The organism is Paenibacillus sp. P5_B5, assembly GCF_056400365.1.
The window spans coordinates 1-57,167 of sequence record NZ_JBFULK010000001.1 but is presented as its reverse complement, the minus strand read 5'-3'; the positions used below and the strand labels follow the sequence as shown (position 1 = coordinate 57,167).

Annotated in this window: 62 protein-coding genes, 1 rRNA gene and 1 pseudogene (1 of these 64 running past the window's edge); 19 read left to right on the top strand and 45 right to left on the bottom strand. The window is 40.9% G+C overall.

Annotated elements, in window-relative coordinates:
• From AC1DOK_RS00320 to AC1DOK_RS00300, 5 genes are all read right to left on the bottom strand, one after another.
• On the bottom strand, positions 1 to 853 hold the 5' portion of the coding sequence (locus AC1DOK_RS00320) for an ABC transporter substrate-binding protein (protein WP_477552226.1). 221 nt of this gene lie to the left of the window's left edge; the window shows 853 of its 1,074 coding nt (coding positions 1-853); it begins with the start codon at positions 851 to 853; its stop codon lies off the left edge, out of view.
• Positions 850 to 1,653 carry an ABC transporter permease gene (locus tag AC1DOK_RS00315; RefSeq protein WP_477552225.1) on the bottom strand — a complete coding sequence of 268 codons (804 nt, stop codon included), beginning with the start codon at positions 1,651 to 1,653 and terminating at the stop codon, positions 850 to 852. Before AC1DOK_RS00315 ends, AC1DOK_RS00320 begins: the two co-directional genes overlap by 4 nt.
• Position 1,654: 1 nt before the next feature.
• Complete coding sequence (locus tag AC1DOK_RS00310; RefSeq protein ID WP_477552224.1) at positions 1,655 to 2,455, bottom strand: ABC transporter permease; 801 nt, start codon at positions 2,453 to 2,455, stop codon at positions 1,655 to 1,657.
• Entirely contained in the window at positions 2,445 to 3,554 is a 1,110-nt protein-coding gene (locus AC1DOK_RS00305; RefSeq protein WP_477552223.1) for an ABC transporter ATP-binding protein, read from the bottom strand. The genes AC1DOK_RS00310 and AC1DOK_RS00305 overlap by 11 nt, the downstream gene beginning before the upstream one ends.
• Before the next feature lie 287 nt (positions 3,555 to 3,841).
• Positions 3,842 to 4,468, bottom strand: coding sequence for an FMN-dependent NADH-azoreductase (locus AC1DOK_RS00300; protein ID WP_477552222.1), 627 nt, complete (start codon positions 4,466 to 4,468; stop codon positions 3,842 to 3,844).
• A 358-nt stretch (positions 4,469 to 4,826) separates the two neighbouring features.
• Here AC1DOK_RS00300 and AC1DOK_RS00295 point away from each other — a divergent pair, with 358 nt between their 5' ends.
• The 4 genes from AC1DOK_RS00295 to AC1DOK_RS00280 all read left to right on the top strand — a co-directional run bounded on the left by AC1DOK_RS00295 (position 4,827) and on the right by AC1DOK_RS00280 (position 8,072).
• Complete coding sequence (locus tag AC1DOK_RS00295; protein ID WP_477552221.1) at positions 4,827 to 5,306, top strand: MarR family winged helix-turn-helix transcriptional regulator; 480 nt, start codon at positions 4,827 to 4,829, stop codon at positions 5,304 to 5,306.
• A gap of 267 nt (positions 5,307 to 5,573) precedes the next feature.
• The gene (locus tag AC1DOK_RS00290) at positions 5,574 to 6,587 is read left to right on the top strand and encodes a S66 family peptidase (protein ID WP_477552220.1); all 1,014 of its coding nucleotides are present in this window, start codon (positions 5,574 to 5,576) and stop codon (positions 6,585 to 6,587) included.
• 293 nt (positions 6,588 to 6,880) lie between these two features.
• Positions 6,881 to 7,372, top strand: coding sequence for an RNA polymerase sigma factor (locus AC1DOK_RS00285; protein ID WP_477552219.1), 492 nt, complete (start codon positions 6,881 to 6,883; stop codon positions 7,370 to 7,372).
• Complete coding sequence (locus AC1DOK_RS00280) at positions 7,365 to 8,072, top strand: zf-HC2 domain-containing protein (RefSeq protein WP_477552218.1); 708 nt, start codon at positions 7,365 to 7,367, stop codon at positions 8,070 to 8,072. The genes AC1DOK_RS00285 and AC1DOK_RS00280 overlap by 8 nt, the downstream gene beginning before the upstream one ends.
• Positions 8,073 to 8,243: 171 nt before the next feature.
• Here AC1DOK_RS00280 and AC1DOK_RS00275 read toward each other — a convergent pair whose 3' ends face one another.
• Positions 8,244 to 10,859, bottom strand: coding sequence for an adenosylcobalamin-dependent ribonucleoside-diphosphate reductase (locus AC1DOK_RS00275; protein ID WP_477552217.1), 2,616 nt, complete (start codon positions 10,857 to 10,859; stop codon positions 8,244 to 8,246).
• Positions 10,860 to 11,454: 595 nt separating this feature from the next.
• On the opposite strand from AC1DOK_RS00275, the gene AC1DOK_RS00270 reads away from it, so the two are divergent.
• A complete protein-coding gene (locus AC1DOK_RS00270) occupies positions 11,455 to 11,679 on the top strand; it encodes an aminotransferase class IV (RefSeq protein ID WP_477552216.1) in 225 nt (74 codons plus the stop codon).
• A 383-nt stretch (positions 11,680 to 12,062) separates the two neighbouring features.
• Here the strand turns inward: AC1DOK_RS00270 and AC1DOK_RS00265 are convergent, their stop codons facing one another.
• Together AC1DOK_RS00265 and AC1DOK_RS00260 are read right to left on the bottom strand one after the other, a co-directional pair.
• Positions 12,063 to 12,890, bottom strand: coding sequence for an AAC(3) family N-acetyltransferase (locus AC1DOK_RS00265; RefSeq protein WP_477552215.1), 828 nt, complete (start codon positions 12,888 to 12,890; stop codon positions 12,063 to 12,065).
• Between the two features lie 84 nt (positions 12,891 to 12,974).
• Positions 12,975 to 13,817, bottom strand: a complete 843-nt coding sequence (locus AC1DOK_RS00260; protein WP_477552214.1) for a lipoate--protein ligase family protein — start codon at positions 13,815 to 13,817, stop codon at positions 12,975 to 12,977.
• Between the two features lie 298 nt (positions 13,818 to 14,115).
• On the opposite strand from AC1DOK_RS00260, the gene AC1DOK_RS00255 reads away from it, so the two are divergent.
• From AC1DOK_RS00255 to AC1DOK_RS00245, 3 genes are all read left to right on the top strand, one after another.
• Entirely contained in the window at positions 14,116 to 15,900 is a 1,785-nt protein-coding gene (locus AC1DOK_RS00255; RefSeq protein ID WP_477552213.1) for a DEAD/DEAH box helicase, read from the top strand.
• Between the two features lie 8 nt (positions 15,901 to 15,908).
• Positions 15,909 to 16,895, top strand: coding sequence for a YqhG family protein (locus AC1DOK_RS00250; RefSeq protein ID WP_477552212.1), 987 nt, complete (start codon positions 15,909 to 15,911; stop codon positions 16,893 to 16,895).
• Between the two features lie 125 nt (positions 16,896 to 17,020).
• Positions 17,021 to 18,049 carry a hypothetical protein gene (locus AC1DOK_RS00245; protein ID WP_477552211.1) on the top strand — a complete coding sequence of 343 codons (1,029 nt, stop codon included), beginning with the start codon at positions 17,021 to 17,023 and terminating at the stop codon, positions 18,047 to 18,049.
• A gap of 2 nt (positions 18,050 to 18,051) precedes the next feature.
• On the opposite strand, the gene AC1DOK_RS00240 is transcribed toward AC1DOK_RS00245, so the two are convergent.
• Entirely contained in the window at positions 18,052 to 18,243 is a 192-nt protein-coding gene (locus AC1DOK_RS00240; RefSeq protein WP_477552210.1) for a YqzE family protein, read from the bottom strand.
• A gap of 258 nt (positions 18,244 to 18,501) precedes the next feature.
• Here AC1DOK_RS00240 and AC1DOK_RS00235 point away from each other — a divergent pair, with 258 nt between their 5' ends.
• Entirely contained in the window at positions 18,502 to 19,824 is a 1,323-nt protein-coding gene (locus AC1DOK_RS00235) for an IS4 family transposase (protein WP_477552209.1), read from the top strand.
• Positions 19,825 to 20,341: 517 nt separating this feature from the next.
• On the opposite strand, the gene AC1DOK_RS00230 is transcribed toward AC1DOK_RS00235, so the two are convergent.
• From AC1DOK_RS00230 to AC1DOK_RS00220, 3 genes and pseudogenes are all read right to left on the bottom strand, one after another.
• Positions 20,342 to 20,950 carry a dihydrofolate reductase family protein gene (locus AC1DOK_RS00230; protein WP_477552208.1) on the bottom strand — a complete coding sequence of 203 codons (609 nt, stop codon included), beginning with the start codon at positions 20,948 to 20,950 and terminating at the stop codon, positions 20,342 to 20,344.
• 75 nt (positions 20,951 to 21,025) lie between these two features.
• Positions 21,026 to 21,985: pseudogene (locus tag AC1DOK_RS00225) on the bottom strand (sigma-70 family RNA polymerase sigma factor); the annotation flags it as partial.
• A 335-nt stretch (positions 21,986 to 22,320) separates the two neighbouring features.
• Positions 22,321 to 22,983, bottom strand: a complete 663-nt coding sequence (locus AC1DOK_RS00220) for a Bax inhibitor-1/YccA family protein (protein WP_477552207.1) — start codon at positions 22,981 to 22,983, stop codon at positions 22,321 to 22,323.
• A 270-nt stretch (positions 22,984 to 23,253) separates the two neighbouring features.
• On the opposite strand from AC1DOK_RS00220, the gene AC1DOK_RS00215 reads away from it, so the two are divergent.
• Positions 23,254 to 23,430 (top strand): hypothetical protein, encoded by a 177-nt coding sequence (locus AC1DOK_RS00215; protein WP_477552206.1) that lies wholly within the window; start codon positions 23,254 to 23,256, stop codon positions 23,428 to 23,430.
• 8 nt (positions 23,431 to 23,438) lie between these two features.
• On the opposite strand, the gene AC1DOK_RS00210 is transcribed toward AC1DOK_RS00215, so the two are convergent.
• Both AC1DOK_RS00210 and AC1DOK_RS00205 read right to left on the bottom strand, forming a co-directional pair.
• Entirely contained in the window at positions 23,439 to 23,768 is a 330-nt protein-coding gene (locus tag AC1DOK_RS00210) for a YolD-like family protein (RefSeq protein WP_477552205.1), read from the bottom strand.
• Between the two features lie 2 nt (positions 23,769 to 23,770).
• A complete protein-coding gene (locus AC1DOK_RS00205) occupies positions 23,771 to 23,989 on the bottom strand; it encodes a hypothetical protein (RefSeq protein ID WP_477552204.1) in 219 nt (72 codons plus the stop codon).
• 166 nt (positions 23,990 to 24,155) lie between these two features.
• Between AC1DOK_RS00205 and AC1DOK_RS00200 the strand changes: the two genes are divergently transcribed.
• Positions 24,156 to 24,686: a GNAT family N-acetyltransferase gene (locus AC1DOK_RS00200; protein WP_477552203.1), complete on the top strand. Its 531-nt coding sequence runs from the start codon at positions 24,156 to 24,158 to the stop codon at positions 24,684 to 24,686.
• 48 nt (positions 24,687 to 24,734) lie between these two features.
• On the opposite strand, the gene AC1DOK_RS00195 is transcribed toward AC1DOK_RS00200, so the two are convergent.
• Positions 24,735 to 25,118 (bottom strand): PH domain-containing protein, encoded by a 384-nt coding sequence (locus AC1DOK_RS00195; protein ID WP_477552202.1) that lies wholly within the window; start codon positions 25,116 to 25,118, stop codon positions 24,735 to 24,737.
• Positions 25,119 to 25,327: 209 nt separating this feature from the next.
• On the opposite strand from AC1DOK_RS00195, the gene AC1DOK_RS00190 reads away from it, so the two are divergent.
• Positions 25,328 to 26,401 (top strand): type I restriction endonuclease, encoded by a 1,074-nt coding sequence (locus AC1DOK_RS00190; RefSeq protein ID WP_477552201.1) that lies wholly within the window; start codon positions 25,328 to 25,330, stop codon positions 26,399 to 26,401.
• A gap of 93 nt (positions 26,402 to 26,494) precedes the next feature.
• Here AC1DOK_RS00190 and AC1DOK_RS00185 read toward each other — a convergent pair whose 3' ends face one another.
• Positions 26,495 to 26,875, bottom strand: a complete 381-nt coding sequence (locus AC1DOK_RS00185; protein WP_477552200.1) for a PH domain-containing protein — start codon at positions 26,873 to 26,875, stop codon at positions 26,495 to 26,497.
• Between the two features lie 139 nt (positions 26,876 to 27,014).
• Here AC1DOK_RS00185 and trhO point away from each other — a divergent pair, with 139 nt between their 5' ends.
• Complete coding sequence (trhO, locus tag AC1DOK_RS00180) at positions 27,015 to 27,923, top strand: oxygen-dependent tRNA uridine(34) hydroxylase TrhO (protein ID WP_477552199.1); 909 nt, start codon at positions 27,015 to 27,017, stop codon at positions 27,921 to 27,923.
• Between the two features lie 169 nt (positions 27,924 to 28,092).
• Here the strand turns inward: trhO and cysK are convergent, their stop codons facing one another.
• The 24 genes from cysK to AC1DOK_RS00060 all read right to left on the bottom strand — a co-directional run bounded on the left by cysK (position 28,093) and on the right by AC1DOK_RS00060 (position 46,195).
• Entirely contained in the window at positions 28,093 to 29,007 is a 915-nt protein-coding gene (gene cysK, locus AC1DOK_RS00175) for a cysteine synthase A (protein ID WP_477552198.1), read from the bottom strand.
• Entirely contained in the window at positions 28,982 to 29,752 is a 771-nt protein-coding gene (locus AC1DOK_RS00170; protein ID WP_477552197.1) for an ABC transporter ATP-binding protein, read from the bottom strand. The genes cysK and AC1DOK_RS00170 overlap by 26 nt, the downstream gene beginning before the upstream one ends.
• Before the next feature lies 1 nt (position 29,753).
• Positions 29,754 to 30,551, bottom strand: coding sequence for an ABC transporter permease (locus tag AC1DOK_RS00165; protein WP_477552196.1), 798 nt, complete (start codon positions 30,549 to 30,551; stop codon positions 29,754 to 29,756).
• 82 nt (positions 30,552 to 30,633) lie between these two features.
• Positions 30,634 to 31,689, bottom strand: coding sequence for an ABC transporter substrate-binding protein (locus tag AC1DOK_RS00160; RefSeq protein WP_477552195.1), 1,056 nt, complete (start codon positions 31,687 to 31,689; stop codon positions 30,634 to 30,636).
• Between the two features lie 253 nt (positions 31,690 to 31,942).
• Positions 31,943 to 32,590: a M23 family metallopeptidase gene (locus tag AC1DOK_RS00155; protein ID WP_477552194.1), complete on the bottom strand. Its 648-nt coding sequence runs from the start codon at positions 32,588 to 32,590 to the stop codon at positions 31,943 to 31,945.
• On the bottom strand, positions 32,590 to 32,985 hold the full coding sequence (locus AC1DOK_RS00150) for a phage holin family protein (RefSeq protein WP_477552193.1): 396 nt from the start codon (positions 32,983 to 32,985) through the stop codon (positions 32,590 to 32,592). The genes AC1DOK_RS00155 and AC1DOK_RS00150 overlap by 1 nt, the downstream gene beginning before the upstream one ends.
• 227 nt (positions 32,986 to 33,212) lie before the next feature.
• Positions 33,213 to 33,512, bottom strand: a complete 300-nt coding sequence (locus AC1DOK_RS00145; RefSeq protein ID WP_477552192.1) for a tyrosine-type recombinase/integrase — start codon at positions 33,510 to 33,512, stop codon at positions 33,213 to 33,215.
• 75 nt (positions 33,513 to 33,587) lie between these two features.
• Entirely contained in the window at positions 33,588 to 33,755 is a 168-nt protein-coding gene (locus tag AC1DOK_RS00140) for a hypothetical protein (RefSeq protein ID WP_477552191.1), read from the bottom strand.
• Positions 33,756 to 34,685: 930 nt separating this feature from the next.
• A complete protein-coding gene (locus tag AC1DOK_RS00135) occupies positions 34,686 to 36,314 on the bottom strand; it encodes a lactonase family protein (RefSeq protein WP_477552190.1) in 1,629 nt (542 codons plus the stop codon).
• Complete coding sequence (locus AC1DOK_RS00130; protein ID WP_477552189.1) at positions 36,314 to 36,883, bottom strand: YmfQ family protein; 570 nt, start codon at positions 36,881 to 36,883, stop codon at positions 36,314 to 36,316. The genes AC1DOK_RS00135 and AC1DOK_RS00130 overlap by 1 nt, the downstream gene beginning before the upstream one ends.
• On the bottom strand, positions 36,876 to 37,997 hold the full coding sequence (locus tag AC1DOK_RS00125) for a baseplate J/gp47 family protein (RefSeq protein WP_477552188.1): 1,122 nt from the start codon (positions 37,995 to 37,997) through the stop codon (positions 36,876 to 36,878). The genes AC1DOK_RS00130 and AC1DOK_RS00125 overlap by 8 nt, the downstream gene beginning before the upstream one ends.
• Positions 37,997 to 38,446, bottom strand: a complete 450-nt coding sequence (locus tag AC1DOK_RS00120) for a DUF2634 domain-containing protein (protein WP_477552187.1) — start codon at positions 38,444 to 38,446, stop codon at positions 37,997 to 37,999. Before AC1DOK_RS00120 ends, AC1DOK_RS00125 begins: the two co-directional genes overlap by 1 nt.
• Before the next feature lie 2 nt (positions 38,447 to 38,448).
• Entirely contained in the window at positions 38,449 to 38,844 is a 396-nt protein-coding gene (locus AC1DOK_RS00115; RefSeq protein ID WP_477552186.1) for a hypothetical protein, read from the bottom strand.
• Complete coding sequence (locus AC1DOK_RS00110; protein WP_477552185.1) at positions 38,831 to 39,853, bottom strand: XkdQ/YqbQ family protein; 1,023 nt, start codon at positions 39,851 to 39,853, stop codon at positions 38,831 to 38,833. The genes AC1DOK_RS00115 and AC1DOK_RS00110 overlap by 14 nt, the downstream gene beginning before the upstream one ends.
• On the bottom strand, positions 39,850 to 40,503 hold the full coding sequence (locus AC1DOK_RS00105; RefSeq protein ID WP_477552184.1) for a LysM peptidoglycan-binding domain-containing protein: 654 nt from the start codon (positions 40,501 to 40,503) through the stop codon (positions 39,850 to 39,852). The genes AC1DOK_RS00110 and AC1DOK_RS00105 overlap by 4 nt, the downstream gene beginning before the upstream one ends.
• An 11-nt stretch (positions 40,504 to 40,514) precedes the next feature.
• A complete protein-coding gene (locus AC1DOK_RS00100) occupies positions 40,515 to 41,948 on the bottom strand; it encodes a hypothetical protein (RefSeq protein ID WP_477552183.1) in 1,434 nt (477 codons plus the stop codon).
• Positions 41,949 to 41,950: 2 nt separating this feature from the next.
• Positions 41,951 to 42,073: a hypothetical protein gene (locus AC1DOK_RS00095; protein ID WP_477552182.1), complete on the bottom strand. Its 123-nt coding sequence runs from the start codon at positions 42,071 to 42,073 to the stop codon at positions 41,951 to 41,953.
• 35 nt (positions 42,074 to 42,108) lie between these two features.
• Entirely contained in the window at positions 42,109 to 42,513 is a 405-nt protein-coding gene (locus AC1DOK_RS00090) for a phage tail assembly chaperone (protein ID WP_477552181.1), read from the bottom strand.
• A gap of 21 nt (positions 42,514 to 42,534) precedes the next feature.
• On the bottom strand, positions 42,535 to 42,942 hold the full coding sequence (locus AC1DOK_RS00085) for a phage tail tube protein (protein ID WP_477552180.1): 408 nt from the start codon (positions 42,940 to 42,942) through the stop codon (positions 42,535 to 42,537).
• Between the two features lie 13 nt (positions 42,943 to 42,955).
• Positions 42,956 to 44,428, bottom strand: a complete 1,473-nt coding sequence (locus tag AC1DOK_RS00080) for a phage tail sheath family protein (RefSeq protein WP_477552179.1) — start codon at positions 44,426 to 44,428, stop codon at positions 42,956 to 42,958.
• 1 nt (position 44,429) lies between these two features.
• Complete coding sequence (locus tag AC1DOK_RS00075; protein WP_477552178.1) at positions 44,430 to 44,624, bottom strand: YqzN/YkzM domain-containing protein; 195 nt, start codon at positions 44,622 to 44,624, stop codon at positions 44,430 to 44,432.
• A 10-nt stretch (positions 44,625 to 44,634) separates the two neighbouring features.
• Positions 44,635 to 45,483: a hypothetical protein gene (locus AC1DOK_RS00070; RefSeq protein WP_477552177.1), complete on the bottom strand. Its 849-nt coding sequence runs from the start codon at positions 45,481 to 45,483 to the stop codon at positions 44,635 to 44,637.
• 52 nt (positions 45,484 to 45,535) lie between these two features.
• Positions 45,536 to 46,021 (bottom strand): sigma factor-like helix-turn-helix DNA-binding protein, encoded by a 486-nt coding sequence (locus AC1DOK_RS00065; RefSeq protein WP_477552176.1) that lies wholly within the window; start codon positions 46,019 to 46,021, stop codon positions 45,536 to 45,538.
• Between the two features lie 3 nt (positions 46,022 to 46,024).
• On the bottom strand, positions 46,025 to 46,195 hold the full coding sequence (locus AC1DOK_RS00060; RefSeq protein WP_477552175.1) for a hypothetical protein: 171 nt from the start codon (positions 46,193 to 46,195) through the stop codon (positions 46,025 to 46,027).
• 246 nt (positions 46,196 to 46,441) lie between these two features.
• Between AC1DOK_RS00060 and AC1DOK_RS00055 the strand changes: the two genes are divergently transcribed.
• From AC1DOK_RS00055 to AC1DOK_RS00040, 4 genes are all read left to right on the top strand, one after another.
• Positions 46,442 to 46,813, top strand: coding sequence for a helix-turn-helix domain-containing protein (locus AC1DOK_RS00055; RefSeq protein ID WP_477552174.1), 372 nt, complete (start codon positions 46,442 to 46,444; stop codon positions 46,811 to 46,813).
• 91 nt (positions 46,814 to 46,904) lie between these two features.
• On the top strand, positions 46,905 to 47,519 hold the full coding sequence (locus AC1DOK_RS00050) for an ImmA/IrrE family metallo-endopeptidase (protein WP_477552173.1): 615 nt from the start codon (positions 46,905 to 46,907) through the stop codon (positions 47,517 to 47,519).
• Positions 47,512 to 47,874: a hypothetical protein gene (locus tag AC1DOK_RS00045; protein WP_477552172.1), complete on the top strand. Its 363-nt coding sequence runs from the start codon at positions 47,512 to 47,514 to the stop codon at positions 47,872 to 47,874. The genes AC1DOK_RS00050 and AC1DOK_RS00045 overlap by 8 nt, the downstream gene beginning before the upstream one ends.
• Before the next feature lie 272 nt (positions 47,875 to 48,146).
• Positions 48,147 to 50,828, top strand: a complete 2,682-nt coding sequence (locus AC1DOK_RS00040; RefSeq protein WP_477552171.1) for a calcium-translocating P-type ATPase, PMCA-type — start codon at positions 48,147 to 48,149, stop codon at positions 50,826 to 50,828.
• A gap of 42 nt (positions 50,829 to 50,870) precedes the next feature.
• Here the strand turns inward: AC1DOK_RS00040 and AC1DOK_RS00035 are convergent, their stop codons facing one another.
• Entirely contained in the window at positions 50,871 to 51,590 is a 720-nt protein-coding gene (locus tag AC1DOK_RS00035; RefSeq protein ID WP_477552170.1) for an SGNH/GDSL hydrolase family protein, read from the bottom strand.
• 210 nt (positions 51,591 to 51,800) lie between these two features.
• Between AC1DOK_RS00035 and AC1DOK_RS00030 the strand changes: the two genes are divergently transcribed.
• Positions 51,801 to 52,340, top strand: coding sequence for a DUF1836 domain-containing protein (locus AC1DOK_RS00030; protein WP_477552169.1), 540 nt, complete (start codon positions 51,801 to 51,803; stop codon positions 52,338 to 52,340).
• A gap of 65 nt (positions 52,341 to 52,405) precedes the next feature.
• On the opposite strand, the gene AC1DOK_RS00025 is transcribed toward AC1DOK_RS00030, so the two are convergent.
• Entirely contained in the window at positions 52,406 to 53,584 is a 1,179-nt protein-coding gene (locus AC1DOK_RS00025; protein ID WP_477552168.1) for an anti-sigma-I factor RsgI family protein, read from the bottom strand.
• Positions 53,550 to 54,125, bottom strand: a complete 576-nt coding sequence (locus AC1DOK_RS00020) for an RNA polymerase sigma factor (protein ID WP_477552167.1) — start codon at positions 54,123 to 54,125, stop codon at positions 53,550 to 53,552. Before AC1DOK_RS00020 ends, AC1DOK_RS00025 begins: the two co-directional genes overlap by 35 nt.
• Positions 54,126 to 54,279: 154 nt before the next feature.
• On the opposite strand from AC1DOK_RS00020, the gene AC1DOK_RS00015 reads away from it, so the two are divergent.
• Positions 54,280 to 55,365 carry a hypothetical protein gene (locus AC1DOK_RS00015; protein ID WP_477552166.1) on the top strand — a complete coding sequence of 362 codons (1,086 nt, stop codon included), beginning with the start codon at positions 54,280 to 54,282 and terminating at the stop codon, positions 55,363 to 55,365.
• 85 nt (positions 55,366 to 55,450) lie between these two features.
• On the opposite strand, the gene AC1DOK_RS00010 is transcribed toward AC1DOK_RS00015, so the two are convergent.
• The gene (locus AC1DOK_RS00010) at positions 55,451 to 56,395 is read right to left on the bottom strand and encodes a hypothetical protein (protein ID WP_477552165.1); all 945 of its coding nucleotides are present in this window, start codon (positions 56,393 to 56,395) and stop codon (positions 55,451 to 55,453) included.
• Positions 56,396 to 57,013: 618 nt separating this feature from the next.
• Positions 57,014 to 57,130, bottom strand: a 5S ribosomal RNA gene (rrf, locus tag AC1DOK_RS00005).
• Between the last annotated feature and the right edge of the window lie 37 nt (positions 57,131 to 57,167).

Sequence of the window (57,167 nt, the reverse complement as noted above, 5' to 3'; positions counted from 1 at the left end):
TAAAGTTAATAAACTGATGTGCACCCTCTACATTCGCAGCTGTAGTTGGGATCACCATATTGTCAAACCAGACGTTAGAGCCTTCCTTTGGAATCACATAATCTAACTTATCGTTCTCATCCATTATTTCGGACGCATCACCTGACCATACGACACCCACAGCAGCTTCCTCACCCGCCAAGAGCATCTTGATCTCATCACCGACTATTGCCTTAACATTCGGCGTTAGGAGTTGTAATTTGTTCTTAGCTTCCTGTAAATGCTCTTCATTCGTATCATTAAGTGAATAGCCGAGACTATTAAGAGACATCCCTAGAACCTCGCGAGCCCCATCCACTAACATAATTTTATTTTTTAGATCCTCATCCCAAAGATCATTCCAGCTAGTAAATGTCTTCCCATTTACTAAATCCGGATTAAAGATAATACCTACTGTTCCCCAAAAGTAAGGAATGGAGTATTTATTACCTGGGTCAAAAGATAAGTCAAGAAATCTGGAAGGGATATTTACAAGATTCGGGAGCTTAGTATGATCAATTGGAATCAGAAGTCCTTCATCTTTCATTTTACTAAGAGCATATTCGGAAGGGATCACCAAATCATAAGTAGTTCCCCCTTGCTCAATTTTGGTCATCATGGCTTCATTAGAGTCAAAGGTTTGATAGATGATCTTCATACCCGTTTCATCCTCAAATTTCTTGATTAATTCAGGATCGATATAATCTCCCCAATTGTAAATAACTAGGTTATTACCACCTGTATAGCCCTCACTTTTATTCAGATAAGAGGTTAAATACATCAAACTGAAGGCAACAACCAATACGACAATCAAAGCACGTGTCAGCTGTTTCATTCTTTAACCCCCATTCCGTTCATCTTAACTCTACGCTGGTTAATGAAGTAATAACCGATGACGAGCGCTAACGTAAACAAGAAGATAATCGATGACAACGCATTGATTGATAGAGAAATCCCTTGCCGCGCCCGCGAATAGATTTCAACTGATAAGGTTGAATAACCATTACCTGTTACGAAAAAGGTTACAGCAAAATCATCTAGTGAGTAAGTTAGTGCCATAAAGAAACCAGCAAAAATACCTGGCCTTATGAACGGCAATATAACCTTCGTCAGAACATCTCTCCGGCTTGCACCAAGATCACGTGCTGCGTCAATCAGTGTCGGACTCATATCCTGTAGCTTCGGCAAAATCATAATAACCGCAATCGGAATGCTGAATGCGATATGAGATAGTAAAACTGATATAAACCCAAGCTTAATACCAATAATCGTGAACATAATAAGGAACGAAGCTCCAATAATGACATCCGGGCTAACGATTAATACGTTATTAAACGCCAGAAGTAAATTCTTGTTCCGTCTTCTGCGAACATTCATAATCGCTAATGCGCCAAATACGGCTATTATCGTTGAAATCGCGGCAGACAATAAAGCAATAATCAGCGTATTAATAACAATAATGATTAACCGGGTATCTTGAAAAACTTCTTTATACCACTGGAGTGTGAAACCTTCGAAGCCATGCATCTTTCCTCCACTGTTAAAGGAATAGACGAGCAAGTACAAGATAGGTGCATAAAGAATCGCAAATATGAATACCAAGTAAACCTTACCTACAAGTCTTTTTCGTTTCATATTACTTCACCTTCTCTCTACCGCCAGTAACGACCATGATGATCACCATTGCGATAATCAGGAACACGGCAATCGTAGAACCCATTCCCCAGTCCTGAGTGACAAGGAAATGTTGCTCTATAGCAGTACCTAAAGTAATAACTCGATTTCCGGCCACAAGCCGTGTAATCATGAAGAGTGAGAGAGCAGGTATGAATACTGCCTGACAACCTGTCTTTACCCCATCTAAAGTTAACGGAAAAATAACCCGTCTAAATGTCGTCCATGCGGACGCCCCAAGGTCACGCGAAGCATCCACCAATCTTGGATTAAGCTCTTCAAGTGCATTGAAGATCGGCAATACCATGAAAGGGATGAAAATATAAACAGCCACAAATAAAAAGCTGAAATCGGTAAACAAAATTTGTTTTGTTCCAATTCCTACAAACTCCAAGAAAGAGTTAGCTACGCCATATGTACCGAAGATCCCAAGAAAAGCATATGCTTTTAGGAGTAAATTGATCCATGTCGGCAAAATAATGAGTAGCAGCCACAACTGTTTATGCTTTGTTTTAGTCAGCAAATATGCAGTCGGATAGGCAATCAACAAGGAGAAAATAGTAATCAAAAAAGCATACCAGAACGAATTGAATGTCATCTTCATGTAAACAGGAGTAAAGAACTTTGCATAATTACTAAGCGTAAAGCTACCTTCTACATCAAAAAAAGAATAATACAAGATCATTAACATCGGAGCAACTACAAAAAGCAAGATCCAGAACGTATACGGAATCAGATACAGATTACGTGATTTATTCTGCATGGCTGCTGACCTCTTCATACGCTTCCAATCTCTTGTCAAACTCCTCTTCTGTTTCCCCGAAACGCATTACGTGGATAGCTTCAGGCTCAAAATATAACCCAATTTCGCTTCCAACCTCTGCCTTTTTGGTCGAGTGAACTAGCCATTCATTGCCTATTGCATCGTAGCAGCTAATTTCATAATGCACACCACGGAATAATTGTGTATCAACCCGAACCTGAATTTTACCTTCACCAGCCGGGCTGATCTCCAGATCCTCTGGACGAATCACAACCTCAACAGGTTCATTCTTACCTAAACCGCCATCGACACACTGATATTGTTTGCCAGCGAATTCGACTAGATAATCCTCAATCATAAGTCCAGGAACAATATTAGATTCTCCAATGAAATCGGCTACGAAACGGTTAATCGGCTCATCATATATATCTATTGGAGTTCCACTTTGCTGAATCTTGCCTTTGTTTAAGACAAAAATCTCATCTGACAAGGCTAGTGCTTCCTCCTGATCATGTGTGACAAAAATAAACGTAATTCCAAGGCGCCGCTGCAATTCACGTAGTTCATATTGCATTTCTGTCCGCAGCTTCAAATCGAGGGCTGATAACGGTTCATCGAGTAGAAGAATCTCAGGCTCATTGACAATCGCTCTGGCAATCGCAACCCTTTGCCTTTGACCACCTGACATTTCCCTAACTTCTCTCGTCTCGTATCCTACCAGGTTGACGAAACGAAGTGCTTCTTTGACTTTCTCTTCGATTATAGAATTTTTGAGCTTCTTGATCCGTAGACCAAAGGCAACATTCTCAAAAACATTCAAATGCGGGAATAAAGCATAATCCTGAAAAACTGTATTCACCTGCCGCTCATTAGCGGGTACATGATTAATTTTTTGACCTTTAAAATAAATGTTTCCTTCTGATGGTTCAATAAACCCAGCAATCATTCGAAGAATCGTTGTTTTTCCACAGCCAGACGGACCTAGAAGTGTATAGAATTTGCCTCGCTGAATTTCAAAGCTGACATTATTCAATACAGTCGTATCGTCATCATATCTCTGGCTCACGCTATCAAAGCGGATAATCATATCGTCTTTCATTAGAACCTCCTTGGAAACGCTCGTAGGAATTCCCTCATATTATATCTCAGTTCTATATTATAACTTAAATCGACAGCATGGGAAGTGAATTAGTTGTATTACTAATTTTCCCACAATAATAGCTAAATAATTTAAATAAACAAAAGAAACCTCTCCTTTTGGTTTATTGGTTACTCGACACTTCCAATTTACCAAGGAAAGGTTTCTTTTTATTTGAAGAAAAATGAAAATGGGGTGTCCATCTTTTATAGATTTCCCTTCATCCTTCTGTGGTTATTTCAGTTCAATTAAAATTGTTTAGCTGCTTCAGTTGCTGATTCTAGACCACTCTGGATAATTGATGCAGCTTGATCAGGAAGTTGATTATGACCTTCTACGATAATCTTAGTCACATCGTTGATTCCGAATAATGCTAGGTTACGAGCTACAAAGTTTACAGCCATCTCATTAGCCTGTGCTTCTCCTACTGAATAAATGCCGCCGCTTGCGTTAAGCAACATCACTTTTTTGTCGCCAGCAATCCCTACAGGACCTTGTGCTGTATATTTGAACGTCTTACCAGCTTGGTTCAAATAGTCGAAGTAAGTGTGAAGAACAGCTGGAACAGTCATGTTCCAAAGTGGGAAGCCAATTACGATCTTGTCAGCTGCAAGGAACTGATCAATGTAATGATTCGCAATATCAGCTAGCCCTTTCTCGTCTGCTTGAAGCTCATAACCATTAGCTGCTTTGAAAATACCGTTAATCATTGTAGCGTTCATATATGGTAAGTTCTCATTGAACAAGTCTAATTCAATAATTTGATCCTCAGCATGAGTTGCTTTGTAGCTTTCTGTGAAAGCACTATAGAGCTTAACACTCACGGAATCCTCGATTGAACGGTCGTTTGCTTTAATAAATAATACTGTAGACATTGTTGTTCCCCCTGTTGTTTGAATGTAATTTCATGATGTCATTTCAAGAGAAATCAATAAATTGTAACCACGTAAAGCAAGTTATTATGTTTTAGTCATCCTCTGAAATCATATTATGAGGATACACACTATTTATCGATATGTCAAGTTAAGTGTCTATAAAAAACAGTCGCTATTGTCTATTACTACTATAAAATTGGTATGAAAACACCTTATTTATCAACATAATTTGCTGATTCGAATTAATGAGTGTATATTATAATGAGATTGCTCAATAAGTGAATGAAAGATAATTACTTTCACCCAATAAAGTTTGAATTCAGACTTTTTAGCGAAAAAAATCTGGGAGGTCATTCATATGTTCACTAGTTCCGATAAACCGGCAGCTATAGATTTAGTTCATGTATTAATACGTTCAACCCACTATATTCAAAGAGAATTTGATACCCAGTTGTCTGCTATTAACATGCCGTATCAAATCACGGGTCCTAGGTTGCGCGTACTTTCCGTTGTTTCAGAATCAGGTAAAATTCGCATGAATGAATTAGCAGCTAGGCTAGGAATTAAGGCTCGTACACTAACCGATTTTGTCGATGCACTTGAACAAGAAAACCTTCTTATTCGTGTCCCTGATCCAACAGATCGTCGAGCCATTCTCATACAACTCACAGAACTCGCAGAAACAAGCATAAATCAAGTTCTTACTCTCCAGGCACAAATCGCTGAGAAATTATTGGGTAATCTATCACTTGAGCAGCGCAAACAGTTCTTTGACCTTCTGTTACAGCTAATAGAAGATAAAGATATTTCTAGTCCATGTGATGAAGATTTAAAATAACATCGAATTCATACACCAAAATCCTGATCAATCAATCACTTGATTTCATCAGGATTTTTTATTTTTTATGAATCAATTTCATAACTCATTGAAACCATTAAATTGAAACTATATATAGACAAATTAAACCGTTTTGATCTATATATACTTCCGATTGAAGCAGCTAAAGGTATTATGAAATTGATTCTTTATATAAAAAGATTAAACAAAGATTGATCTACAAAGCTTAACTTGGTAAAATTAGCAAAATCATTTAGGAGGTCGCTTATGATTACATATCCGTTTTTAAAAGAAGAAGCAATAATAGGAGTAACAGTCCCCTCCTCTGGGGTAAATGCTGAATTACATGATTTGTTGAAACTTGCATGTAACCGTTTGAAGCTTAAAGGATTCGACGTTATTTGTGGTGAAACGGTATGGACGCAAGATAAGGCAAAGTCAGCGCCAGCCAAATTACGTGCTAATGAATTTAATCAGATGATGCGGGATGATACAATCGATATTATTATTCCACCTTGGGGTGGAGAATTGTTAATTGAGATCCTTGAATACATTGATTTTGAACATTTAAAGAGCAAGTGGATCTTAGGTTATTCAGATATAAGCGTATTGTTATTAGCAATCACGTTAAAAACAGGCATTGCAACTGCTCATGGAACGAATCTTATTGATTTAAGAGGAGAATATTCGGATGATACAACAGCCATGTGGCAATCGGTCTTATCCAATAAAACTGGTGAATCCATACTCCAACAATCATCCAGACAATATCAGAAGGAATGGAACCATGCTGACTCATCACCATGCGTATTCCATTTAACAGAAGAAACCTATTGGAGAACTGTTTCAAATATGAATGTGACCATTCAAGGTCGCTTGCTTGGTGGATGTATTGATGTGATAAGACATTTAATTGGTACCCCATTCGGTGACTTACAGCATTTTCACAAATATTACATCAATCATGAACCTATCGTGTGGTATTTAGAGAATTGTGAACTCTCAACAACAGATTTACGTAGATCATTAGTTCAAATGAAGTTAGCAGGATGGTTCGACAATTGCTCAGGAATTATGTTTGGTAGAAGTAGTGCTAATCAGCCTGTTGAGAACTACACAGTCGAAGATGTTTATATAGAACTTTCAGAGGAACTGCAAATACCAATTATCTATGATATTGATTGTGGTCATGTTCCACCACAGATGACTTTCATAAATGGGGCGTATGCTGAAATCGAAGTAGAAGATGGCAAAGGAACTGTAAAGCAATATTTTAAATAATAGTTACACATTGCACTATTCACTAACTCATACAAGGAAAATATCGAGGAACGTCAAAAAGACAGCCATTAAGTTGTCTTGCTGACGTTTTTTTGTTGCCATAGCTACTGCCGATTATAAGCAAGTATTCGAGAATAGATGGTTTTTTATCGGTTTTTATTTTATCGTAGTCCTCAATGACTATCTCATGAACTGTAAAAGTAGGCTTTCGCTTGTATGCTTACTAATTTTTTCATAAATGTTGTAACGAATGATATATATACAAGTCTTATATATGTTAAGGAGGTGAGAATGTGACAGATTTCGAGGATATATACAATCAATATTTCAAAGATATTTATAGATTTGTATTGTCGTTAAGCAGAGATACAGCAGTAGCTGAAGAAATAACACAGGAAACATTTTTTAAAGCATTAAACAACATTAATAAGTTCAAAGGTAATTGTAAAATCAATGTTTGGCTCTGCCAGATCGCCAAGAATACATACTTCACCTATCTGGATAAGCAGAAGCGGTTTACCACTCATGATACAACGGAAACAACAAGTGAGAACCGTATCGAAGATTCGCTATTGAATAAGGAAGAGATATTCCGTATTCATAAGGCCTTACATGGCTTAGAGGAGCCTTATAAAGAAGTGTTTACTTTAAGGGTATTCGGAGAACTACCCTTTGCCCAAATAAGCGAGATATTCGGCAAAACCGAAAGCTGGTCAAGAGTTACATTCCACAGGGCCAAACGAAAAGTACAATATCTACTTAAGGAGGAACCGTATAATGGGTAAAATTTCATGTGAAATCATTAAAGATTTACTACCCTTGTATCATGACGAGGTGTGCAGTCAGGATAGTGTCGCAATGGTTGAAGAGCATCTTGCAGTATGCAATAACTGCCAATTGGAGTTAATCAAAATCAAATCAACTATTAGCTTACCAAATGAAATTGTCGTAAAAAATCATAGTGATGGGAATGCAATTAAAGGTATATCCGTTTCATGGAGTCATTCCAAAGTAAAGGCATTTGTCAAAGGACTAATCGTTGCTACACTATTGTCCATTACCGTATTTGGGGGTTATGTGGGTCTATTTAAATGGAATTTGATGAAAGTATCTGCTGACGTTGTTAAAATTACCGATGTAAGCAGATTATCAGATGGCAGTATCGCTTATCATATAAAGTTGACAGACGGTTATAACTTAAACAGAATAAAATATGAAATGGATGAAAATGGAATTTTCTATCTAACACCTACTCGTCCAATTGTCAGATCGAAGGCAAAAGTCGATGTTGGTCTTCATAATATGTATTTCACATTTGGTAAAATTGAAAATAATGTCTATCATGATAAATATGGCAGTGAGACGAAGATTAAAGCATTATATTTCAGAACTGCAGACAACGATATTCTAATCTGGAAAGAAGGAATGGATTTACCAACTGCAAATGCTCAAGTTGAAGCTATGTTCACTGAAAAGACAAACTAGTGTAATAGGGATTCTGACATCGATTCAAATTTCTTAATCCCGAAATTTATCAACCGATAATTATATATAACTTGATATTGAAAAAACGAGTCTTTATACACTTGTGTGTATAGAGACTCGTTTTTATATACTTATGTGTGTGTTGCGGCTACTACCAAACACTACCTACCCTTAACCACACTTGCTATATCCGCAAGTTGTACAGCTCTTGCAGCCCTCGGTATTGACAAGGGAAGCAGATCCACAGCCTGGGCAAAGATCAAGTGATGTCGGTGTAGATGCACTGTAGTCTACAGAAACAGCCGAAGCTGATGTGTTATTTAAACCGTTTGGTCCAGAAGCAGTCGGTGCCATTTCTTTGGTTGCGGACAAATAAGCTTCCGCATTGTCTGTATAAGCTTCTTCATGTAGCTCAAGTGCCTTAGCAACTGCGTCAGCAATCGATTCGACTCGGTTAGCGCCAAATCCGATCGCTCCTGAACCGCCGATGCCCTTGAGGTGCTTAACAAGCAAGCTTACTTTATTACCATGATCGCCATAGCGTAGGAATAGGGAGCATACGCGACCAAGTGCTTCGGACATTGCGAATACGTCTGATCCTGCCTTACCTACGTTCAGGAATATTTCACTTGGTGTTCCGTTCATATCATTGATGGTGATATAAGCCATACCAAATGGTGTATTAATCTTATAGGTCGCACCTTGAAGAATCTGTGGACGACGCTTGTATTCTTTATCGAACACTTTCTCCACTTCAGGGGCAACATTCACGTTCAGAGATTGATTCAGGTCAGCAATTGCAGAAGCATCAACTTCTGGTTTAGCCGCTACTGCTTCACTCTTCTTCTCGTCTTTCTTATCGCTTGTGGAGAGAACTTGAACATCACGACTACCATCACGGTAGATTGTTACACCTTTACAACCAAGCTCGAATGCTAGCTCATATAAACGTGCTGTCTCTTCTACTGTAAAGTCAGCAGGACAATTCGCTGTTTTGGAAATGGATGAATCAACCCAGCGCTGAATAACAGCTTGCACACGGATATGATCTTCAGCAGCTAAGTCCATTGCTGTTACGAAGTAATCAGGTAGCTCTTTACCTGGATTTGCTTCTGTCCATTCTTGAGCGATTGGTACATATTGCTTGTCGAAGCCAAGACGGCTCTGACGGAAATATTCAAATGCAAAATAAGGTTCAATACCAGTTGAAGTACCCACCATTGTACCCGTACTGCCTGTTGGTGCTTGTGTAATAACTGTTACATTACGCATACCATTCTTCTTGATAGCAGCGTCTACCTCTGGATAGACCTCAACGATATTTTTCATAAAACCACTTTGCAAGAATTTATCTTCTATATAATGAGGGAATGAACCCTTCTCACCTGCAGTTTCAGCAGAAGCGATATAAGCTTCTTTAGCCATAAATCCATATAACTTATCTAAAAATACCATTGATTCAGGCGAACCATAACGAATTTCTAGTTTAATCATCAGCTCAGCAAGACCCATCGTTCCAAGCCCAACGCGGCGCTCACCTTGTTGATTTATCCGATTTTCTTCAAAATGATATGGCGTTTTATCGATAACGTTATCTAAGAAACGCACGGAATAACGAACAACCTTACCGAGGTCTTTCCAATCCACTTCATGATTCTTCGCATCATAGAATTTAGATAGATTAATCGCAGATAAATTACATACACCCCAAGCTGGCAATCCCTGCTCACCGCATGGATTCGTACAAATAATAGGGTTATAGTACCACGAGTTCGACATTTGGTTGTAGTATTCCATGAATACCACACCTGGCTCCGCAGATTTCCATGCAGATTCAATAATCGTCTGCCATACATCGCGAGCTCTTACTGTACGATAATGCTTGACCTCTTTACCCATGGCTTTCCAAGCATCCATATTGCCATCCCAATTATCGTTATAATCAGGATCTGTAGTGTCTGGGAACACCAAATCCCAATCAAGATCTTCTTTGACAGCCTTCATGAATCCATTGCTCACGCAAACAGATAAATTGGCATTCGTAATTTGACCCATTGATTGCTTAACGGTGATAAAATCAACCACATCTGGGTGCCAATCATTCATCATGAGCATAAGTGCACCACGACGGCTGCCACCTTGCTCAATTAGACCTGTTGTATAAGAAAATAAGCCACCCCAAGATACAGCACCGGAGGATGAGCCGTTAACACCTTTAACAATAGAGCGACGAGGACGAAGAGAAGATAAGTTAATCCCTACACCGCCACCGCGTGACATAATTTCGGTCATTTCAGATAACGTACTCATGATACCGCCACGAGAATCGTGAGGGGATGGAATAACGTAACAGTTGAATAAAGTTAATTCATCACTTGCATCTGCACCAGCGGCAATACGACCACCTGGTACAAGCTTCCAATCATTAAGTATATATTTGAATTTATCCGACCACTCTTGTTTCTTCTCTGGGGTTGCTTCAACAGAAGCCATAGCACCTGCTAAACGATCCCACAGTTGTTCTGGTGTCTGTTCAATGTTTAAAGTCAGTTTCTCAATATTTGATTCAACGATATCGCCTGAACGTAGTTGTATAGTAACTTGTTTGCCCTTGCGATCGATTACTTCCCCGACTTCTTTAGCCGGAAACTTCGGATCGTCTTTGGTCAAAACGAGTACAGTATCTCCTACTTTCGTGTTGTTTGTGTCCGCATCTTTCAGTGCATATCGATCCAAAAATATCTTCTCGCTTAATCCATTCAACCGCTTCAACTGCGTTGTTTCCAAAACACAACACCCTCTCAATAAAAATACAAGAACAACAATATAGCATAAGTACAATAGCTTTGCAAAGCTAAGTTATGTAAATAATCACTACATATTGTATCCGAAGTAAATTATACAACACTATATATTGTGTTACGAATAAGTAATTGGCTGAATTTACCGAAGCATTAAATGGTATGTCCTATTCTCTTCTTTTTTCTTTAAAATGCTCCCTTTTTCATGATGCCCGTTTGTTGAAAAAGCGACACGCATCGACAGAAATAAGTTGGTTCTAATGAACTATTTCAAAATAACTATTGATCTAACTACCGTCGATTGTGATAATTTTATGTTGAATTACACGAGAAATTCTTTGAGGATTTCTGAGATGATACAGTGATGATTTCTGCAAAAAATCCAATGTTGATTCTGATTTATGATGATTCTAATAACGATATCTATGTTTATTAGTTATTTTTTGCTGTGCAAGTCACGCCTGTTGATGTAAGCTAAATTATAGCATATTTTTAATAATACAGAACATATGTTCGATGTTTGAACGAAGAAAATCCAATGATATTTTATCACGGGGAGTTTAGACAGGAGCAAGACACGTATGATCATTCTCGAACTAGCGGCCAAGGCTAATCTAAAAGTTCAGGAAACTCCTTTTACACTAACTGAGCTACAAGATATAGATGAAGCATTCGTTAGCAGTACCAATGCGGAGATAACTCCTGTCATCAGCATTGATCATAGGCCCGTAGGCACTGGACAACCTGGAACTATCACACGTAAGCTTCAACAATTATTTAATACATATGCGAACTTGAATTCATGACATAAGATGCACAGGATAAGATGTACAGAGATCAAATAGAAACCCCTTGGACAGAACACTAACATAACTTTGGGAGCTTCTTAGTACTAACTTTGTGGCACTGCCTAACCATTAACTGGATAATTTCATGCTAATTTCAGCAAATTCAGCGCTTTTCAGAAAATAGCTGGAATTCCTCCTGTTAAATATAGGATTTTATAATCTAATCAGCTATATCAACAGAAATACAAGGAGGATTTCCTGCTATTCTAATCTAACGCATTGAACTTGAGAAATTATAGGGAGAAAATCCAGTTAATAGTATACTAGTAAGACATCGCACTCAGCAAAGACGTAGCATTCTACACATTAGCATAAATATACACTTATGGGATAAGCAACTCTTATCTATTCGTTTCCATCCACCTAACCGCGTAATCAACCAGATCACGCCCAGGCATCAATAGTCCCTTCGTATTACCAAGCTGTCCTTCACGTACAATTCCTTGATCACGCTGATAATGCTCTCCAATTTGCACAAAATCATCGGAGTCAAACGCTAAATCTTGATATTCCACCCATTTACGTTCACCATCAACAAAGATCGGCGCTGCACTCTTCTCTTTCCGCTTATTCGTATAATTAGCTCGATACTCAGCTAAATGAAGTGAGGTGTTGTTCGCATGTGTAACTCCGAGTAACAATACTGAACCACCTAACTCATATAAACGTCCTAATGGAGAGTCTTCACCTAATGCACCCTCAAGCGGATGATCTTTGGTAAGCTGATCGGCATACTTTCCCTTGGCGGCAAATGATATTTGTGGATGGTAGCTTCGAATAACGCCCGGAACTTCGCGGAAGCAATCGACGATAGCACCCATACTCCAGGTTGGCGTATAAGCTGGGTCGAATGCAGGCATTTCATTCCGAATCGTTTCCCACCAGCTCTCTGGTACTGCAGGGTTCTCCCACATAGATGGATCAGACAGATCTCTACTATGAGTGGGCATCATTAGAGTTCCATTCTCACCTACGCAATCAAGTAACGCTTGAACAACAGCCATAGCTCCACCACACACCCAGCCAAGGGAAGACAAAGATGAGTGAACGAGTAGGACCATTCCTTCTTCGACCCCCAAGGAACGGAGCTGATCACGTAATGTTGATCTTGTGATGGGCTGTTCTCCTGTATTTGCTATCAATTGTTTTATTTTATCTTCTTTATTCATCCGGATCGCTCTCTCCCATTACTTCATACTATCTCTGCCTTATCGGCTTTATCTGCTATCTCCGCTACCTCCGCTATCTCTGCTTTATCTGCGTAAATTCCATTCATCCGTATCATATTTCTCTAGTACAAGCTGTGCAGCAAGCTCACGTTCACGCTCACTTAATTCCCCGTCAATGAGTTCAACATGTAAGCCTTCTGCAATACCTTCCTTAAATGCAGCTTCCACCTGAGGAAGCGATACGGGATCACGATCAAGGTTACGCTGTAGATCATTGATAGCTACTGCTTTGTTCTTGAAGCTGTTCTTCATTCGCTCTGCAACCTTGTCACTCGAAAATTGTAAACAACGGAACAACTGCTCCGTGTCCATATCCAGTAAAATCGAACCATGCTGCAGTAAGACACCTTTGTTTCTAACCTGTGCACTACCCGCTACCTTACGGCCTTCAACAACTAACTCATACCACGACGGTGAATCAAAACAAGCCGCAGACCCAAGCGTAGCATATTGCTTCTGATCCTCTTCTGTAGCTAGTTGCACCATTTCAGCATTCAAACCAAGTTTACGGAATCCTAGTAACAGTCCTTCACTAAGCACTCGATACGCTTCCGTTACACTCGCTGGAATCCCGGGATAATCTTCACGAACAATGATGCTATAGGTAAGCTCCTTGTCGTGAAGCACTGCCCTACCACCAGTAGGCCTACGAACAAATCCAAGTCCTTCCTCTGCTACCCGCTCCAAATCAATTTCTTGAATAGCCTTTTGAAAATATCCAATGGATAATGTTGCTGGATTCCACCCATAGAAACGAACAGTAGGTCCAGAATTCCCCTCACTAATTTCATTTAATATTGCCTCATCAATCGCCATATTGTCAGCAGGCGAACGATCGCCTGTATGAATAAATCGCCATTCAGTCATCTTTATACTTCCTCTCTATATGTGGTCCATAAAAACCAATTTAGTGTGTAGTTCCTCTAGTACTGTATTGTATCACCCTAGTGACTTTCATTCCAGAAAACATCGGGATAGATCATTCCCTGTAAATTGATGGTAGAAGATTAGAATAACAAGACTAAATAATTACGATAATCAATAATACAAGTTATGAAAACCCCTACTTTCGGCAAATACTACAAGAAGCACCGCCAAGAAGAAATGGTTTCACCTTCCCTATAAGACAACATTCACGATCCCCATCGATGTGGAGGCATGTAGTATGAATCCAACAGTCGCACATGAACAAGTTCACCCGGTAAATGACCATTTAAACATACACCTACACAGAGAATGGCTAGATGAACTAACCGAACGTAACCTCAAGGGAGGACCTTGGGATGACTTCACTATGTTCCAACTAGCTTATGAAGCAGAACAAGCATCATTGATTGAGTCTTTTGATGATTTACTATGCTTGCGTCACTTAGATGATTTTAAACCAATGCTCCACCAGATTGATACCGCTAAGAAAGCCCTTCATGGCATGCGGGGGCGTGCGATTCTTGCAGATGAAGTCGGACTAGGCAAAACAATTGAAGCAGGTCTCATTCTCAAAGAATATATGATTCGCGGCCTTGTCCGCAAAGCACTTATCTTAGTTCCAGCATCCCTTGTCTTGCAATGGGTACGAGAGTTGAATTCCAAATTCGGCATTAATGCAACTGCCCAGAAGAAAGAATACATGTGGACATCCTGCGACGTCATTGTGGCTTCGATGGACACCGCTAAACGTGAGCCGCATCGTTCAATCGTACTTGGTATGGAGTATGACATACTCATTATTGACGAAGCACACAAGCTCAAGAATAAGAAAACAACTAACTATCAATTCGTTTGTGAGTTACGCAAAAAATACTGTCTATTACTAACTGCCACGCCAATCCAGAACGATTTACAGGAACTATATAACTTAATAACCGTCCTTAAGCCTGGGCAGCTTGGCGTTCAGTCTTCTTTTCAAGAAAATTATATTGTCGATAAAAGAACTGCGAAGAATGAGGGTACCCTGCAGCAGGAGTTATCTAAAGTCATGATTCGTAATCGGCGGAGTGATGGCAATCTAGAGTTAACCAAACGTTGTGTACGCAATTATTTGCTTACTCTCTCGCCCGATGAGCAAGCTCTCTATGATGGTGTAACGGATTATGTACGTGGTCGTTATGAAGAAAGTAGATCTGATTTAACATCCGTTCTATCACTCGTTACTTTGCAGCGCGAAGTCTGTTCTTCGAGGGATGCAGTGTTTAATACACTCGTCAATCTATCCAAAAAGACACCAGCAGAATCACCCCAAAGCACCAAAATCTGGGGACTTGTAGAGCTAATTCGCAGCATCAAATCAAATACCAAAGCAGACAAAGTGATGGAGATCATTAGCGGAATCGATGATAAAGTCATTATCTTCACTGAATATCGTGCCTCACAGGAATACTTGATGAACTTTCTGAAGCAGCATGATATTGCCGCTGTACCTTATCGCGGAGGCATGAATCGTGGCAAAAAAGACTGGATGATGGATCTGTTCAGAAGTCGCGCTAAGGTGCTAATTGCGACTGAGGCTGGGGGCGAAGGGATTAATCTACAGTTCTGTCATCATATGATTAACTTCGATCTCCCGTGGAATCCAATGCGCGTTGAACAACGAATTGGACGTGTTCACCGACTTGGCCAATTGCATGACGTCAACATCCATAACTTATCAACACAAGGTACCATTGAGGAGCACATTCTACATTTACTACACGAAAAAATAAATATGTTTGAATCTGTCATTGGTGAGCTTGATGTGATCCTAGAGCGATTCGGCAAAAAATCTTCCTTAGAATCCTCTCTATTCAAAATGGCCATGGAATCCAAATCGAATGACGAATTGCGCCGCAATATAGAGAATATTGGGGAGTCATTCAATACGACTGCAACGGAAGTAGAAGAACTCACACAAACTGGCGCTGCATTCAAGCAACTATTATCTGCCTCAGGGCAAAATGTAGAAATGAGGTTATAAGAAAGCTCATGCAAATAACGATGGATGCCAAAACAATTGAGCACTATGTGATGCGTTATTTACGTGTCTTTGATTGCACTATTATTGAGAAAACACCCTATAGTGTGACCGTCAAGCTATCTCCAGAAGCAGACAAAGAGCTTACGAATCGCCCTTACTACTGGAGCTTCGTTGAGCGAACAGATGCGCCGCCAGAGACAATGACGTTCAAATTCGTATTTGAACCGTCCAAAGCGCAGGCGGCTATAGCCCTTAACGCCTCTGCTACGCAAGAGGCGCCTGCACCCGGCACAGCTGACGGATCGGCCGAGAGTATCCTCGGCCGTTACTTCGGCTTCGTGCCGACGCAAGTCATGAGCCGCATTCCGGAGGATGCGCTCACATTCGGCTCGAGCAGACTGGAGCAGATCTTCCGGTCTGCTCGTTCAAGAGGCCGCTTCGCGCGCCTCTTTGAGGAATCGGCTCCGCACACGCCGCATCGCCGCGCCGGAGCAACATCTGGCGCCTACGATACGTGGCTCTGCGTGAACTACAAGGTCGAGCTCGTATGTGACATGAAGCGAAGCGAGCTACACTCGCTTGGCTTCAACCTGACGACCGGAGAGATCCGCGAGAACTTCTATGAATCCCTTCTCTCTCGTAAGCTTACCCCGCGTATTCCCGCGGGTATCATGTTGCCCCATGACCGCTTCCCCCTGCCTAAAGCGGCGACATTACTTGAAGCTCATATGCAGAACAAGCTTCGCAAGTATGACCATTCGTGGGCAGATAGTGCGAATAAACGATTAGAGGATGAAATTGCCCGTATTCATACTTACTACGACGGATTAATCGACAATGCGGATGATGAGAATAAAGAAGCGATTAATCTTCAGCACACCAACCGCCTAGAAGAAATTGATTGGCAATATCGACCGCGAATCGAGCTATTCGTCATCAACTGCGGTTTATTTCATCTGAAGGAAATCCAGCAACCATCATCACTGAATAACTGACCAAAGCCGCTAAAACCTCTTACTAATCCAGATACAGATTGTAACATTCTTTTCACACCAATCCCTATACAATAAACAATACAAATCGAATCTATGAAACAATTTTCATAACCCATAACAAGTAGGTGAGTACAATGTATACCGCTCTTTGGCGCTATAGCGCCATGGCACTCGTAATTAGCATGTCATTGTTTAGCAATCCATTAAGCACATCATCCAAAGCTCAATCAGGGGTTACTAATTCGCCGCACAAGATTACATTTGCAAATGCCAACATAACAAGTAATCCAGATGAATCTCTGGAGAGTAAGATTAAGGAATGGATTGTAACGTTATCGGAGCAAAGTGGCTGGGAGAACTGGAAGCATGCCAAGTGGTCAGTCAATACGCTTGGGCCAGGTACACATGGCTGGATTGTGGAATTAACACAGGGAGAATCAACAGAGGGTTCAAAAGCCAAAGCTATTGGCTATATGATTATCTTAGCCAGTGAAAATGGAGGATACGTATTATCCGAGTATGGTAAGGGCGAGTCGCCGCTTTTTAGTGAACAGACCTTATCGAGTGCTTTATTATGGCAGGGCATCGTGCCAGCGCAATCAGATTCATCCATTCAACTTTCACAATTATCCGATCAGCAATCAGCTGACGCGGCTAAATTAGCTATTAGCTATGATCGGGCCATTACCGCAGACATTCAAGCACAGCGATTCTACTTTGATGCCTTGCACGCACTCTGGAGAATTGAAACAAGCGAGGGAGTTTATTATTTGGATGCGAATACAGGCGAAGAGCTTCCTATAGATCAACTGCCTAATATGAAACAGCTAACAGCCACCTATAACCAGAATAAGTTAGTTGGGAAGCCAGAAACTGTACTAAGGTCTACTTTTGACCCTTATGAGAAGCTCTCTTGGGTAACCGGTCAGCCCTTACCGATTAAGCAATTGACGGATCTGCAGGATGCTTTGCATAACAACTCTAGGGTAACTTTTGTCAGCGATTTATATGAGAATACGCATCATGCACCTGTTCCTGTACTGGGATATTCCAAATGGCAGAACAATGATGAGACCTACTTAATTATTGATCAGAACGGTGAACGTTATATTCCGTTAACGACGGCATTGTCTTTAGGTTTATTTTACCCTTAGGTTTATTTTATCCTTAATTTCTTCTTAGGTTTAACCCAAAGTCCTAATGCCATCGGAATCATGCCAAACCAGCGTGTAAGCCAAGGCTCACGGATTTTATCATTTTCCTTGCTCTTACGAGCTTCTTTTGGTGTACGGATATAAATTGCGACTTCCTTCGAAATATATTTAACCAGATCGTCGCTTTTGGCCATGATTGCATCGTCCTTTCTAAATTAACTTTCGAACTTAGTTTGCCCTGGTACACATCTGTTTAACCTCTACTTGGATAGTAAAAAAGAGGCATCATCCGATCAATGTCATTAAGTTAAGGCGCAGGGCCAAAAATCAAGAACAAGAGCAGGTTATCGAAAAGATAGCCGCTCTTTTTTTGCACCAAAAAGAGAAATAGGACTTGACAAGTAGATGGAAATGTGTGGCGAAGCCCCTTGAAAAACGAGGAGGTTACGCCGATGAATGAGTACGCAAATTCGCTAAAAGAAACACTGACATCCCTCATACGAGAAATGCCAGCCGCACCAGCACCTTATGTCAAAAACCCTGAAAAAGATTTTACACGAAAGAAAAAGCTGCCCTTTGAAACGGTTATGCAACTCCTGATCTCCATGGGGAGCAACAGCATATATAAGGAACTCTTGGAATCGCAGGGCTATGACGCAAACACCGCAACCACTTCTGCTTTTGTCCAACAGAGGAACAAAATCCTGCCGTCTGCTATGGAATTCTTGTTTCACGAATTTACGCAATCGTATACGGATATCAAGGACTACCGAGGGTATCGATTACTTGCCATTGACGGTTCGGATTTGCATATCGCAACGGACTCTACGGACACGGATACCTATTTTCAAAGTCAACCGAACACGAAAGGCTTTAACCTTCTGCATTTGAATGCAGCCTATGACTTATGCAACAGACTTTACGTGGATGCCATTGTTCAGCCGCGAAGGTTGTGCAACGAAGGAAGGGCGCTGGCTGCTATGGTTGACCGTTCCCCCATCAAAGGCAAAACCATTGTTACGGCCGATAGAGGTTATGAAAGTTACAACAATTTCGCGCATATTGCACGCAAAGGGTGGAACTATGTCATACGGGTAAAGGATTTGGATTCCAATGGTATTCTTTCGGGCTTGCGTTTGCCCTCTAGCGGAGCGTTTGATATTGACGTTCATCTGACACTCACCAAAAAACAAACCAAAGAAGTCAAGGCTCATCCCGAGATTTACAAGTTCGTCCCTTCCACGTCTACATTTGATTTTTTGGATTTGCATGAGAACTTGTTTTACCCGATTTCCTTTCGGGTTGTTCGTTTCGTCCTGCCGAGTGGCGCTTATGAAACCGTCATTACGGATCTTTCTGCTGCTAATTTCCCGCCCGACGAAATCAAGTCCATTTATAACATGCGATGGGGCATTGAAACCTCTTTCAGGGCATTAAAATACACGGTCGGCCTGGCGAATTTTCACGCAAAGAAGCAAGAGTCCATCACCCAAGAGATTTTCGCAAGAATGATCATGTACAACTTCGCTGAAATGATGACCTCGCATGTCATCATTTCCCAAATGGATAAACGGCACCCCTACCAAGTCAACTTCACGGTTGCCGTTCATGTTTGTAGACATTTCCTGCGTTCACGGGACGATGAACCCCCGACCGATGTTGAAGCGCTGATTCGCAAAAACATTTTGCCGATTCGACCCATTCGCCCAGGGCAAAAGAATACGCGCAAAATCCGCTCGAAATCATCTGTTAGCTTCGTCTACAGAGTAGCATAATTCGGTTCCCATAAACATTTTTTAAGCGGATATTCCATCCGCTTTGTTTGCTGTACGCTTTTTCCTTGCTTGCACAAAAAAACAAACGGCACAGGGCTTTTTCCCATGCCGTTTCGGATTCCATTTTTACATAATGACATTGCTTTTCGAGGGGGTCATTTTTTTAGGAGGGATTACATGCGAACCATTAAAACTTGGCAGGACGTCTTCGACCTATATAGTGCCAAAACCATCCCCGAATCATTAGTTGAACACGTTGAAGGGTTAACTAAATGTGCTTCCTGGCCATTTTGGATACGAATATGCCTAAAGGCTAAAGCTTGCGACAACATAACATCAATCTTTTTCATAGCAAACGCGATCACTCACTGGGCGTATGTTCGTGTTTTTGATCAAAGGTTCCTTCGTAGGTAGTCAAGGTGAGCTGCCTGTCGGCGTGCTGTGTTAACAGACGGTCCATTGCACATTATCAACTGGGTAGCTGTTTGTGTTGACAGTAATGATCTGCCCGGTTGAGCTAAGCTTTAGCGGGTCTGTAGGTTACCAAGAGGGAACCAACCTTAAGTGTTTTGACGTCCACGAGATGGAATTCCTTCTGCTCATTAAAATTGTCAAACAAATGCTCACCTACGTTGACCACAACCGGGTGCATGACTATCTGATATTCGTCAATAAGATTTGCGTTTGCAAGTGATCGCACGAGCGTTGGACTACCGAAAATAACAATGTCGCCACCGTCACCATTTTTTAGGTCCTTAATTTGCTCTTCTATATTACTGCCGGTCAATTGTTTTGGAGCTTCAAATTCTCCCCATTTTAGCTTGTCGAGCGGGCGGGCGCTTGTTACAACTAGTTTGTGGGCGTTGTTTATCTTATCACCCAGGCTTGAACCTCCATCGTCCCGTTTGGACCCTCGAATAGTCGGCCACTTTCTAGAGAGGTCTTCGTAGGTTCCGCGGCCAAGCAAAATGGTATCAGCTGTCTCGAAAATATTTAATAGATACTGAGAACCTTCCTCAATGCCAGCGCTATTTCTCCAGACTGCCCAGTTGGTTTTGTCCTCGCTTGGGTCGCCAGTGACAACTCCATTAATAGTACTGTGAATGAATAGAATGATTTTACGCATGAACTATCGTCCTTTCTATCTTTGATAATCGTAATTTTGTTTCTCATTTATTTAGACGAAATTAGATTACGATATTCATCGGTGTATTTGTGCAGGAAGCCCAAATCGGGAAAATAATTTTGTATTAATGAAATTTTGGACGTGGTATATTTGCTTGTCCTTTATTTCAATAATGTGAATACCCCAGGGTACCAAGTAGGAGTCTTCACCGCTTGGCACATACTGTGCGAAAGCAGGATAACCCCCATTCGCCGTAATCGGCAAAAACCGGGATCCCTCACAATGCCAGCGTGTAAGCGCAAAAAACTTGAACAAATCGTCTTTGCCGCGTACCCACATTGCGAAAGGCGGCATTGACAGACGGCCTTCCTCATGAAACAACGCTACCAGCGCATTGATATCAAATTGTTCGAAGGCTTCCACATACCGTGATAGCAGCTCACGATCAGGTTCGACATCCATCATGCTAAACTCGTTAGAATGAAGTTTCGCTCGGTCCAACGTTTCTCTGGCTCTTTGCAGGGCGCTGTTAACCGCTGCCGGCGATATTCCTAAAGTTTCTGCGATCTGTTTGGAGGACCATTCGAATACATCCTTCAAAATAAGAACCGCACGTTGACGGGGGGGTAAGATCTGTAAGAGTGTAATAAAACAGAGTTCAAGGGTATCTTTGCGAATGAAAATATCTTCCGGACTCCCCGAGAAATCAGGGGCAGGCCAAATCCAAGCTGAGTCGGGAAACTTTTCGCGGAGTTCGACGATGAGTACCGCTGGGTCGGATAGGTCAACGGGACGCGTGCGGCGTTTGGCTTGTCTTAGCTTGTCCAGGCATAAGTTTGATGCAATACGATAAACCCATGTTTTGAATGAGGAATCCTGCCTGAATGAATGCCAACTTTGCCAAACACGAATAAAGGTTTCGTGAACAGCATCGTCTGCGTCATCGATGGATCCTAGCATTCTGTAACAGAACGATGTTAACTCAGGCTTTAAGTTCTCAAATAACTGAAGCTCTAATGCTGTTTCGTTCATCTTGGCCTCCTTTTGACGGGCGAAACACCCTTTTCACACACGCCACAGAACCGATCGTTACCTGAATAATGGGGGGGGGAGGGACTTCCTCACGCATCTCTGAATATAACGGTAGCTTCGTCTACAGAGTAGCATAACTCGGTTCCCATGAACATTTTTTAAGAGGATATTCCATCCGCTTTGTTTGCTGTACGCTTTTTCCTTGCTTGCACAAAAAAACAAACGGCACAGGGCTTTTCCCATGCCGTTTCGGATTCCATTTTTCCCGGTGGTGTCTCTGGGCTTAACTTAATGACATTGATCATCCGATGCCTCTTCATTTCATGCGTAATTTCCTTTTAATCTCTGCCTGATACGATTGATGCAATAAACCGAAGAATATACAGGAATAGATTAATGAAGTTTAAGAACAAATTAAGTGCAGCTAGCGGTACTTCTTCTGGTGAAACACCATTACGATATTGGGAAATATCATAGAGTACCCATCCGCTGAAGATCAGAATGCCACCCACTGACCACACGAGATTAATCGTACCGCCAAAAGGTACAAACATCGAAATTAATCCCATCAGAATTAAGCCAATTGTTGCAGCCATTAAGAATCCTAGCAAGAAGCTGAAATCCTTCTGACTACGTGCAGCATAGAACGCGAGCGATCCAAAAATAACAGCTGTTGCAATAAATGCACCCGATACTAAATTGGCTCCAATTATGCTTCCATATCCTTCAATGACTGGATATAACGTTACGCCCGTTACCGCTGTGAAAATAAATACGAACGGATAACTAATATGTTTTTTGCGGAATCTAATAACAAAAGCGGCTATTAGCATACCAATCTCAATGACAATAAAGAGTGGAACCATTTCGACTGGAATAAATAAAGCACCTACCAGCGTTCCAAAGAAACATACTAACAGCGAAATTGAAAACATACGAAGAATGTGCGCCAAGCTTCCTGGTACCGTATACGTTCCTGCGTGTTGTTGATTTATTTCCATGTAATCATCTCCTCCATTATTAAATTTATATGATTGTACTTGCTGTCCATTCATTAAATGATTGGATAATTATCCTAAGAACCGCAGAATATTTAAGTTTCCTAGAATAGCTTCTATGAATTATACCATATTTATACATATAGTACATCCCTATCATATGGTTTATAGGTTGATACTTGAATGTGATTTATATGTGATTCGACATAAAATGTGATTTTTATCTCGATTTATTATATAATTGCATCTTGTGATTAAATAAGGAGGGATAGAATGGAATCTCAAGGTGTTACTAAAGATGAGCTTAATTTGTTACTTTCCAATTCGAGTACAGAACCATTAAAGGATCATAATAAGCAAGAGAACACGCAAGAAACTGGATTTCTGCCACGAGCTAATCGCGCAAGAAAAATGAAGAAACCCAGTTTATTCAACAAACTATTTAAATAATGCATCCATTATTCAATCCTCATTATATCCGCGAGCTTGATCCAATCCCAATCATCACCCGTTTGCACTCTAACCCGCTTCAATTGTTCATCTATTCTTGTCACAATTCCAGTGATCTCAAGATCCTCAAATCTGTCAAATAGCACTAGCTTAACCTCACTCTGATCCACATAGGACTCCATCAGTGAGCGTGAAATCAATTCAAGCTGCTGCTCATCTAACTCCGGTTTCATTCTATTGTTCCTGGAATCACGATGCCTCCGAATTTCTATAGCATGTTCAGGTAACATCATCCGTGATGACTCAAACAGTCCATTTCCCTCAAGCTTCTTTCCCATCGTCACCAACTCCTTGTAAAGATATCAGATTTAGATCGATCCGTCTTCTGCCATGCCAGTATGTTCTCTACCCTAAATGTTCGCGGAGCCCCCGACAGCAAGCACTTTGCATGAACGACTCCGTCCTTTATACGCTGTACATATATATGCCGCTGCGACAACGCACCCGTTCGGTCCATATAAATAATTTCTACCGTGCTCCCCACATATTTATTCGGCATAAACATCACCTCAAATACGGATATACGTTCTTATTTGATTATTATATGCAAACATACGTTCGCTATGCAACAAGAAAAAGACCCCATAACCAAACCGATTATACTATGGTAAACTATTCTAATTAAAGTTAAGGGTTTACTTATCATTCGGATTGGAAGTGGTAGTGTGTTTCCTATAATAGAAACTGAACGACTGATATTAAGAGAGCTAACCGAAGAAGATGCTGAAGGTATATTTGCTTGTTTTTCGAACGAGGAAGTAACACGTTATTATGGACAAGAAACTTTTGAAAATATCGAGCAAGCGAGGCATTTAGTTGTTTTATTTGCAATGAACTATAAGGATAAAAGGGGGATTAGATGGGGTATCGAAAGAAAAGGTACCACAGGCATCATTGGAACCATCGGGTTTAATGCTTGGGTACCTAGACATAAACGTGCCGAAATAGGCTATGAAATCCATCCCCTACATTGGCGCAAAGGCTATGCATCGGAAGTAGTGTCCGCCATTGTATCTTACGGCTTTGAGAATCTGGACTTAACTCGTATTGGTGCTGTAGTCTTTACCGAGAATGAAGCTTCTAATGAATTATTAATCAAAATCGGTTTTCAGCAAGAAGGCGTTCTAAGAGATTACATCTATCAGAACGGTGTGGCACATGATACCAATGTTTACTCCATCCTTAAGTCAGAATAGTTATGTAGATCTCGCCTTACATTTTCCATTGAAGTCAAATAGCCCTACTTATTTATTCAATATATACTTAGCTAATATTTTCTGGACATCATATACATTCGTGTCTTTCTTGAACTCCTTCTTGATTGCCGGCTCATGCGCGCTTGACACCCATATTTTCAATTCAGCATCCATATCAAAATGTCCAGCCGTTTCAATACTAAAATGAGAAATACTCTTATAAGGAATCGAGTGATAATCCATTTTCTTGCCGGTAATCCCTTGCTTATCGATGAGAATCATTCGTTTATCCGTAAAAATAATCAAATCGCGGATGATCTTAAAAGCTCGAACCACCTGTTCGCCCTCAATCAGGATCGGAGCTAGTTCCTTATATATTTCCTTCGGATCTAATTCAGAAGCATTACCAAGTAAACCATCGAATATCCCCACAACCAATCATCTCCTTAAATAGAAACTGATGGTATTATTATTATTCAACTTACTCAATATTCCTCCAGTAACAGTTCTTACTCTTAGGATTACATTTAATTCCGACAATAGTTATCTTATTTTGTAGTTCATAGGTAATAAAGGATTATGAGGAAATAGGTCGAATATACTCTATTCAAGAGTATACATTCTACAAACCGAGAGGATTGATGAATTTGGAGAATTTCCCTGAAGTTATTAAAACACTTGCTAAACGTGTTCAGAAAATTAAAGATAGTATATTGACAGAAGAAGCAACCAAAACTTCCGTAATTATGCCATTCTTCCAGGCACTTAATTATGATATTTTTAATCCAGAAGAGTTTGTTCCGGAATATACTGCTGATGTAGGTATTAAAAAGGGCGAAAAAGTTGACTATGCTATAATGCAAGATGGAAACCCAATTATATTAATCGAAGCAAAATCAATTCAGGAAGCTTTAACAAAACACGATTCACAATTGTTCCGTTATTTTGGTACAACAAAGGCTAAATTTGCAATTCTCACAAATGGAATCATCTATCGTTTTTATACAGATCTTGAAGAGCAAAATAAAATGGATACAATCCCATTCTTTGAACTTAATCTATTAGATATTCGTGACAATCAAATAATCGAACTCTATAAATTTTGTAAGAATAATTTCAATGTCGATAATATCTTCAATACAGCTTCTGAATTAAAGTACACAAACGAAGTAAAACAATTCCTAAGAAATCAATGGGAGACTCCAACAGATGATTTCATTTCCTTCATCATCTCAGATGTTTATCAAGGAAAGAAGACGAAACAAGTAATAGAAAAATTTAGCATCGTTGTAAAACGGGCTCTAAAGGAATTCGTTAACGACACTGTAAATGATAAGCTTAAAGCAGCATTAGCTAACACAGAAGAAACAATAGTGGCGCGAGCAGAGATTGCAACAGCTTCCGTAGCTGATAATAAATCAGATGAGCATCAAATCATCACTACAGAAGAGGAAATTGAAGGTTATGTTACGATTAAATTGATGCTTAAAGAAGTCATCGATCCAAACAGAATTTATTATCGAGATAATTCAAGTTATTTCAATATTCTAGTTGATGATAGTATTCGAAAGTGGATTTGTCGTCTTGGCTTAAATGGAAATACAAAATACATACAATTCAACGATGATACCAAAAGCAGTGTAAATATTGACAAAGTCTCAGATATATTTAATCATAAAGAAAAGATATTCGAAACGGCAAAAAAATTCATATAATTCAATGAATTTATTTTAAAAAGCAGGAGTCTCTAGGCTTCTGCTTTTACTTATTATGTTTTAGTTCATCAAAGATCAAATAGCACTACTTATTTATTTCAATACATGCTTAGCTAAGATCTTCTGGACATCGTATACGTTCGTGTCTTTTTTGAATTCCTTCGTGATTGTCGGCTCATGCGCGCTTGATATCCATATTTTCAATTCAGCATCCATATCAAAATGTCCAGCTGTTTCGATACTAAAATGAGAGATACTCTTGTATGGAATCGAGTGATAATCCATTTTTTTGCCGGAAATTCCTTGCTTATCGATAAGGATCAATCGTTTATCCGTAAAAATAATCAAGTCGCGGATGATCTTAAAAGCTCGATCCACCTGTTCACCCTCAATCAGGATCGGAGCTAATTCCTTATACATCTCCTTTGGATCTAATTCAGAAGCATTACCAAGTAAACCATCGAAAATTCCCACAACCAATCATCTCCTTAAAAAGAGCTCAGACTTGTCAAAGCCTAGCCGAATTGTGTTATAATACTTTTTATATAGAAATGTTTACAATGTATGACACTGAACATTCAATATACTAATCTTAATGAATTAGGTGATAGCAATGAATCAAAAACCTCAATATGCAGTATTACTATTCTATAAATTCGTGAATATTCCAGATGCAGAGCAGTTCACGCAAGAGCATTTGGAGTACTGTAATAACCTCGGAGTTAAAGGCCGAATTTTAATTGCCGATGAAGGAATTAACGGTACCCTCTCTGGTACTATAGAACAAACCGAACAATATATGCAAGATTTACGCCAAAACCCTCTATTTACAGACATAGTATTTAAAATAGATGAGGAAGATGGACATGCCTTCAAAAAAATGTTTGTGCGTTACAAAAAAGAATTAGTCACATTCCGTGTGGACAAAGAGCTTGATCCCAATGTGCAAAGCGGTGAACATCTTGCTCCTAAGCAATTTTATGAATATCTGCAACGCGAAGATGTTATCGTCTTGGACGGCAGAACTGATTATGAATTCGATCTCGGTCATTTCCGCGGTGCCATTCGCCCAGACGTAGATAGCTTCAAGGAATTCCCGCAATGGATTAAAGAAAATATGAGTGAATATAAAGATAAACCGATTTTGACCTATTGTACAGGTGGAATCCGCTGTGAAAAACTGAGCAGCTTTATGATTGAAGAAGGTTTCCAGGACGTATATCAGCTCGACGGAGGTATTGTCACGTACGGGAAAGATGAAGAAGTACAAGGAAGGCTGTTCGACGGTAAATGTTACGTCTTTGATGAACGGACTTCAGTGCAAATCAACCATACTGATGAAGATGTTGTCGTAGGTAAATGCCACCACTGCAACAAGCCTGCCGACCGTTACATTAACTGCACACTCGACTCTTGTCATCGCCAACATCTTGCGTGTGATGAATGCGAGACACTGCATAGTGGACATTGTTCAGACGAATGTGCTTCAGAAACAGCAGCTATGCAATCCTCTTCCTTGTAAAGGCTCACTAACCATTCGCTTTAATGAAGTATCCGTCTTTGGATTATGTAAAGCTACTGCTGCTTTCACTATTCGGGACTTGAATCCCTACAATCGCGCCAATTCAGAGCGCATCATCACAAAGACACGATTCCTCGATCTGTGGAATCGTGTCTTTGTAAGTTCAGAACTAAAAAATATCCATGCTCAAATATCGCTCACCAGTATCCGGCGCAATACAGACAACCCTTTTTCCCACACCTAGCTTCTTGGCTACAGTAATCGCTGCGAAGACTGACGCACCCGATGAAGGACCTACTAGAATGCCCTCCAAGCGAGCCAAATCGCGAACCGTCTGCAACGCATCTTCGTCCGCAATCTGAATAATTTCGTCGTAGACATCTCTATTCAGAATAGCGGGCACAAAACCAGGGCTTGTGCCAACGAGCTTATGCGGTCCTGGCTGTCCACCGGACAATACCGGTGATCCTTTGGGCTCTACTACGGCGATATGCAGCTCCGGCAAGTGCTTCCTAAGCTCTTCGCCTGTACCTGTAATCGTCCCGCCTGTGCCCGCTGTAGCAACAAAAGCATCGAGACGGCCTTCCGTTTGCTGCAATATTTCTGGTGCCGTTGTCACACGATGAATATCTGGATTCGCCTGATTCTCGAACTGCTGCGGGATAAAGCTACCCGGGATTTGTGCCTTTAACTCCAAAGCTTTGGCTATGCAGCCAGGCATCCGTTCACTGCTAGGTGTCAGTACCACTTCCGCTCCGTAAGCCTTTAGAATATTGATCCGTTCCTTCGACATATTGTCCGGCATGATTAGAATAGCCCGATAGCCCTTGGCAGCAGCAATCATGGCTAGACCAATACCGGTGTTGCCACTAGTTGGTTCAATGATCGTGCCTCCTGGTGCAAGCACGCCCCGTTTCTCTGCGGTATCGATCAAATTAAAGGCCGCCCGATCCTTCACACTGCCTGAGGGATTGTACATTTCCAGCTTTACATACACTTCGGCTGCCCCTTCTGGCACGATACGATGCAGTCGTACCATCGGTGTTTCGCCAATTAGATCATAAATAGTATTGTAAATCTTCATGTTGAACCTCTCCTCCCAAATCCAGATGCTTCATAATTCGTTTTCTCAGCGCTACAAAATCATCGCCGTTACGGTTACGCGGTCGTGGTATGTCCAAAGTGATTGATTCCACAATCCGGCCTGGACGGGGGCTCATCACGTAGATGGTATCAGCCAAATAAATAGCCTCATCAATATCATGCGTAATCAGAAGCACTGTCTTACCTGTACCTTCCCACAAAGTAAGCAGCTCATTCTGCATGGAAATCTTAGTAATCGCGTCCAGTGCGCCAAACGGCTCATCGAGCAGCAGCACCTCAGGATCCATCACTAATGCACGGGCGATAGATGCCCGCTGGCGCATACCCCCGGACAACTGATGCGGGTAGTATTTCTGAAATCCACCAAGGCCCACTTTCTCCAGGATTTCATCAACGCGGGATTTGCGTTCTTTGCGAGAAACACCTGCGAGCTCCAAACCAAAACCTACGTTATATTCCACTGTGCGCCACGGGTACAAGGCATGCTCCTGAAAAATCAGCATCCGGCTCGGGTCCGGTTTCATAATGCTTTGTTCATTCGCTGTAACCTTACCATCCGAAGGATGTTCTAGACCGGCGATCATACGCAGTACCGTGCTTTTGCCACAGCCTGAAGGGCCAACAATAGCAGCGAACTCGCCTTGACGGATGGTAATATCCACTTGCTCTAGCACGTTCAATGAACCGAAGTTTTTGGATACGTTGTCTACATAAATCGTCTGCATATTACTCATCTCCTCCTGGCTTGACGTAACGATAACGCAGCAGTCTTCTCTTTAATCCTTCAAGCAGCACTAAATCTAATAGCGCCGCGATCGTCCCGATCACAATAATGCTCATCAGTACGCCTTCCATGTCAGCGACCTCACCGCGCCAACGAGAGTAGAAACCTAAGCCCGCCATTGCACCTCCGACCATTTCTGCTGCGATCAAGGAACGCCAAGCATTTCCGAAGGCAACCTGTGCCCCGGTAATAAATGCAGGCAACGACTCTGGAGCGAACACCTTTGCTAGCAGCTGTCTGCGGTTCGCACCCATCACCCGAGCTAGCTCCAGATGTGTACGATTTACACCCTCCGTTGCATTTAATACGGAGAGCGCCATAGGGAAGAAACTAGCTATAATAATGACAGTAATAATTGTTTTATTGCCAAAACCTAATAGGATAACGAAGAATGGCACCCATGTAATTGGGGGAATCGCCTGTAGAATCGAAATGAGACTCCGCAAGTATACGGCAAAACTTTTCGATATGCCCCCGATCAGACCGAGTAGCGCACCGAATAGGCATGCAAGTGGATATCCCCACAGCAGCCGAATTAAACTGTCCCCAATATGATCTCGGAATTCAGGATCTTGAATACTACTGAGTAATCGGACAAATACATCAGGCACATCCGGTAGCAGGAAGGACGGCAGAAAGAATGCCGTAATTTGCCAAACAGCAAGAAGGCTCCCTACTGCAAGCAGATAGGGAAGCACTTTTTGCCAGAAGGAGTCCGATTTCGGTTTAGTCCGTGGCATTTTTGTGTAGGATAGATTCACCGCAAACTCTCCTTTTTTATAAATGGTATCGTTACTCGTATAGAAGTGATAGGATTGCTCGTTACTTCTTCTGTTTATCCTGCCAGCTTAAGTCGATAATATCGTCGACCTTCACTACTTTTTCCAAGACACCCTGTTCTTTCATCATGTCGGATATTTCCTGCATGCGGGTAATCTGATCTGGCGTAATATCCCAGTTGAACACTTGGGTTTCGATTGCCTGCCTAATGACGTCCACAGATTCCACAGTGCCACCATGATGCGATTCCATCTTATCGGAGTCCACAAAATGCTTCATGATCAGACTTGCCGATTTCTTCGGATCCTGCTGAAGCATCTCAATTGCTTCTTTCTGAGCATCCAGCAGCTGGTTGACCGCATCTCGGTTATTCTTTAGATTCTCATCCGTCGTAATAACGACCATACAAGGGAACGGCCATACTTTGCCGATCTCATAGATTTGCTTCGCACCAAGCGTATGTGTAGCGATACTGTCATACGGTTCAAATACAAATGCTGCATCCACCGCACCAGAAGCGAGTGATTGGATAGCCTGACCTGGATCAACGTACACCATTTGCACATCTTTGCTGGTCAATCCTGCTTCTTTTAATACCACACCATTCAGAACGATATCCGCCGTACTTCCTTGGCCTTGGGAGGCAAGCTTCTTGCCTTTCAACTCTGCTACACTCGCGATCGTGCTGTCGTTTTTCACAAGTACACTATGAAATCCGAGCTGTGCTCCACCGACAACTTTTACTCCAGCACCCTTAGACGCCCATGAAACAGCATTCGTGAATCCGAGCACCCCAGCATCCACTTGCTTACCGACCATCGCTTTAATGAGGTCCGTACCGCTCTTGAACTGCTGCATCTTCACGTTCAATCCATGCTTCTCATACAGCTTCGCCTCATAAGCGAGCATAGCCTGCGCATCATCCATAACATTCATATAGCCAACTACAAAATCTTTCTTAGCTCCACCATTTCCACCTTTAGCTGATTCTCCACTGTTTCCTTGCGTGGCATTACTACCGCAGGCCGTAATCGCCAACAAAGCAATTAACAACAGACCTATCAACAGCCCTCTAACACGTCGGGCACTCTTTACCATTAGTAAATCCCCCTTTACATATAAAACCGATAAGCTTACTTGGATTATAAAAAGGATCGGTTCGAATGTCAACTGATTTTTCTGAAAATTATGATAAAAATTGTTGCATTTGTGCTTTATGGTGTTCTGCACATATTCTAAGGTTACTGCCAAGCTTAATCCTGTAACGCCACTTTACAGCGGAAATTCCTATTGAAATAAAAAATCCCATCTAGCCAACATAGGTTAGCTGATGGGATTATATTTAACATATCTAAAGTAGTCCTTTTCGGTTCAGCACCGTCAAGACACGGTATAAATCATAACTCGCACCATCAGGCTCTAGAAGCAAGCCAGCTTGAACTGCTTTGTCTACTGCTTCCTTGGCCCAATCAGGAACAGGCATTGAGGCTAGGGATTCGAGTTTGGAGAGGCGGGCTTCGAGTGTTTTAATTTGGGATTGCAGCTCGTCAAACATCATTTTCTCCTCTCTTTTTGTATAAGTAATTAAATAATTAGTCGGATCGACATGCGTACCATAACCGAAGTTAGGTGTGCAAGATTGTCTCACTTCATAATGTAAATGTGAGCCTGTACTCTGGCCAGTAGTTCCCTGCTTACCGATTTCATAACCTGTTGTTACTTGTTGTCCAACCTTTACAGAAACACGATCGAGATGAGCATAGATATGTAGGGAATTATTTTGATCTCGAATTGCTACAACATTTCCATACCCACCTAAACCACTACCAGCAGCACCAAGCTTTGTATGCATGACTTCACCAGCGACAAAAGCGTAAATGGGGGATCGGTGTGTTTTGACTAAATCAATCCCTTTATGAAACTCTTGCTGATTGTTGCCAAATGGATCAGAACGAGGCCCATACGGGCTTGAAATTCGATATCCTTCAAATGGATTCATTACTGATCACCCTCTTTGTCTTTGAGAATGGTAATGAGATTTTTGAACGCATTTGGCAAAGGAAGCCCGAGCCGACCGTAATTCTCAACAATTGAAAGCAACTCATTGGCTAAAAAGGCATAAATCACACCATACATGAGAATATCCAAATTTAGCGCAACATCTGCTCGATGGCAGAGAAATACGATGATAATCATGAGCATTTTTTTGATAAGCCCCCAAAAACCCACCTCGCTGCTAAGTCCCTTTTGCTCCTTGATCGACGCTGCTATACCTGTAATATAATCAATAACCATGACGATTAAAAAGAAGCTAAGCAACTCACTCCACCCCCCAAACGCATAAGTTACCACCAAACCAATCGCCCCGATAATCGAATTAAAAATCGGTTGCATTTCCTAACACCTCCAAAAATAAAATAAGCCCTCGAGGGTTCGAGGGCGTAAAAATAGCGCTCACTTGTGTGGCGCTTGTTAAGTAACTGTTCTGTTGATTATTTCAGTCATACATACTTCGATAAAATAAAATTGTAGCCTTGCAAAATTTCCGGCAAATATTCTCAAGATAAATGACTAATTACTTCATAACGTGATTTCTAATTAATTAGTTTTTTATTTCGCTATTATTGTACTAAATATTTTCTGTGTTGTTCACGTTTTCTCTCTTCAGATACTTGGGGGTAGATCTTTGTAGTAGCTGGATCTTCATGTCCTAACAGTTGCTGAACTACTACAATATCAGCACCGTTATTTAAGGTTAAGTTAGCAAATGTGTGTCGCATCGTATGCGGGCTGACTTGTTTTCGTAATCCGGCTTGCTCAGCAATCATGCGAATTTCCCTTTGTATGCACCTCATTGAAAGTCTTCGATAAGGTTTTCGTTCAGTTATAAATAGAAGGCTTTCACTATCCAAACGATTCATCAGATACTTCTTTAGATGGTACATAGCTTTGTATGAAAAATAAATATACTTCGCGTTCTTTATTACCTTTACCAATTACTCGTGTACTTCCATTCTGCCAGTCGATCTCACCGTATTTAGTGCCTGTATTTCAGACAATCTTCCTCCAGTTACATATAGTACCTCGATTAAGGCACGCTGTCTATTTGTCTTGCACGACTCGCGTAGCATCTCAAATTCTTCGATTGTAAGAGCTTTTGGCAACCGCTTTTCCTTCTTTGGAGGCTTGATCTTAATAGTTGGATCACGTTGTATAACTTCTTCAACAATTAGCCAGCTAAAGAATGATTTAAGAATAGATAGCTATGTTGAGAGTGTACCGATCTTTTAGTGTTTGAACTGACCAAGATAAACTCTTATATCAGCAGTAGTAATGCTGTCCGCGCGTTTTTTAACATGTTCAGCAAAAATCCGTAAATATTACTGATATCCATCAAGCGTGGTCTTACTCAATCCCTCTAATTGTTTGCCTGATAGGAATAATTCGATCTTTTTTCTAATAAATCATGATGATTGGTTTGCTCATCTGATTTCTTGATGCTGAATTCAGTGGGAATCTTTGACAACCTTGTCTTAACCTTTGAAATATCAATTTGAGGACAGAGATCATAGACCGCTCTCAGTATGAGAGAGCATAAATTCGCTAGCAGCTTGCATGATATAATTGCTCCTAGATGGTACTTTTATTCATCCCGAGAAATAGAATAAGCAGGCAACTCTCTCGGGAAGTGTTATTGATCGGCTCACGATTTCCGATCTTGCCTGCTAATATTGTATCAAATCATGTGCTGCTAGCGTGCGGAACAGGAACATTTATTCGTATTTTTTCGTGTTAATTTACTGCGCATAGTCATCCTATTGTGCATCAACGTCTAGTAATACCAGTACTTCAGCTTTACAATGCTTAGATACATCATCAATGCTTTATAGCCCATCTTGATTAGATAGTAATAGATTTTGCCCATAGATTGCACCTACTATCAGCTCCCCGTTCGCCCATCTAAACCACCCGCTATTTATTCCTGCCGGGAGCGTACTTTCCTTGTAAGAGATTTGGACATAACCTTCATGTAGATAGCTAATTGTATCCAAAACTATTATTGTTAAGCTTAAAATAAATGTTGTGCATTACTATTACCTCCAAATAACATTCATTTTTCTAGACTCGTCGATAAGACCACTTTCTAGAGCATAACCTACGAGCGAAGCTGATGGTAGCGATGCTACACTATTGCTAGTGTAACCATTGTATGCACTTTCATAGATAGTGATATAAGGCCAACCATAATGGGATACAACTAAGTATGCTCCCTCCGGGGAGAATTTGGCACTATAGGCAGTATTTGTTGGTAATACGCTCGGGTTAGTCATTTTATTAAAGGTGTCCCCGTTTCTTTTATAAATAATGATATAAGGACTGGCCTGCAAAGTAACAACTAAATAATTTCCATCTGGAGAGAACGCTACACCAAAGCTAAGATCTGTTGGTAGAGTACTCGGATTTGCAAGTTTAGTGAAGGTATCTCCACTTCTCTTGTAGATTGTAATGTAAGGTGCATCAAAAAGTACTACTGCCATGTATATTCCATCTGGAGAAAATGATGCATTCATTGCATCACCTGGTGGTAGATTACTCGGATTTGCAAGTTTAGTGAAGGTATCACCACTTCTTTTGTAAATTGTGATAAATGGCGCATGCGAGTGTGCTACTACCAAATAATTTCCATCTGGAGAGAATATCGCACTCTCCGAACCAGTTGGAGGTAAGGTACTTGGATCTGTTAACTTAGTAAATGTATCTCCGCTTCTCTTATAAATAATAATAAATGGTGAATTATAACATGCTACAGCCAAATATACTCCATCTGGAGAAAATGATGCATTTTTTCCGTCATGTGTTGGTAGAGTACTCGGATTTGCAAGTTTAGTGAAGGTATCACCGCTTCTTTTATAAATTGTGATAAATGGCGCAACGGTGTGAGTTACTACTAAATAATTTCCATCTGGAGAAAATGTAGCACTATGTCCAGTTCCTGTCGGTAAGGTGCTCGGGTTTGCTAGTTTAGTAAATGTATCTCCATTTCTTTTGTAAATTGTGATATATGGTGCAAATTCATGTGCTATTGCTAAGTATACTCCATCCGAAGAGAATGTAGCACTATGGCCAGCTCCTGTCGGTAGGGTGCTTGGATCTGCTAGTTTGTTGGATACATCCCTATTTGATAATGCATACATAGGATTACCAGTAACAATATTCTGTTTGAATGTAACAGTTTTTTCAATACTACCTGTTATTTCATACCCCCCTTCACCCTGTAAGATAAAATTTATTCCGTCATATCTAACCGTATAAACTCCATTTAAAGCAAGTACTGGAATAGATCCATTTGCTTTTTTTATCGGCTTAGCGCCTGTACCATTAATATTTAGCGTCGGATTCGCACCACTTGCAGCGTGTACTTTTATAATTGCTCCAAGTCCAGCTACAAGCGATGAAAGTGCTGGACTCAAAGTCAAAGTGTAAGCCGTACTTGTTCCTGATGTCACTCCGTACCCTGGCTGTCTTATATAGTCAGCCAAATGCGAAACAAAATCACTTTGTTTGGCAGCTCCAATTTTTTCTGAGGTGATATTGCCAACTGACTGCTTAAAATCCTCAACCGCCCTGTCAATCTTATCCATATTCTCATTAATCACAGCAATATCTCCCGCTTCATTATCAAGCGGTTTCTTCAAACCTATATTCGGTGTTACATTTGGCATTAATTCCACCTCCGTGTTTTGATATCGCCCCATGTGTAATTTTTCAGCATACCCCAAGTGAATGGTTTCAGTTCTCCCCAAGTGGAGTAGGTGAACGCATACTCAACTGCTAAATGGGCTGGTTTGATTTCTTCAATGGCTGCCTTCAGATCGTCGATGTTAGGCGGAACTCCACGTGTGTCTACAAAAGTAACGGTAAACTTATACTCCCCTGGCTCTTCCGTTACATCAACCGTTCCACCGTCGTATGCTTCAGCGATTGATTTAATCAGACTTACTGTAACCGTACCAATTCCACGTAACTTAGAGGTAATGACGCTTCTTCTTTGCTCAACAGGCTTAGTCTTCTCAGTCTGAATGCCAAGCTCACGCTCCCAGATCTCAAGTCCCCATGTTGCAGTTGGTACGAAGTATTGGTTCAAGATTTCATCCAATGCCTGATACAGCGAGTCCATCTCTGCACCTTGTGCTTGCATAATCGATCGCATCACTCTTGATGTCGCGTAGAAGTCTGGAAGATACGACAGCATTTCATTTCCTCTAGGACTTGCCATGACCAGATCACTCATGGACATTCACCGTTCCTAATACAGCCACTTGTCCTAGCTGCATTTCAATATTGGTATCACTAAGGCCATTAATCGTTAGCTCAGAGAAATCAATGATCGGTGGAATATCTAGTAGAATAGCCGCAATTCTTGTATAGCGAATGAGTCTATCTTTAAAAGCAAGCTGTTTCAAATAATCCTGCGTCCCTTTGGTAATCAAAGCCTTCACTTCTTGAAGTGTTGCATTGTTAGCAAGTGTTAATTTGACCTCGATATTAATCGGCACTTCCTCTGCAGCAGTTACGGTTACTTCTGCTCCAATCGGAGCCATTCCCTCACCAATGCCTGTAACAGGATCAATATAATGCTGTACAGCTTCCACAATTTCTGAGCTTGGCGCACGTTTCTCTGGATCGATGAGGACGACTTTAACTGTTTTCGGACCATTCCATAAGGGGAGAACCTGCACTCCACCAACGCCTGCTATATCAAGTGCCCATTGCATGTAATTTGCTTTATTCCCACTACTGCCAGGACTTCTAACCTTGAGAAGAAATCTTTCGAGCAAAGATTCATCCGATTCAACATCTGCCCCACCAATTGTAGCTACTGCATTATTAACTCCAGTCACGCCTTGTAAAGGTGTTACCATTACATCAATAGATTGGGGTGGAACAAGTCCATTACGTCCTGCCTCGATTGCCCTTACCTGGGCGTTAACACGTCCTGTACTGGTAATCACGACAGGTTCGATTGTTTCAAACTCAACTGACGATGTATTGGTAATCACATCTGCAGGAGTTGCAACTCTTGTTCCTACAGGAATTTGAGACCCAGCAACACCTGTGAATTCCACTTGTCCTACCGCTTTCACTGCTACTCTCCGATTAATACCACGTTCCTCACAGCGCAAATCCAGATAGGCACCAAAGGTTGTACTGGCAAAACCCCGACGCAATACCTCCTGCGCCCAAGTGGCTGCATCCGCAAGCATAAGTGCCGAAGGGGCACTAGAGTCCCAAATAAAACTCCCCTCCGATTGATCAAGATCAGGGGGGAGTACTTTAAGCATTCGCTTCATAATATTGTCTTCTGTCTGTTCCGTTAAATAAGCTGGCAATGTCATTCCCGCCATCACATTTTCACCACACTTCCCTGTATAATTCCTGACTCATCTCGCATATTCTTCACCGCACAAGTGAAGGCGACCCTATCTGCATCCCATTGAAAGCTAAAATCTCCTACACTTTGTGTCCTAGCATCTGCCATCAGACACTCCGTTGTAAGTCTTTTGATCTCGGATTCAACTGCTCCCGTAGGTAAGCTTTGACCAATTAACGTCTCGTATTCTTGCCCATAGTTTCTTGAATAGGCTAGATAGGTATAGCGATTTGACAATATAGCCTTTTTACACCATTCCAGCCACGCATCAGTTCGCTCTGATTCAGCTACCTTACCTGTTGGTGTCAGAACAAATTCACCTAGTCGATAGTCGAACCGCCAGCTTCGTCCGAATTGCACCTCACTTGGTTTCATTTCTAGCTCATTATTCACTACCGAACTATCCATCGGAAAAAGATTCATTATTAGCTTTTCACCACCTTACAAATCACAATCGCATCATTACCACCGTTAATTGGAATCGTGAGCACACGATCACCTGGCTTTAGGCCATTTTTTAGTTCAAGACGAAGTTCATCAATCTCAAAAGCATCAATTGCCATACTTGCATGACCAGTCACTGGCCTTCCTTCGCCATCTCGTAAACCCGTAACTTCACCTGTAACTTGTACCGCTGGAAAATGAGCTTTAACAAGCCACTCTGCAACAAGAAAATCCTGCACTTCATGTTTAAAAGAGTCGAGGACAAGCCCTGTCGCTGTGACTGTCCCTAATTCGGAAGGGATACCCGAGATCGCATTCCCTGCACGTTCAGACATTCGCATATCGAGTAGCGAGGTCAACTGTTTAAAAGGATCCATCCATGAAGTACCTCCTTCTTACATATTCAATACCAGCGAGTTCAAGTGTCATATGCCCTGGATTGCCAAGATCATGACGAACCGAAGTTGCAATTAATTCCATACCTGATAGAACAACTTTATCTCCAGCTCGGATGGTATTAATATCAATTGCTGTGACGGTGAACGTCTCTTGAATGCCAGTCAATACATTGGAAGCAGCTTTACGGGCTTCTGCAACATTGCTGATTTTATCGTCCTGTATGATTTTTTGCAGAGTTCCATACCGGGTTACATCACGTTGTTCAATTGCAATTACGGGTGCTGGCATTTCTTGATCAGAGCTACTACTTAAACTTTTGTCTACACCCAAGACTTTCACCTGTGTTACCACATCTTCGAGCGTTCGTGTCTGTGAAATGTTCTCCACATTCTGCTCAACATCCAGTACCCATACCGTTTCATTACTACCGATCTCGAACAGTTCAAGTCCAGCAGGTGTCATTCGAGGACGATATAGCTTACCGCCTTTGGTAGCCGTTTCTCTTAAATCTGCTTGAATCATGGCATAAATGGACTGCGAACGATACATCGCTCTACCAAGTGGAATTTGTGTATCCGGTATACTGGTAATTGGAATATTCCAATCAGTAGCATACTGCTTGAGTCGATGAGATGCTGTTTGACCAGCAGGCATTAGCTTTTCATCCTCAGATTTAGACAAATAAATCGTCCGATCGTACACCGTGATATTGATATGCTTAAAGCCAGTATTAGAGCTATCACATGACCAAACAACACCTGGATTGAGTAAATAAACCATACGTGTCCCATCAAAATGAATACCCGACACCCGAATCTCCTGTCCTGGAGAAATCATCGGAAAATCTGGTGTTATCACCATTTTGACATTTGAACGATAGGCAATTTCGTCAAGCGATTCCTCAAGCGATAGCTCTTCGATTAGATCACGCATGTAATACTTATTTTGCAAAACAACCTCATATCGATTTCCACCAGAGGTGATCATGACAGCACCAGCTCCCAGCCTATTTGGATCAGGTTAGGGTCAGGACCGATTAGTTTCCTATTTTTCTCATAAATATCCTTATACTTGGCGCTGTTACCTAGCTCTAGCTTGGCTATTTTGGATAATGAATCACCTGATTTGACCTTGTATAGCTTAGTTACAGGCTTCGTATCTGAACGACCTATACTGCCAATGCTTGCTGCTTGCTGTTTCTGATCACCCGCCTGCTCTGCACTTGTTCGCACCTTAACTTCACGCCATGTTCGGCATGTAAGATCAAAATACACATCCCCCGGTTCACCACCCTTGAATGTGCTACTATGAGCCGATACAAATACAAGAACATTCACTTCAGTAGGCGCAATAATAAGTCGAAGTGGCTTCGTACTGCTCATAAAGGAGCTTAGCTGTTGCATCGCTTGCTGAGGATCAGGGATATTCGGATACTTACAATAGCTAGAATCATACACTTTTGGAAAAAAAGAAGAGAAGGATACCTCTCGGATCTTCTCCCCATGAGCAAAATCAATTTCTCCCAGTGATAAGATGTTAACTGTTTCGAGACTTTTCTCTCGTGTAATTTTGACTTCCTCTGGATTGACAGGGAATTGAAACTTCTGACCCGAGGGGTCGATTAGAATAAAATCCATGCTGTCACCCCCTAATAAGCAAGATACTTATTCCGATTATTAAGCGAATTATTAATTTGTGTAACGAACACACTACCAATTCGCATGGCTAGTGCATTTTCATCAACAAGTTCTTCAACTTTCACATTGATGTTTGTCGTACCGCTGAGGTTGACTTCGATTCCGCTATTCGGGTTTCTTGCTGTGATTTGCGGTAATACACCAGCCGCCTCACCAAGATACCCACTAACATTATTTCCTAAATTAAGTGATGGGTTTACACTTGGAAGCTGTTTTTGCGGTGGAATTTCAGGCTTTGGCTTATCTGTTTTCTTGGAGAACCAGCCACCTATTGTACTCCCTAGCCAATCGCCACCTAATCCGCCAGCGATTCCTCCAATTAATCCTCCAATTGCTGTACCAATAACAGGAACCACTGATCCGATCGCTGCTCCTGCAGCCGCTCCTGTTGCTGCGCCAGCCCAGCCACCAGCAGCGCCACCAATTGCTTTATTTCTTTCTTCTCCTGGTTTGGCCGAAGTAATATTCATAATATCCATTCCAATTGATAATGGTCGGAATAACTTAGATGCCACTTTCCCTACTTTAGAGAGTGTTCCAGTTATTTTGGATGGTTTGGAATCGAACATATCTGGTATAGAACCACTGGATCCAGATATGAAGTTATTGGTACCGCTTCTTCTTATAATTTTCCCTGGTGTAGAAGGATTAGTGTTAGTACCTGGTTGGGATGGTGACATTGGTTTTCGAATACTATCTCCGGGGCTGTCTTGATAACTTCTCCGACCAGTTGTAGATTGCATAGTTTTGTTGCTTGTTTGATTGATTGTATTTCTTGTCCGATCAGTCGTTCTGCTAACTGTTTCCTTTGTTCTATCAGTCGTTCTACTGATGGTTTCCTTTGTTCGGCTAACTCTAGTTTTCCTGCTTCTGGAGCGCCTTTCATTGGTAGATGAGGATCCAGTATTTGGACAAATTGGCATGCAGTTTTGTGTACCCATAATCGGACTGGATGAATTCGTTCCTTTATTACGATTTAGCTTATTGGAAATGAAATCACTCGTAATATTCACAAGAAAATCCCGTACAGTTTCTGCCCAAAACTTTCCATCAAAGATATTTTCTTCTGACTTACTTCCACTTTCCGGACTTTTACTCACTTCCCCGCCTGCCTTCGGCATTCCCGGATCTAAATACTTCACCTGAACCAATGCTTCATATGGATTAGCAAATAAATTCTTCAGATTATCAGCGATTTGTCCAGCAGGTCCTGTTATGCGATCAATCAGACCAAACACAGGTCTGACCTGCAACCGATCCAGCTTCTTGCTGCGTTCATATACTTGGTTGATGAATTTATCCATCGTCCTCAGCTTAAGCATCGACCAACCGATGCCCTTAATATCAACGGAAAGGATGAGATCTTGAACTTCCTCTTTTCCCATACTTACCCTCCCTTCTTATTAGCTGCATCTTCTAATTCAATCTCCATACTTGCCATCAAGAAAAGCTGCTCACCACGTGGCAGCTTCCAGAAGTGTCCGGGGGTCATGTGATGGCGTACTCGCATGGCGTGGAGAAGCCATGCAAGTCCCCCGGATTGAATTAGTTTTTTACTTCTTGCAGCTCCGTGTTAAAGCCTGATAAATCAAGTACAACATCGCCTAAGGCAGATAACTCACCTGCAAGGAGAATACGCTTGATCACTTCTTCGCCACTACTGGCATTGAACTTCGCCAGCAGCTTCGGGTCGCCCCAGCTTGGAGATACGGTTGAAGCAGCGATTAAGCTTGTATTGAACTGCTCTTCGTCTAACCGTTCAGTGGTATGACCACGTTTCTCCTTACGATCCGTACAGCGCTCGCGAATGCTATACACTTGTTTGCCTGTTAGACCGCGAAGCTTAATGGGAGCACCTAAACGTTCAATTCTTACTGTACGTTCAGGAACAGAATCAGCGTCTAGCAGACGCTGAAGGATTTGTTCTTCTGTCATATTTGCCATATCCATCTCTTAACCACACCTCTCTACTTAGTTCCCGATAATCGGATCTACCAATTTATATCCTTCAAATGTGAAGGCAGTTTCTTCGGTCACTTCTTCGCCTGCCGTCCAGTTAGCCAGTTGAATTTTGTCAGGTACGACATTTAATAGCTCAATATGTTCATGCCCATATGCTTCGGGATCATCGAGTTTCGAAATAATATTGAATTTACCGAATCCTCGTCTGACCATATCCGAAGTGATTTTGAAGCCAGACATGGTACCTGTACCTTTCTTAATGCCAAGCTTATGTGCAGTCCATTCCATCCCAGATAGCTTTAATTCCCGCTTCTCCACTTCAACAGACGCTTCAAGGTGATTAATATTGGACTGCCACACACCATCGATAAATACCTTGCCATGTGAACCTAGTATCGCTCTTGTTGGATCCATCATTGCTCAACACTCCTTATTGCACATTGAATGTGCCAAATATTTGTTCCATCACGTCAGACAATCTTGCATTCCATTGAAAAAACACTTGATCAGGCTCTGGCTGCTTATCAGCTGCCCCGCCATAATACTCGGGATCGAGCATCACATCATAACCCTCGGAATCAATCACACTGCTTTGGGATAAGACACGTAAGTATTCTTTACATGCACTCAGAAGTGCTAATCGACCTTCAACGGTATTATTCACTTTGCCGATATAAGAATCTTCAACTGTACGTTGTAAATCGAGGTTAATCGCATCCATCACTCGAATGGTCCTGATCTTCTTCCATGCTTGGTTCTGACCTTGTCTAAGTGTGACTAAGCTATTCATTCCTCGAAGTACTTTGACTTGTCGTCCATCATGAACAAATACGAATACACCATTCTTAACTGCAAGCTCCTGTTCAGAACGCGTCCATCTACGGGTAACATCATCGAATGGTGCTACTGAATAAGTAGTCGATTCATTCAACTGCTGACCAGCAATTAAACCGGCAACATAGGACGCTACTTGGGCTGAGCTATAGCTAACCCCATTCATTACTGCACCAGTACCTACATTAACAATACCTTCATGATTTAAACTGAAGCTTCGAGCACTTGCCTTACTTACTGCGTCAGCTGCTTTATCATCTGCTGCAGATCCACCAAGTACAGCCATTACCCCTTTACCTTCGCTACGCAAGCGATCAATCCAAGAGCCAACACTAGCATGTAGACCTGCATCAGTAACACCATCTAGAGCTAGACTATTAAACTCCTGTGTCTCAAAAGCAGCGAGTGCTGCAACATAATCTGCGTTGGTAATCCCCGTAACACCCGATTCGCCACCTGACATTAGCACATTCGATACATTAGCAAGTGTGCCATTTCCCTCAGCAAGCTCAGAAGCGACAATCCACTTATTACCTGAATCTTGGTTGATGGCCACAGCTGCTGCTTGAACCGTTCCAGTCACGAATGTAAAGGTCCGAAGAAGTTTACTTCCTTCATACAGCTTGATATCTGTCTTAGCCTGATCGATTGGATTAACCTGTACAGTGATGTTAAATTTATTGCCTCGTTTACCCGAATATTTAGCATCCAGCTTAAGTACATTTACTGGGGTATTGCTTGTCATATCCTTCAGTGTCAATGAAGCAGCTGATTCAGAGCCATCTGCAATTCGATAAGCCAGCACTTTACGTGCTCCTCCTAAGAGTGTTAATCGTAAGGTTGAATAAGCTGTCGCTCCACCAGACTCATCCATGCCATATCCCTCAATAACGCCTAACTCGCTGTTAATTTCAACAAATTGCTGAGTCGGTCCCCAATGAGCCTTAACAGGTACAACAACTACCCCTCTTGTTCCTGATTGAATCGCTGATGTTGCCGCAGACTGAAAGTTCATATAAAGTCCTGGTAATGCGGGAATATCTGTTACATTCCAATTACTTCCTGTCATTCTACTTCACCTTCCTTTGCATAAATTGATGGATCAATTGCTTTACTTCTTCAATCGTGAATTCATTCTGCTTGGAATCGTATAAGGCACCAGTCACGACCTCTGGCTTGCAATTAAAAAGAGCCTGCGAATGGATCGCAAGCTCTTCTTTCGCATATTTAGCTATCGATGGACTATCCGTATTCATATCTACCATACTTACCACCTCATTGTATTATTGGATGAAATTGAACCTCTTGTATCAATGTTACTTCTTCTCTTAGGCGAGCTATCTTCTTACTGAGTGTGGCGGTGATCTGCCCTTCTGTCACAGCATTAGCTAACATATTAGAACGTGGTTCAATTAACGTCACATATTGCTTGCTCGCCCTATCAAGAGGCAATTTACTCGCATTGCCCAGCGCTTGAACAATCTGCATAATTCCATCTGCTTGTTGATTGGATGTAGCACCTAGTACATGTCCTACCATTTTCTTGCGAACCTCAAACATAGCAGCATTAATGGGTCGTGTTTCGAGCTCAGTCATGCGCCACATCACAGCAGGAAGCTGATATTCCATAGGCCAAACTCCACGATAACAAGTCCAATGCGGTCCTAATAAGGTTTCCGTTTCTGCTGACAATGCCTCAAGCCACACATCATCTGTAGATGAGGAATTTACTACATGTATAGGCTGCAATGCATTAACCATGAACCTCATACATCTAGAGATTGTCCCTGTTACCTCATTTACAATATCAAGTCCTACAGCCTCCATATAGAAGCAAGTATATACCTGACCACCAGCTGGAGGATCCCGAATAATCTGCTTATCCAAGGCTGCAATTACTTGAGCGCTAAGGACTTCTAGTAAGTTAGAACTTGTACTCGGAAAATAAAGCATGATCTCAACAAATGATCGATAGCCTGTCCAATTCGCATCACTCGTATCCTCAGTAGGGACGAGAACTGCATATGGTTTAGTTATCGGTAAGTCGACTGTTTTCGGGTGAAATATGACTTGACCTAAATCTGAGCATTGCTCGATTAATCGATATCTGATCGCTTCCTTCACAGCGTCTCACCTCCTTTCATCTATAGGTGGCAATCGTATGGGAAGCTTCTGCTTATTTGGATAACTTGTTATTAAACAAGTAGGCTGTTATTTTTTTCTTCGCACTTTCAACAAACCATTGTACGCTGCTTTTTTTCAGATTCAGCATTTTGGCTGCATAGCTATAGGCCATTCCGTTCCCAATAACTAATAGGTAACAATCCCGCTCCCTTGGAGTCAATTGTGAAAGCACTTGTTCAATTCGTTCGCGATCTTCATCTGTTACACTCGCTGCTTGTACAGCACCCCCTGCTGAAGTACGTGCAATGTAGGCTTGTAGAATAATGGGGTCAGTGGGACGTTCACGCTGATAAGCTGCCAGTCGCTCTATCCCTCTACGATTACCAGGTCTGCGCCCTGTTTGTAGCCATTCAACAACGTAATTACAATCCGAAATCATTTCATTAATAATTTGGCGCTCATTCTGATCTGTATTCAAAGTTCGAACTGCACGCAGAATTCGTCTTGTATGCTTATAACGATTCATCATTTCGTTCATCTTCTATTCCTCCTCTACCAGATTCGAATCAGGTATCCTATCAAATTCGCCAGCCGTGACTTCACGTTTAAGATTATGTAGCACAGCCGCTACTTGGCTTTGTTCTTTAGCCTCTGCAAGTTCGATACAGACTGTTAAATGCTCGACCAGCCTCTTTTTATTCAGCATATTCATTAACTTCCATCTCTCCTTTTATATAACTGTATTTAAAATACGATTTAAACTTAAAAAAAAGTGACTAACATTGACATGCCTATCCATAATACGATATTATGGCATTAACGTAGTTATATTACGATAGATATGTAGCAATGTGCCTGTCGTTCGAGGTATATGAACATCATAAACAGTATTTATAATACTGTCAACTAGTAAATCGTAATATAAATACACTTCATGTCGGAAGGATGTTTGCTAGTTATGACTCTAGGTGAGAGAATTAAACAACTACGAGTAAAAGCTAATTTCACACAGCTAGATATGGGAAAGAAGCTGGACATGGGTAGCTCCAACTTTGGACATATTGAGAATGACCGTGTAAATCCATCAAGTATCGTGCTACAGAAGATTGCTGATATTCTGAACACCACAACCGATTATTTATTAGGTCGTACGGATAATCCAGCGTTAAATGATCCAACTGGGCATGAGCTAGATGATCGCGAGCTGAACTTATTTTTCAAGGATTTTGCTAGCGCACCTAAAGAGCGTCAGGAAGAGATGCTTCGGTTCTGGCATTTTATTAATGAGCAAGAGAAAGGAAGAAAGTCTGGAGATAAACAAGGTGAATGATTTAGGACTAGCCTATTCCGCCTGATATAGCTTTAGGCTTTTCTTTTTAAGATAAAAACGAACATACATTCCTATTTATGAGGTGGATTGAATGATACAACATTATACTCTTACTCCACTTGAACAATGGATTGAGGATCTTTATAAGCAGCATAACTTCATGAAGCCTTCTGAATTAACCATAATTGACGTCGCAAGTCGGCTTAATATATGGACCTATTTTCTAGATTCAGGCAGCCAGGCTATTGAACGGAATGGCTTATATAGCATATGTGTAGATCGACGCCTTTCGCGGGCTGAACAATGGGAAGACTTTCTCCATGAATTATGTCATGTTCTGAGGCATTCAGGTAACCAAATTCATATGCCAAATACATATACGGAAATGCAGGAAATAGAAGCGAATAACTTTGTTCTCTATGCTTCCTTGCCCTATTATATGATTAAGGAGCTCTCATTACCCAATTTGAATAATGAAGCAATTGATCTCCTAATTGAAACATTTGGCGTAACACATATACTTGCTCAGCGCAGGCTAGAACAAATACAACGCCGTGTATTGCAAGGAACATTCGACTATGAGGTTAAATGTTATACGGTGCGTCAGCAACGTAAATTTACAGCTGAGAATTGGTCACCTGAAACGAAAGCGATCATGGACAAGCTAGAACAACTTAAATCAAAAGGAGGAAATTCACTTGGCTAGACTCTCGGTTTATTATGATTTCTATGAAGATGCGATGAAACCCATCATCCTGTTAGCTAGCTTCAGGCTAGGAGAGCTCGATTGGAATAAAAAAACAATCTATCTTCCGATGATTGCTCCTTTTAAAGCTCATATGATGAATGAAATGAATCTAACATCTGCGGCATCTATTCTGCTTGAGGATTTAACAAAGCATCCTGAACATAACGATCGCTTTGGTATTTTGCTGCCTACAGTTAAAGAGCGGTATGAGCAGATCATCGACTTATCCCGAATTGAACAGTTCGTCATTCGTCTTACAGATATTGAAGAAGTACTACAATGTAACGCAAACGAATTTTACGGCTGGAAATAATAATGATCATCCTACAAGGCTTTAAGTATTCAAAATTTATATTTCCCTACTAAGAATTCTCCGACAAAACATCACATTTCGAGTAAATTTTATCAAATTAGAGAACGCTATCTATACACTTTCTTTCACCTTTTTTCCTACCCATTTTCTTATATCCACTGTGCCATATCTCTTTGACGCATCCTTGTCCCATATAATAATCTATACATATAAACATTCAGGATTATATCACTGTTGTAATTTCCCAGACGAAAGAATAGGAGTTGACAATATTGGAGAATGTGGAGAGTAAAGAACAATCTAGTGAAAAGTATCACAGTTATACCATCGAACAAACTTTAGCGAAATTAAACAGTACAAAGCAAGGTCTATCTCAGGAACAAGCAAACCAAAGACTACAACAGTATGGAAGGAATGTACTAGAGGAACGTAAAGGTAAGTCTTTGTTAGCCAAACTATGGGCGCAGTTCAAAGATGTGATGATTATTATCCTGCTCATCGCTGCATTAGTTTCTGGATTACTTGGAGAATGGACAGATTCTTTCATCATACTATTCGTTGTGGTACTAAATGCAGTGCTCGGTGTAATTCAGGAGAATAAAGCTGAACAGGCACTCGCTGCTTTGAAGCAGATGTCTTCTCCGTTTGCCCAAGTCAGAAGGAATGGCGAAATTCTAAGAATTAAAGCCGAAGAACTTGTTCCAGGTGACATTGTATTACTTGAAGCTGGAGATGTGATTCCAGCGGATATGCGTCTACTCGAATCAGCTTCCCTTAAGATTGAGGAAGCTGCACTAACAGGTGAATCTGTACCTGTAGAGAAATCTGTGGCTCCGCTTGATAAAGAAGATCTCGTTATCGGAGATCGCAAGAATATGGCCTACATGACAAGTAACGTCTCCTATGGCCGTGGAATCGGTGTTGTCACTGCAACAGGTGGAGGTACAGAAGTTGGTAAGATCGCTGGTTTCATAGCTCAAGAAGAAGATGATATAACCCCGCTGCAACGCAAGCTGAATGAACTTGGCAAATATTTTACGATCATCACAATCGTTGTTGCATTGGCCATCTTTATTATTGGTTTGATACAAGGTCGAGAAATTTTTGATATGATTCTCACTTCCATCTCGCTTGCAGTAGCAGCTATACCAGAAGGACTTCCAGCGATTGTAACCATTATCCTTGCGCTAGGTGTACAGAAGATGGCAAAGCGTAAAGCGATTATCCGTAAGTTACCCGCAGTGGAGACCCTCGGTAGCACAGAAATTATATGCTCGGATAAGACCGGTACACTCACACAGAACAAGATGACTGTTCAGCAAGCTTATATTGGCCAGACTCTGCAAGAAACTGATCAAACGATTGAAACCATGAGTGACTACAAGCTTTACCTGCAAGTCATGGCTTTGTGTAACGACACCAAAGTATCTCACGAAGATGATCCGACTAAGTTTGCCTTAATTGGTGATCCGACGGAAACAGCCCTTGTAGATTACGGTCTTAAGCATGGTTTTGATAAACGGGAAGGCGATAGCAAGTACCCGCGCGTAGCTGAGCTGCCATTTGATTCGAACCGTAAGCTCATGACCACCGTTCATCAGATTGACGATTCTAGTCACACGATCTATCGCATCATGACGAAGGGTGCACCTGATGTATTACTTAATCAATGCACCTCTATTCTAATAGATGGCAATATCCTAGAGATGACAGATGCGCATCGGAGCAGCATCATTGAAGCAAATAAATCGATGGCAGCCAAAGCGCTGCGTGTCCTCTCAGTCGCTTATCGTGATGAATCAAGTATTCCGGCCAATATGATACCTGATGCTGTTGAACAAGGGCTTACATTCATCGGACTTGTTGGCATGATCGATCCACCACGCGAAGAAGTGAAGGAAGCCGTTCGGATCTGCAAGAATGCAGGCATTCGTCCAGTCATGATTACAGGCGATCATCGTGATACAGCGGCAGCAATCGCGAAACAGCTTCATATAATTGAGGATGAGAGTGGCATTATTACAGGCAGTGAGCTCAATCAAATTAGTGATAAGGATTTTGAAGAGAAGGTCACGCAGTATTCCGTATATGCTAGGGTATCGCCTGAACACAAGGTACGTATCGTTCAAGCCTGGAAAAAGCGAGGCAAGATCGTAGCTATGACCGGTGACGGAGTCAACGATGCACCTGCTCTCAAAGCATCCGACATTGGTGTCGGCATGGGAATCACAGGCACAGAGGTTTCCAAAGGTGTTTCTGATATGGTCCTTGCCGATGATAATTTTACGACGATCGTTGTTGCTGTTGAAGAAGGTCGCAAGGTATACAGCAATATTCGCAAGACGATCCATTTTCTCTTATCTGCGAATCTTGGTGAAGTGCTCACTCTGTTCATCGCAACTTTACTCGGCTGGAAAATCCTATTCCCAATCCATATCTTATGGATCAATCTAGTTACAGACACATTGCCTGCACTTGCGCTAGGCCTTGAGAAAGCGGACAAAGATCTCATGAAGCATAAGCCGCGTAAAGCTTCTGAGAGCGTATTTGCAAATGGTATAGGCGTTGGAATCATCTATCAAGGTATTCTGGAAGCCGCCTTAACCCTAATTGCTTACTACTACGGACATACACACTTTTCAGAAGCTGTTGCTGTTACCATGGCATTTGCAACACTTGGATTAATTCAACTAACACATGCGTTCAACGTGCGTTCAACCACCAAATCGTTGTTTACGATTGGTATATTCTCTAACAAATACTTGAATGGCGCCGCACTATTATCAGGATTACTCGTCCTGATCGTGATCATAGTCCCATTCATGAATGATCTCTTTGACGTCGTTCAATTGAATCGCGAGCAATGGCTGGTAGTCGTACTGTCTGCTATCTCAATCATTCCGATTGTAGAAATCATCAAGCTGTTCATGCGATCATTTAGCCGCACAAGATAAACAAAATGCCTCTCGTATGGTCAACTATACGAGAGGCATTTATTATACTGGCTGAAGGAGCATATGATGATTCTTCTCCATATATTGAATGATTTTATCTGCAATTAGTCTGTGTCCTTGTTCATTCGGATGAATGCCATCCTCACAAATGTACTCCCTATAATCCATCGTTTTGAGAAAAGCACCTCTAACATCAATCCATCTAACCTTCATTTCTTCCGCGACCTGTATGATCGCAGCATTATAGCGCTCATGCCACCAATAAATTCTGCTTACTGTACCTAGCCATGTCATAATATTGCTAGCAAAAGCTTCATTATTTTTACTTACCCATTTAAAATATTTATCAGCATCAAGCGGCGGTAGTGTCATGAGAATAGGGACAATCCCTTCTTCTCTTAACTTCTGAATCATTTCCTGCAAGGTGGATATATAATGATTCAAGGTTGTTTTGGGATTATATTCGCCTTGGGGGTTATGGGCAATCTCTTCCCAATTAAAGTCACAATCATTGCCTCCGAATTCAACTACTACAATATCAGGCTGTTTACTTAGTACATCCCTATGTAAAGTTGAGATTCCTTTGGTTATAACCGATCCAAATCTGCCCGCATTATGAACAATTCCTTTAATACGCTGCCCGACTATTTCTGCAAAGCAATTTTTCAGAACAGCATACTTACCCTTATTCTGATCGTAAATAACGCCTTTTGCAATAGAATCCCCGAATAGTACGATATTGTATTGATCTTTTGATTTCATAAGAACCCCCGCCTTTATAAACCAATTTCTTCAAACTATATAGTTTTAATAACTACATCACATCTTAATTATATAATAACACGTATTTCAAATATGTAAATACTACTTTCATCATACTTATAGTGTTGTATATATACCCTGTTTAATAGTATGATTAGGCTAGTTTGCAGGTCACACCTAATACCAATTTATTGCAAAGGAAGTATTCTATTGAAGGAACTAATCGAACCCCTTATAAATCAAATAATAGAGCAGTCCGATATTGAGGTCTCGGATATTCCCAAAATTGACTTATACATGGATCAAGTTATTACATTATTTGAGAATGCTTTAGGTAGTAGCAAGCGCCTTCCAGAGGACAAGCTTCTAACCAAAACGATGATCAACAACTACACCAAAGATAAAATTCTTATGCCCGCTAAAAATAAAAAATATACACCCGAGCATATTGTCCAAATGGCGCTCATTTACCATCTTAAGCAATCTCTCTTAATTGGTGATATCAAAAATTTATTCCAGACTACCTTGCATCAGAACGATGTTGATCTTTGGGCTGTATATGAGGAATTCTTATCGCATAAAAAAGAGCAGTCAGACAGCATTCGGGAACAAATTGAAGCTCAGACAGTTTCCCATGAAAGTAAGCTTAACCAAAAAGAGCAAACTTTATTAACCATCCTATTACTCATTGAACATGCGAATACCTACAAACGACTAGCGGAGAAGCTAATTGATCAGTTAAAAAATTAATCTAAAAAAACAAGCATCCCACTCTGCATTAAGGGATGCTTTGTTAATATTACATTTGTGATGTATTAATTATCATCACGTTTATTGTCACGATCAAAGTTTTGATCAGAACGACGATTATTGTTTAGCTCTTTATCTTTATCTTTATCCTTGTCTTTATCCTTGTCTTTATCCTTATCTTTATCCTTATCTTTATCTTTATCTTTATCTTTATCTTTATCTTTGTCTTTATATCGATCTCTGCTTCTAACATCATCACGATCAACATCATCGTCATCATCAGTTTTTTCAGCTTTATTCATATTTTGATTTACTTGCATATTGCTGCCATGAACATCTCGTTTCTTATCTTCATCTTGTTTCTTATCTTCATCCTTACTATCATACTTGCTGTATTTGTCATCTTTATTAGCGGCGTTAGGATGAGGAGACACACTACTTTTCACTTGATCATCAGAAGACTTCTTGACATCTTCAAGTGTATCTTCATTATCATCAAAGAGATCATCCAGTTTCACATTGTGTGCCTTAGCATAATGAACCAGATCAGAAACGCTGTCATCAGCTAATTCGTTGACTGTAACAGCATCATCTTCATCCGTGATCCTTTGAATTACATTAAGCTTACCCGCAGAAACACTGTTGTTGTGAGCTTCTTCTAATACCTTCTTATTGATATCAATGCTCTGATTCATCAATTTCACATCAATCTGCTTCGATTGGAGCAAATTATGAATACTCCTATTGATTTTATCTTGCAATTGCTGTGATTTATCACTGTTTGAAATCGTGACGAGAATATCATTTGTTTGGTCGGCTTTTATATAGCCCTGAGCCAATGTTAATTCAATTATCTCATCTACCGCTTCCTCTATGTCCAAACCAATCAACTTCGTATTTCCCAGCAAGGCTTTGGCATCTTCATTAACCGCGTTTACTGTAACAACTTGATCCTGTTTATTTGTTCCAAGCTCAATACTTGGATTAATATCTATAGCGATATACGTATTATTCGAATTCGGCAGCATCAATACTCCTATGATAACCATGAGCATAACTACAGCCGCTGAGCAAGCAGCAATCATAAAAGCTTTCTTAGGTCTATAATTATGAGCTTCAGCAGTCTCAACTTCCCAAGCTTCTTCTTTAGTCATTGGTTTCGCGTTTTGTATCATATCCCAGCAGTCCGGTGTTGTTTTAACTATTGCACTATTTAGCAGCGTATGTATTTGCTTTCTCTTCATAAGTGGCTTCCTCCTGTTCATTATTCATTCTGTCACTTAACACTTTTATTGCTCGATGATAATTCCAAAGCACGGTTCCAAGAGGGAGCTGCAGTTGCTTCGCAATTTCTCTATGCTTAAAACCAACCACAACATGAAGAAATAGAATCTCACGCTGCTTATCGTTCAGATATTTTAAAGAAGCCTTAAGAAGAATAATGTCATCAAGATTGTCCTCATAGCTGCCAAATAAATACTCTTCTTGGCTATAATCAACCATAACTTCATGACGATGTTTACGAAAGTACATAAGGGCTGAGTTCTTGGCAATCCTTAAAATCCACGCCATCGGCTTCCCCATACATTGATAAGATGAAGCTGATGCACGAATTCTTAAGAAAGTTTCCTGCATAATATCTTCTGATAACACAAAAGATTTGGTTATAGAAAGGACATAACTGAATACAGCCTTATCACAAGTTCTGTATAATTTTTCAAAGGCAACATTATTATTTTGGCCTGTCTGCTGGATGAGCTCCTCCAACTGGGCATTTTTATTCATGTAGTTGTCCTTTCTAGAATAGCGAATGAATTCGTTCATTTATATAATGATTGAAGAACCAATTTTATTGGCTCTAAAATTTTTTATTTTCAACCCAATAAAACTACCAATTCGTGCATTGTTAATATGAGAGTTAATAAAGGAGGAATTTATAATGAAAAAATGGACCAAATTACTTATTACTACAAGTGTCGTTGCCATGATGGCAATGCCAATGACTGCAATGGCTTCAGCAAAAGAATCACATGAAGTCAAAGTAGTCATCAATGATGACGTTAAGAAGCCTGAGCTTGCAGCGACCAAAGGAATTATTACTGAGATTGTTTATAACAAATACGGCGCTTTCGCTATGCTGGAAGGCAAAGGCGTTACTTCCAAGGATCCAGATGTCGTAAAGCTTGTTTTAGGTGATGATGTTAAAGTTATCGACCGTGATGGCAAGAAAGTCGATATACGTGATGTTGTTAAAAATCAGTGGACAGTAACTGCATCCTACGGTCCAATGATGACAATGAGCATCCCTCCACAATCTCCAGCCGTCAAGATCGAGGTTGATCAGTCAACAAAACCAGGAAAGCCTGATACGGAACTCACTGAATACATAGGAGTCATCAAATCGATCAAAGAAGTAGAATTTGATGGTGACGATGACGACAATCATGGTAAAGGTCATGATAAGGGTCAAGGTAAAGGTCATGATAAAGGTCATGGTAAAGGTCATATTAAGGGTCATGACGACGATGATGACGATAATGATAAAGTATATGATCGCATTATTTTAGCTGGTAAGAATCCTGCTACTCTAATGGTAGATGATAAAACCGTCATCGTAAATGAAAAAGGACAAAAATTAGACAATGACGTACTTCGTGAACATGTTCTTATTAAAGCAACAGTTGATCCTAAGGCTTCAACACCTCATAACAAAATGCTGAAAGCAACCAAAATTGTTGTTCTTGACGCTAAAGCAGATCTAGATGAGGATGCAGTACGTGCTGAGGGAACCATTATTGGAATTAATGATAAACTCATTCATCTTGATGTGAACTCAGATAACAAATACGAAAATGATATTAAGTTGAATATCTCAGAGGATACGAAAATTTTAAATGAGAATGGAAAAAGCGTTAAGCTGTCTGATCTCAAAAGAGGCACCAAAATCGTTAGCTATCATTCAAACATAATGACGAAATCTATTCCAGCTCAAGCAAATGCGAAGCTTATTATCGTTACTGATTAACTAATACGTAACAATAACCTCAAGGATTCCACAATAAAACAACCCATCTCACATATTGTGAAATGGGTTGTTTCATTGTTAATATTTATTTCGATTCGTTTTGTACCACGATCAATTCTGCAGTGGTTTGACCAGGTAATGATCTTGATACAAGATGGGAGTGGTATCCAACAACCTTTGTACCTTTCTTCAGATCATCAATTTTAATCTCTTGACCATTTACATCTACAATTTGAGTATCTTTCGTTACTTTTAAGATCACATCATTATTCTTATTGTTGTCTGATTTCACATCTACATGAATTTTTTTGTTGGAAACCTCTACGATCTTACCATCAACTCGTACGGTATCTCCTAGAACAACAATCTTTGTAGCTGTACTCATTGGAGGCATGCTCATTGTCATTACTGGTCCGTAAGTCGCTTGAATACGAACATTTTCATTCAGCACATCCTTATCAAGCTTATTACCTTTCTCATCTACGATTACTGTATCTTTGAATACATTCAAAATAACCGGGCTTTTACCTGCTAACTTAACGCGAGTATAATCTTCTTTTTGGCTATCCATATCCTGAACCTTCTCAATGATGCCGGTTGTTACCGCGCTCTCAGGTTTCTCAGGCTTTTCAACTACAATTTTCACCGCTGTTGATTGTGGAGGGATGCTCATTGTCATCATTGGACCGTAGGAAGCTGTAACTGTCCATTCATTCTTTAATGCATCATACAGGTCTGCTTTCTCACCATGTTGGTCGACAACCTCAACATTATCACCTAACACAAGCTTCACAACATCTGGGTTATCAGTTTTAACATCTTTGCCTTCCAACATCGCATAAACACCAGATTTAGTATGTACAATTTGAGAAATAATTCCTTTTTTAACCGCCAATTCAGGCTTTTTCACTTCACTCTTCACTTCTGTCACGTTTTTCGGAGCTTGTCCAGGCGTTGCTGCTGAAGCAAGCGGTACCGCGAGTAATGCAACTGCACTTGTTGTAACGAGTAATTTAGTCCATGCTTTCATTGATGATGGCCTCCTAAGTAGTTATGTTCTATAAGTTCAAGCAGTACAATTTGAAACAAACAGCATTTATTTGCTTTCTCATCCTGCTTTCATAATTTCAGACGAACCTTCCTTGCAAAAAGTTGCAAGAAATGAAATTACATATTTTCACAATCCTCAAAATCAGAGCCTCACCCTAGAATGAGACCCTGACTTAACGTACACAAATCAACGATTTTTTCTGATTCGAAAGAGCAAAAGAACAATCACAAGCAAGATAAAAAGAATGATCAGATAAGGTATAATTGTTGTTCTTACAATATCATTCACATACCACACCTCCATGCGATCAATTATCTTACTAACTAATATATACTTGCCCATCACCACATGAAGCTTGTGCCAACAATTCATTATTTCATATTTATCTCTTCAGCGTCCAAAATATCAACTTTCTAATAGAATAATTGTATAACGCTCCAATTCTATGTTCGAAGAGGTTAAGTCAATCAACCCAACCAACCTATCGCATAGGGTTGGTTTGGTTGATTGCTGATGAAAAAAACCAATTGGATGCACGAATTGCAGACAAGCACAAAAAACAAGCCACTATTCAATTATGAATAGTGGCTTGTGGTTGCTTGGCAACGTCCTACTCTCCCAGGACCCTTCGGTCCAAGTACCATCGGCGCTGGAAGGCTTAACGGTCGTGTTCGGGATGGGTACGCGTGGTTCCCTTCCGCCATCGTCACCAAACAGTGCATTTAGAATAAATGCGTTGTAACGTTGTAAC

Bases quoted from the DNA above. Each gene is read 5' to 3' on its own strand.
- AC1DOK_RS00305 (WP_477552223.1), bottom strand. From the start codon at position 3,554: ATGAAAGACGATATGATTATCCGCTTTGATAGCGTGAGCCAGAGATAT.
- AC1DOK_RS00280 (WP_477552218.1), top strand. From the start codon at position 7,365: ATGGGTAAAATTTCATGTGAAATCATTAAAGATTTACTACCCTTGTAT.
- AC1DOK_RS00010 (WP_477552165.1), bottom strand. From the start codon at position 56,395: ATGAAAGCATGGACTAAATTACTCGTTACAACAAGTGCAGTTGCATTA.
- cysK (WP_477552198.1), bottom strand. From the start codon at position 29,007: ATGAAGATTTACAATACTATTTATGATCTAATTGGCGAAACACCGATG.
- AC1DOK_RS00015 (WP_477552166.1), top strand. From the start codon at position 54,280: ATGAAAAAATGGACCAAATTACTTATTACTACAAGTGTCGTTGCCATG.
- AC1DOK_RS00315 (WP_477552225.1), bottom strand. From the start codon at position 1,653: ATGAAACGAAAAAGACTTGTAGGTAAGGTTTACTTGGTATTCATATTT.
- AC1DOK_RS00250 (WP_477552212.1), top strand. From the start codon at position 15,909: ATGCAAATAACGATGGATGCCAAAACAATTGAGCACTATGTGATGCGT.
- AC1DOK_RS00190 (WP_477552201.1), top strand. From the start codon at position 25,328: ATGAATTTGGAGAATTTCCCTGAAGTTATTAAAACACTTGCTAAACGT.
- AC1DOK_RS00060 (WP_477552175.1), bottom strand. From the start codon at position 46,195: ATGAATATGCTGAATAAAAAGAGGCTGGTCGAGCATTTAACAGTCTGT.
- AC1DOK_RS00050 (WP_477552173.1), top strand. From the start codon at position 46,905: ATGATACAACATTATACTCTTACTCCACTTGAACAATGGATTGAGGAT.
- AC1DOK_RS00130 (WP_477552189.1), bottom strand. From the start codon at position 36,883: ATGAGTGATCTGGTCATGGCAAGTCCTAGAGGAAATGAAATGCTGTCG.
- AC1DOK_RS00020 (WP_477552167.1), bottom strand. From the start codon at position 54,125: ATGAATAAAAATGCCCAGTTGGAGGAGCTCATCCAGCAGACAGGCCAA.
- AC1DOK_RS00150 (WP_477552193.1), bottom strand. From the start codon at position 32,985: ATGCAACCGATTTTTAATTCGATTATCGGGGCGATTGGTTTGGTGGTA.
- AC1DOK_RS00215 (WP_477552206.1), top strand. From the start codon at position 23,254: ATGGAATCTCAAGGTGTTACTAAAGATGAGCTTAATTTGTTACTTTCC.
- AC1DOK_RS00260 (WP_477552214.1), bottom strand. From the start codon at position 13,817: ATGACTGAATGGCGATTTATTCATACAGGCGATCGTTCGCCTGCTGAC.
- AC1DOK_RS00075 (WP_477552178.1), bottom strand. From the start codon at position 44,624: ATGGTAGATATGAATACGGATAGTCCATCGATAGCTAAATATGCGAAA.
- AC1DOK_RS00205 (WP_477552204.1), bottom strand. From the start codon at position 23,989: ATGCCGAATAAATATGTGGGGAGCACGGTAGAAATTATTTATATGGAC.
- AC1DOK_RS00170 (WP_477552197.1), bottom strand. From the start codon at position 29,752: ATGCAGACGATTTATGTAGACAACGTATCCAAAAACTTCGGTTCATTG.
- AC1DOK_RS00220 (WP_477552207.1), bottom strand. From the start codon at position 22,983: ATGGAAATAAATCAACAACACGCAGGAACGTATACGGTACCAGGAAGC.
- AC1DOK_RS00265 (WP_477552215.1), bottom strand. From the start codon at position 12,890: ATGAATAAAGAAGATAAAATAAAACAATTGATAGCAAATACAGGAGAA.
- AC1DOK_RS00135 (WP_477552190.1), bottom strand. From the start codon at position 36,314: ATGCCAAATGTAACACCGAATATAGGTTTGAAGAAACCGCTTGATAAT.
- AC1DOK_RS00055 (WP_477552174.1), top strand. From the start codon at position 46,442: ATGACTCTAGGTGAGAGAATTAAACAACTACGAGTAAAAGCTAATTTC.
- AC1DOK_RS00290 (WP_477552220.1), top strand. From the start codon at position 5,574: ATGATTACATATCCGTTTTTAAAAGAAGAAGCAATAATAGGAGTAACA.
- AC1DOK_RS00085 (WP_477552180.1), bottom strand. From the start codon at position 42,942: ATGATGGATCCAACAAGAGCGATACTAGGTTCACATGGCAAGGTATTT.
- AC1DOK_RS00125 (WP_477552188.1), bottom strand. From the start codon at position 37,997: ATGGCGGGAATGACATTGCCAGCTTATTTAACGGAACAGACAGAAGAC.
- AC1DOK_RS00235 (WP_477552209.1), top strand. From the start codon at position 18,502: ATGAATGAGTACGCAAATTCGCTAAAAGAAACACTGACATCCCTCATA.
- AC1DOK_RS00295 (WP_477552221.1), top strand. From the start codon at position 4,827: ATGTTCACTAGTTCCGATAAACCGGCAGCTATAGATTTAGTTCATGTA.
- AC1DOK_RS00145 (WP_477552192.1), bottom strand. From the start codon at position 33,512: ATGAATCGTTTGGATAGTGAAAGCCTTCTATTTATAACTGAACGAAAA.
- AC1DOK_RS00160 (WP_477552195.1), bottom strand. From the start codon at position 31,689: ATGGTAAAGAGTGCCCGACGTGTTAGAGGGCTGTTGATAGGTCTGTTG.
- AC1DOK_RS00090 (WP_477552181.1), bottom strand. From the start codon at position 42,513: ATGGATATGGCAAATATGACAGAAGAACAAATCCTTCAGCGTCTGCTA.
- AC1DOK_RS00080 (WP_477552179.1), bottom strand. From the start codon at position 44,428: ATGACAGGAAGTAATTGGAATGTAACAGATATTCCCGCATTACCAGGA.
- AC1DOK_RS00165 (WP_477552196.1), bottom strand. From the start codon at position 30,551: ATGCCACGGACTAAACCGAAATCGGACTCCTTCTGGCAAAAAGTGCTT.
- AC1DOK_RS00120 (WP_477552187.1), bottom strand. From the start codon at position 38,446: ATGAATCTTTTTCCGATGGATAGTTCGGTAGTGAATAATGAGCTAGAA.
- AC1DOK_RS00310 (WP_477552224.1), bottom strand. From the start codon at position 2,455: ATGCAGAATAAATCACGTAATCTGTATCTGATTCCGTATACGTTCTGG.
- AC1DOK_RS00100 (WP_477552183.1), bottom strand. From the start codon at position 41,948: ATGGGAAAAGAGGAAGTTCAAGATCTCATCCTTTCCGTTGATATTAAG.
- trhO (WP_477552199.1), top strand. From the start codon at position 27,015: ATGAATCAAAAACCTCAATATGCAGTATTACTATTCTATAAATTCGTG.
- AC1DOK_RS00025 (WP_477552168.1), bottom strand. From the start codon at position 53,584: ATGAAGAGAAAGCAAATACATACGCTGCTAAATAGTGCAATAGTTAAA.
- AC1DOK_RS00155 (WP_477552194.1), bottom strand. From the start codon at position 32,590: ATGAATCCATTTGAAGGATATCGAATTTCAAGCCCGTATGGGCCTCGT.
- AC1DOK_RS00240 (WP_477552210.1), bottom strand. From the start codon at position 18,243: ATGGCCAAAAGCGACGATCTGGTTAAATATATTTCGAAGGAAGTCGCA.
- AC1DOK_RS00230 (WP_477552208.1), bottom strand. From the start codon at position 20,950: ATGCGTAAAATCATTCTATTCATTCACAGTACTATTAATGGAGTTGTC.
- AC1DOK_RS00065 (WP_477552176.1), bottom strand. From the start codon at position 46,021: ATGAACGAAATGATGAATCGTTATAAGCATACAAGACGAATTCTGCGT.
- AC1DOK_RS00210 (WP_477552205.1), bottom strand. From the start codon at position 23,768: ATGGGAAAGAAGCTTGAGGGAAATGGACTGTTTGAGTCATCACGGATG.
- AC1DOK_RS00095 (WP_477552182.1), bottom strand. From the start codon at position 42,073: ATGCGAGTACGCCATCACATGACCCCCGGACACTTCTGGAAGCTGCCA.
- AC1DOK_RS00115 (WP_477552186.1), bottom strand. From the start codon at position 38,844: ATGGATCCTTTTAAACAGTTGACCTCGCTACTCGATATGCGAATGTCT.
- AC1DOK_RS00110 (WP_477552185.1), bottom strand. From the start codon at position 39,853: ATGATCACCTCTGGTGGAAATCGATATGAGGTTGTTTTGCAAAATAAG.
- AC1DOK_RS00300 (WP_477552222.1), bottom strand. From the start codon at position 4,468: ATGTCTACAGTATTATTTATTAAAGCAAACGACCGTTCAATCGAGGAT.
- AC1DOK_RS00255 (WP_477552213.1), top strand. From the start codon at position 14,116: ATGAATCCAACAGTCGCACATGAACAAGTTCACCCGGTAAATGACCAT.
- AC1DOK_RS00035 (WP_477552170.1), bottom strand. From the start codon at position 51,590: ATGAAATCAAAAGATCAATACAATATCGTACTATTCGGGGATTCTATT.
- AC1DOK_RS00105 (WP_477552184.1), bottom strand. From the start codon at position 40,503: ATGGATTTTATTCTAATCGACCCCTCGGGTCAGAAGTTTCAATTCCCT.
- AC1DOK_RS00270 (WP_477552216.1), top strand. From the start codon at position 11,455: ATGATCATTCTCGAACTAGCGGCCAAGGCTAATCTAAAAGTTCAGGAA.